At 42.3% G+C, this 57,671-nt stretch carries 51 protein-coding genes and 1 riboswitch (2 of these 52 cut by a window edge); of the genes, 27 read left to right on the top strand and 24 right to left on the bottom strand.

Annotated elements, in window-relative coordinates:
- From M23134_RS01730 to M23134_RS01750, 5 genes are all read left to right on the top strand, one after another.
- Positions 1–185: the end of a hypothetical protein gene (locus M23134_RS01730; RefSeq protein ID WP_002693286.1), read on the top strand. 307 nt of this gene lie to the left of the window's left edge; only the last 185 of its 492 coding nucleotides appear in the window; the start codon falls outside the window, past its left edge; the stop codon is at positions 183–185.
- Positions 186–416: 231 nt separating this feature from the next.
- Positions 417–974 (top strand): HD domain-containing protein, encoded by a 558-nt coding sequence (locus M23134_RS01735; RefSeq protein ID WP_002693287.1) that lies wholly within the window; start codon positions 417–419, stop codon positions 972–974.
- Positions 975–1,370: 396 nt separating this feature from the next.
- Positions 1,371–1,526, top strand: coding sequence for a hypothetical protein (locus tag M23134_RS41705; protein ID WP_198144962.1), 156 nt, complete (start codon positions 1,371–1,373; stop codon positions 1,524–1,526).
- 218 nt (positions 1,527–1,744) lie between these two features.
- Positions 1,745–2,152 (top strand): hypothetical protein, encoded by a 408-nt coding sequence (locus tag M23134_RS01745; protein WP_002693288.1) that lies wholly within the window; start codon positions 1,745–1,747, stop codon positions 2,150–2,152.
- Between the two features lie 166 nt (positions 2,153–2,318).
- Positions 2,319–2,591, top strand: a complete 273-nt coding sequence (locus M23134_RS01750; RefSeq protein ID WP_002693289.1) for a type B 50S ribosomal protein L31 — start codon at positions 2,319–2,321, stop codon at positions 2,589–2,591.
- A 190-nt stretch (positions 2,592–2,781) separates the two neighbouring features.
- On the opposite strand, the gene M23134_RS01755 is transcribed toward M23134_RS01750, so the two are convergent.
- From M23134_RS01755 to M23134_RS01770, 4 genes are all read right to left on the bottom strand, one after another.
- The gene (locus tag M23134_RS01755; RefSeq protein WP_157558292.1) at positions 2,782–4,218 is read right to left on the bottom strand and encodes a hypothetical protein; all 1,437 of its coding nucleotides are present in this window, start codon (positions 4,216–4,218) and stop codon (positions 2,782–2,784) included.
- Positions 4,219–4,480: 262 nt separating this feature from the next.
- Complete coding sequence (locus tag M23134_RS01760) at positions 4,481–5,809, bottom strand: amidohydrolase family protein (protein WP_232296760.1); 1,329 nt, start codon at positions 5,807–5,809, stop codon at positions 4,481–4,483.
- Positions 5,790–7,073: an amidohydrolase family protein gene (locus M23134_RS01765; RefSeq protein WP_002693294.1), complete on the bottom strand. Its 1,284-nt coding sequence runs from the start codon at positions 7,071–7,073 to the stop codon at positions 5,790–5,792. Before M23134_RS01765 ends, M23134_RS01760 begins: the two co-directional genes overlap by 20 nt.
- A 142-nt stretch (positions 7,074–7,215) precedes the next feature.
- Complete coding sequence (locus tag M23134_RS01770; RefSeq protein WP_045112820.1) at positions 7,216–10,308, bottom strand: amidohydrolase family protein; 3,093 nt, start codon at positions 10,306–10,308, stop codon at positions 7,216–7,218.
- A 679-nt stretch (positions 10,309–10,987) separates the two neighbouring features.
- Between M23134_RS01770 and M23134_RS01775 the strand changes: the two genes are divergently transcribed.
- Positions 10,988–11,914, top strand: coding sequence for a leucine-rich repeat domain-containing protein (locus tag M23134_RS01775; RefSeq protein WP_002693299.1), 927 nt, complete (start codon positions 10,988–10,990; stop codon positions 11,912–11,914).
- 42 nt (positions 11,915–11,956) lie between these two features.
- Here M23134_RS01775 and M23134_RS42435 read toward each other — a convergent pair whose 3' ends face one another.
- From M23134_RS42435 to M23134_RS01785, 3 genes are all read right to left on the bottom strand, one after another.
- Entirely contained in the window at positions 11,957–12,082 is a 126-nt protein-coding gene (locus M23134_RS42435) for a hypothetical protein (protein ID WP_262492887.1), read from the bottom strand.
- 113 nt (positions 12,083–12,195) lie between these two features.
- The gene (locus M23134_RS01780; RefSeq protein ID WP_002693301.1) at positions 12,196–12,465 is read right to left on the bottom strand and encodes a DUF1294 domain-containing protein; all 270 of its coding nucleotides are present in this window, start codon (positions 12,463–12,465) and stop codon (positions 12,196–12,198) included.
- A 6-nt stretch (positions 12,466–12,471) separates the two neighbouring features.
- Positions 12,472–13,671: a GlmU family protein gene (locus tag M23134_RS01785; RefSeq protein WP_002693303.1), complete on the bottom strand. Its 1,200-nt coding sequence runs from the start codon at positions 13,669–13,671 to the stop codon at positions 12,472–12,474.
- 1,292 nt (positions 13,672–14,963) lie between these two features.
- On the opposite strand from M23134_RS01785, the gene M23134_RS01790 reads away from it, so the two are divergent.
- Positions 14,964–17,075 carry an arginine--tRNA ligase gene (locus tag M23134_RS01790; protein ID WP_045112821.1) on the top strand — a complete coding sequence of 704 codons (2,112 nt, stop codon included), beginning with the start codon at positions 14,964–14,966 and terminating at the stop codon, positions 17,073–17,075.
- A gap of 65 nt (positions 17,076–17,140) precedes the next feature.
- On the opposite strand, the gene M23134_RS01795 is transcribed toward M23134_RS01790, so the two are convergent.
- The 4 genes from M23134_RS01795 to M23134_RS01810 all read right to left on the bottom strand — a co-directional run bounded on the left by M23134_RS01795 (position 17,141) and on the right by M23134_RS01810 (position 21,613).
- Positions 17,141–17,563, bottom strand: a complete 423-nt coding sequence (locus M23134_RS01795) for an energy transducer TonB (RefSeq protein ID WP_002693306.1) — start codon at positions 17,561–17,563, stop codon at positions 17,141–17,143.
- Between the two features lie 53 nt (positions 17,564–17,616).
- On the bottom strand, positions 17,617–18,045 hold the full coding sequence (locus M23134_RS01800; protein WP_002693308.1) for an energy transducer TonB: 429 nt from the start codon (positions 18,043–18,045) through the stop codon (positions 17,617–17,619).
- Between the two features lie 118 nt (positions 18,046–18,163).
- Positions 18,164–19,246: an iron ABC transporter permease gene (locus M23134_RS01805; protein ID WP_002693310.1), complete on the bottom strand. Its 1,083-nt coding sequence runs from the start codon at positions 19,244–19,246 to the stop codon at positions 18,164–18,166.
- 1,185 nt (positions 19,247–20,431) lie between these two features.
- Positions 20,432–21,613, bottom strand: a complete 1,182-nt coding sequence (locus tag M23134_RS01810; RefSeq protein ID WP_002693311.1) for an ABC transporter substrate-binding protein — start codon at positions 21,611–21,613, stop codon at positions 20,432–20,434.
- 37 nt (positions 21,614–21,650) lie between these two features.
- Positions 21,651–21,844: riboswitch (cobalamin riboswitch) on the bottom strand.
- Positions 21,845–22,321: 477 nt separating this feature from the next.
- Between M23134_RS01810 and M23134_RS01815 the strand changes: the two genes are divergently transcribed.
- Both M23134_RS01815 and M23134_RS01820 read left to right on the top strand, forming a co-directional pair.
- A complete protein-coding gene (locus M23134_RS01815) occupies positions 22,322–22,684 on the top strand; it encodes a T9SS type A sorting domain-containing protein (RefSeq protein WP_002693315.1) in 363 nt (120 codons plus the stop codon).
- A 347-nt stretch (positions 22,685–23,031) separates the two neighbouring features.
- Entirely contained in the window at positions 23,032–23,736 is a 705-nt protein-coding gene (locus M23134_RS01820; RefSeq protein ID WP_198144963.1) for a hypothetical protein, read from the top strand.
- Between the two features lies 1 nt (position 23,737).
- On the opposite strand, the gene M23134_RS01825 is transcribed toward M23134_RS01820, so the two are convergent.
- The 4 genes from M23134_RS01825 to M23134_RS01840 all read right to left on the bottom strand — a co-directional run bounded on the left by M23134_RS01825 (position 23,738) and on the right by M23134_RS01840 (position 27,140).
- Positions 23,738–24,355 (bottom strand): NADPH-dependent F420 reductase, encoded by a 618-nt coding sequence (locus M23134_RS01825; RefSeq protein ID WP_002693319.1) that lies wholly within the window; start codon positions 24,353–24,355, stop codon positions 23,738–23,740.
- A gap of 3 nt (positions 24,356–24,358) precedes the next feature.
- A complete protein-coding gene (locus M23134_RS01830) occupies positions 24,359–25,111 on the bottom strand; it encodes a DUF481 domain-containing protein (RefSeq protein ID WP_045112867.1) in 753 nt (250 codons plus the stop codon).
- Between the two features lie 17 nt (positions 25,112–25,128).
- On the bottom strand, positions 25,129–26,067 hold the full coding sequence (locus M23134_RS01835; protein WP_045112822.1) for a bestrophin family protein: 939 nt from the start codon (positions 26,065–26,067) through the stop codon (positions 25,129–25,131).
- A 299-nt stretch (positions 26,068–26,366) separates the two neighbouring features.
- Positions 26,367–27,140, bottom strand: coding sequence for a type 1 glutamine amidotransferase domain-containing protein (locus M23134_RS01840; protein ID WP_002693324.1), 774 nt, complete (start codon positions 27,138–27,140; stop codon positions 26,367–26,369).
- A 139-nt stretch (positions 27,141–27,279) separates the two neighbouring features.
- Between M23134_RS01840 and M23134_RS01845 the strand changes: the two genes are divergently transcribed.
- Positions 27,280–27,675, top strand: coding sequence for a winged helix-turn-helix transcriptional regulator (locus M23134_RS01845; RefSeq protein WP_002693325.1), 396 nt, complete (start codon positions 27,280–27,282; stop codon positions 27,673–27,675).
- Between the two features lie 57 nt (positions 27,676–27,732).
- On the opposite strand, the gene M23134_RS01850 is transcribed toward M23134_RS01845, so the two are convergent.
- From M23134_RS01850 to M23134_RS39610, 7 genes are all read right to left on the bottom strand, one after another.
- Positions 27,733–30,546: a TonB-dependent receptor domain-containing protein gene (locus M23134_RS01850; RefSeq protein ID WP_045112823.1), complete on the bottom strand. Its 2,814-nt coding sequence runs from the start codon at positions 30,544–30,546 to the stop codon at positions 27,733–27,735.
- Positions 30,543–32,609, bottom strand: a complete 2,067-nt coding sequence (locus tag M23134_RS37385; protein WP_002693328.1) for a FecR family protein — start codon at positions 32,607–32,609, stop codon at positions 30,543–30,545. The genes M23134_RS01850 and M23134_RS37385 overlap by 4 nt, the downstream gene beginning before the upstream one ends.
- Before the next feature lie 117 nt (positions 32,610–32,726).
- The gene (locus tag M23134_RS01860) at positions 32,727–33,299 is read right to left on the bottom strand and encodes an RNA polymerase sigma factor (protein WP_002693329.1); all 573 of its coding nucleotides are present in this window, start codon (positions 33,297–33,299) and stop codon (positions 32,727–32,729) included.
- Between the two features lie 748 nt (positions 33,300–34,047).
- A complete protein-coding gene (locus M23134_RS39595) occupies positions 34,048–34,212 on the bottom strand; it encodes a DUF1328 domain-containing protein (protein WP_002693331.1) in 165 nt (54 codons plus the stop codon).
- A 109-nt stretch (positions 34,213–34,321) separates the two neighbouring features.
- The gene (locus M23134_RS39600; RefSeq protein WP_045112824.1) at positions 34,322–34,486 is read right to left on the bottom strand and encodes a DUF1328 family protein; all 165 of its coding nucleotides are present in this window, start codon (positions 34,484–34,486) and stop codon (positions 34,322–34,324) included.
- Positions 34,487–34,598: 112 nt separating this feature from the next.
- Entirely contained in the window at positions 34,599–34,763 is a 165-nt protein-coding gene (locus M23134_RS39605) for a DUF1328 domain-containing protein (protein ID WP_002693331.1), read from the bottom strand.
- 109 nt (positions 34,764–34,872) lie between these two features.
- Positions 34,873–35,037 carry a DUF1328 domain-containing protein gene (locus tag M23134_RS39610; protein WP_045112825.1) on the bottom strand — a complete coding sequence of 55 codons (165 nt, stop codon included), beginning with the start codon at positions 35,035–35,037 and terminating at the stop codon, positions 34,873–34,875.
- Between the two features lie 742 nt (positions 35,038–35,779).
- Between M23134_RS39610 and M23134_RS37390 the strand changes: the two genes are divergently transcribed.
- The 13 genes from M23134_RS37390 to M23134_RS01960 all read left to right on the top strand — a co-directional run bounded on the left by M23134_RS37390 (position 35,780) and on the right by M23134_RS01960 (position 47,801).
- Entirely contained in the window at positions 35,780–36,892 is a 1,113-nt protein-coding gene (locus M23134_RS37390; protein ID WP_002693334.1) for a sensor histidine kinase, read from the top strand.
- Positions 36,889–37,653, top strand: coding sequence for a LytR/AlgR family response regulator transcription factor (locus tag M23134_RS01895; protein WP_002693336.1), 765 nt, complete (start codon positions 36,889–36,891; stop codon positions 37,651–37,653). Before M23134_RS37390 ends, M23134_RS01895 begins: the two co-directional genes overlap by 4 nt.
- 367 nt (positions 37,654–38,020) lie before the next feature.
- On the top strand, positions 38,021–38,902 hold the full coding sequence (locus tag M23134_RS01900; RefSeq protein ID WP_002693337.1) for a TolB-like translocation protein: 882 nt from the start codon (positions 38,021–38,023) through the stop codon (positions 38,900–38,902).
- Positions 38,903–39,064: 162 nt separating this feature from the next.
- Positions 39,065–39,997: a TolB family protein gene (locus M23134_RS01905; RefSeq protein ID WP_002693339.1), complete on the top strand. Its 933-nt coding sequence runs from the start codon at positions 39,065–39,067 to the stop codon at positions 39,995–39,997.
- A gap of 44 nt (positions 39,998–40,041) precedes the next feature.
- On the top strand, positions 40,042–40,902 hold the full coding sequence (locus M23134_RS01910) for an alpha/beta hydrolase (protein ID WP_002693341.1): 861 nt from the start codon (positions 40,042–40,044) through the stop codon (positions 40,900–40,902).
- Positions 40,903–40,930: 28 nt separating this feature from the next.
- Entirely contained in the window at positions 40,931–41,872 is a 942-nt protein-coding gene (locus tag M23134_RS01915; RefSeq protein WP_045112826.1) for a TolB-like translocation protein, read from the top strand.
- Positions 41,873–42,415: 543 nt separating this feature from the next.
- Positions 42,416–42,763 carry an IS110 family transposase gene (locus M23134_RS41990; protein ID WP_002693345.1) on the top strand — a complete coding sequence of 116 codons (348 nt, stop codon included), beginning with the start codon at positions 42,416–42,418 and terminating at the stop codon, positions 42,761–42,763.
- Positions 42,764–42,829: 66 nt separating this feature from the next.
- On the top strand, positions 42,830–43,048 hold the full coding sequence (locus M23134_RS41995) for a hypothetical protein (RefSeq protein WP_002693348.1): 219 nt from the start codon (positions 42,830–42,832) through the stop codon (positions 43,046–43,048).
- 21 nt (positions 43,049–43,069) lie between these two features.
- Entirely contained in the window at positions 43,070–43,456 is a 387-nt protein-coding gene (locus M23134_RS42000) for an IS110 family transposase (RefSeq protein WP_002693351.1), read from the top strand.
- 977 nt (positions 43,457–44,433) lie between these two features.
- Positions 44,434–44,886, top strand: a complete 453-nt coding sequence (gene bcp / locus M23134_RS01945) for a thioredoxin-dependent thiol peroxidase (RefSeq protein WP_002693355.1) — start codon at positions 44,434–44,436, stop codon at positions 44,884–44,886.
- 59 nt (positions 44,887–44,945) lie between these two features.
- On the top strand, positions 44,946–45,794 hold the full coding sequence (locus M23134_RS01950) for a transketolase (RefSeq protein WP_002693357.1): 849 nt from the start codon (positions 44,946–44,948) through the stop codon (positions 45,792–45,794).
- Between the two features lie 339 nt (positions 45,795–46,133).
- The gene (locus M23134_RS01955) at positions 46,134–47,042 is read left to right on the top strand and encodes a carbon-nitrogen hydrolase family protein (protein WP_002693358.1); all 909 of its coding nucleotides are present in this window, start codon (positions 46,134–46,136) and stop codon (positions 47,040–47,042) included.
- 474 nt (positions 47,043–47,516) lie between these two features.
- Entirely contained in the window at positions 47,517–47,801 is a 285-nt protein-coding gene (locus M23134_RS01960; protein ID WP_002693362.1) for an acylphosphatase, read from the top strand.
- A 1,045-nt stretch (positions 47,802–48,846) separates the two neighbouring features.
- Here M23134_RS01960 and M23134_RS01965 read toward each other — a convergent pair.
- The gene (locus tag M23134_RS01965; RefSeq protein ID WP_002693364.1) at positions 48,847–50,283 is read right to left on the bottom strand and encodes a pyridoxal phosphate-dependent decarboxylase family protein; all 1,437 of its coding nucleotides are present in this window, start codon (positions 50,281–50,283) and stop codon (positions 48,847–48,849) included.
- Between the two features lie 122 nt (positions 50,284–50,405).
- Between M23134_RS01965 and M23134_RS01970 the strand changes: the two genes are divergently transcribed.
- The 3 genes from M23134_RS01970 (at position 50,406) to M23134_RS01980 (ending at position 54,037) form a co-directional block, all read left to right on the top strand.
- Positions 50,406–51,851 (top strand): aminotransferase-like domain-containing protein, encoded by a 1,446-nt coding sequence (locus M23134_RS01970; protein WP_002693366.1) that lies wholly within the window; start codon positions 50,406–50,408, stop codon positions 51,849–51,851.
- A gap of 74 nt (positions 51,852–51,925) precedes the next feature.
- Positions 51,926–52,645 carry a ceramidase domain-containing protein gene (locus tag M23134_RS01975; protein WP_045112830.1) on the top strand — a complete coding sequence of 240 codons (720 nt, stop codon included), beginning with the start codon at positions 51,926–51,928 and terminating at the stop codon, positions 52,643–52,645.
- Positions 52,646–52,915: 270 nt separating this feature from the next.
- Positions 52,916–54,037 (top strand): YheC/YheD family protein, encoded by a 1,122-nt coding sequence (locus M23134_RS01980; RefSeq protein ID WP_002693370.1) that lies wholly within the window; start codon positions 52,916–52,918, stop codon positions 54,035–54,037.
- 206 nt (positions 54,038–54,243) lie between these two features.
- Here M23134_RS01980 and M23134_RS37395 read toward each other — a convergent pair whose 3' ends face one another.
- The gene (locus M23134_RS37395; protein WP_232296761.1) at positions 54,244–56,979 is read right to left on the bottom strand and encodes an ATP-binding protein; all 2,736 of its coding nucleotides are present in this window, start codon (positions 56,977–56,979) and stop codon (positions 54,244–54,246) included.
- Positions 56,980–57,157: 178 nt separating this feature from the next.
- On the opposite strand from M23134_RS37395, the gene M23134_RS01995 reads away from it, so the two are divergent.
- On the top strand, positions 57,158–57,671 hold the beginning of the coding sequence (locus M23134_RS01995) for a hypothetical protein (RefSeq protein WP_002693372.1). The gene runs 2,033 nt beyond the window's last position; only the first 514 of its 2,547 coding nucleotides appear in the window; its start codon is at positions 57,158–57,160; the stop codon falls past the right edge of the window.

A 57,671-nucleotide genomic window follows, 5' to 3' on the forward strand; every position in this document is an offset into this window, starting at 1 on the left:
AATTGTCATTTAAAGGAGTTTCAAAAAAGAAAATATATGAGATATTCAACGATTTTTTTGTGTTTGTGGAGTATCATCACCAATATTCTACCGAACAGGCAGACCTGATCGCCGACTGTGTGCTTGACAGATTGAGTGGCTGGAGGAAAGACAGGCTATTGCCACAAGAACCTGATGTAACATAAGAGCTTTTAGAGCTTGTTTAAATTTTCGCTTATAGGAGATTTTATGATGAATTTTGGGATTAGATGCGTCAAATTTTGAAGTAATAGCCTAGCTATTGCTGATAAATTTGACAAAATATAATCAAAAAAGACGCGTAAAAAACCTGATCAATGAACCGAGCCGAGGGCGAGCTCTGCCTTTTGGCTAATTTTAAACAAGCTCTTAAGCTCATATAACCAAAAAAATAATTTATGTCTGACAAAATGATTGACATGCCAGCGTTGTTTAAGGCACTGGAGTTTTCGGCTTTTAAACATAAAGATCAACGCAGAAAGGGACCCCAAAACATCCCCTATATCAACCATCCAATACAGGTAGCCCATGTGTTGATAGAAACCGGACAAGCATACAATACCAATTTGTTGATTGCGGCCATTTTGCACGATACTATAGAAGACACAGACACGACCGAAGAAGAAATAAAGCAAGTGTTTGGCGAGAACGTGGCAGCATTGGTCATGGAAGTAACCGACGATAAAAACTTGTTTTGGGAAGCCCGCAAACAACTACAGATAGAAAAGTCTCCCTTTGCTTCATACGACGCCAAGTTGTTAAAGCTGGCCGATAAAATATGCAATGTACGCGATCTGGTAATCAATCCACCTGATAAATGGTCGCTAGACCGAAAGCTGGAATATCTTCAGTGGGCAAGCGACGTAATAGCTGGCATCAGAGGGGTTAACCAACCTATGGAAGATCTGTTTGACGAATGGATTTACAAAGCCAAAGCTTATTACAAGATGAGTTAGGCGTTTTAGAGTGTGGTGCAGTCTGCGGGAACTAATAATGAAGATTTGGGTGGTTTACTGTCTAAAACTGATTGTTGCTGATGTTCATCTGGTGTGCTGGCTATCAAGCTACTACAGCTTTATCTGAGCGTAGAGATATACCTCAGTTATTTTTGACGAAAGCCTTCCTGTTATTTCCTTTATTATAAAAAAAATATTAGATTTCCTCTTTAATACTAGCGTATATTTAAGGAAAATTTAACTTTACACGAAAAAAGTTTCATTCAACTACTTTGCCAGTCTTTTTGGTCAAAAACTTCAAAATAAAACACCATAACCGTTTTAAAATTTTGAAAAAATAAGCGTACTTTGCTTGGCTAAACAGTGACTGATATCCAAATTAACATAAAGAATGATATGGAAGAGCAAGAGAAAGAATCAAAACCCAAAACGCCTCTTCGTTGTCGCATCTTAGGACATGAGTGGAAGGGTGATAGTTTGAGAAGAGTATGCCTTCGTTGCGGAAAAGTGCAAATCTCTAAGTTTTCTACTGATAACTGGGTAGATGCTTAGGCAAGATAAGAAGCCTTTATCAACAAACAGATAGGGGCTTTTTTGTGGCGCAGTCATCATTGTAAATAAACCATCGTAAATAGTTTGCCAGCATGCATCCTTTATAAACCCATACCTTACATTGGGTGTGCTAAAGTTGCCATTGGTGAACTATAACCCCTTGCATTACCACTTTTTATGTAACTTGCTTGCCTCAATACCCTTAAAACTTATAAAATATGAAGCAAATTAACTACCTGTGGTTGGTACTTGCCTTGTGCATGCTGGGGAGCTGCTCGACGGCAAAAAAAAACCAGGCAAAAAAAAACATGGTAAAACTTTCGGCGCTTCAAGGCGAAGTGAGCCTTAAAAAGGGGCAAAAAGCTTATTATGAAGCATCAGTGCATGGTTCGGTAGGCTATACAGTAAGTGTACTTGTACAAAACGATGCTGTGCTTAAGTTTGTCGAGTCAAACTATACCTACAAAAACCCAGAGAAAAGTCACATGAGCGGGGGAGATGAAGGGATCAAAACCTATGTTTTTGAGGCAGCTAAGCCGGGACAAGCAGTTTTAAAGATTATCGAAAAATTTAGAGGTGATGTGCGCAACACCCACCGTATAAAGATAGATGTAAAAGACAAATAGGGTTTGCTTGAATAAATGCAAACCAGCGACAAGGGTGAATAAAGCAGGTGAGCCGATAAAATATGAACTTTTATTGAAAGATGTTTTACTCTTTTGGTAAAAATACCTAAATTTGCAAGCCTTTTGAATGAGAAGTCATTATAATTATTTAAAATACTGAAAAGAAATGAAAAAAGATATTCATCCTGAATATAGAGACGTTGTTTTTAAAGATACCTCTTGTGGATTTCACTTCACCACTCGTTCTACTGTCGAAACAAAAGATACTATTACGATGGAAGATGGCAATACTTACCCATTGGTAAAGCTTGAAGTAACTTCTGAATCTCACCCTTTTTACACTGGTAAAAACGTGCTTTTGGATACCGCGGGACGTGTTGAGAAGTTCAACCGTAGATTTAAAAAGAAAAGTGATAACAAAACAGAAGAAGAAGCATAAGCTTCATACTTTGTTTACATCACCAAAAAGTCTCTCAAATACACACGCTATTCGAGAGACTTTTTACTTTTGTATTCATTCAAAAACAGCTTCTGCGCCAAAAAAAATTACGAAGCACCCAAGTACCTCGTAATTTGTCATTCCTTCTCGCATTTTTTGCAGCTTACTAAAGCTATGGCACCATTGTCCGCTATTTTTTTCTGCCCGGAAACTCAAACAATTGGTGGTTTACTGGAGCATTGAAGGTATATTTATCTACTTTGACAATCATATGCATGCCCTCTTCCTGAATCATATACACAAGTTTTGGCAACAACTGTCCATCTTTGCGTTCATACTCCAGGCAATAACCTTCTTCTTCACTGTCTTTATCTTTATTTTTTACCATCACATAGGTTTTGGCATCTAAATAAAAATAGGTTGTCTTGTTTTTGTTTTGCATCAAGGCTATTTTGTGACAAAGCTTCTTGCCAATATACACTCTAGAGATGTATTTGACTTCGTGTCCGTTCTTCTTGTAATGCACTAATTCCTTGTCAGAAAAATCAAAATCATTATTTTCCTCTTTTTTTATAATTTTTGGCTCTTTCGATTTAAATGGGTTTACCTCCCAGGAAACTTTTCCATTTTTAACCGATTTAAACACCTTGTCCTCCAGTTTCATTTCCATATAACTTTTGTTTTCCTTTAGTAGCAATATGGTGTGCATTGGAAATCCTTTTTTTGATCCATTAAAAAACACTGTACACTCCATTTTTACGTTTTCTATCCCTTTCTCACTCTTTGCGTGTAGTTTGATATATCGAGCTACAATCTGTTCTGCCGTAAATTGAAGATCCGGCTCTAGAGTTTTACCTTCATTGATCAAATGCGCAAATTGATTGCTAGAATAACTTGTTTCCCCATCGTAGGCAAATATATTATCTGCTACCTCAGGGTTAGCCCAAATACTATCAATTACCCATACGCCATTTGGAGTATCCGTTTTTACACCCGTGGGTAAATAAAGCCCTGAAGCATCTTCTTTGTGGGTGTATCCTTGTATATACACTATAGACTCAAAGCTTTGTCTGTAAAGCAATAGCCCCGTTTTTGAGTCAAAATAATATACCTTTTGTTTCACTCCTTTGCCATAATGCAATACCTGTACTTGTTTGCCCTGCCAGGTGCCCGTACTGTCGTATACCGCCAGGTTTCGGTCTCTACCAATCAAAAACATAGGGTAAAATTTATTGATGGTGGTTAAGGCACTGATCTTGGCGTTGAGCGCATAGCGAGGCTTGCCCCCGTTTTCCATTGGGTTCACCTCCCAGGTATCTACACCATCGTATGCCTGAACAAAGTGCTGACCCATAGCCTCCATGTCCATACGTACTTTATCATATTTGATTGTAGTCTTCATAGAGCCTTCTATCTTCTTATTTTTATATTTGCCAAAGATTTTCCAGCTCACTACTTTGGCCAAATTATCGCGCCCCCCTATAGCCTGTAGATAGCGGTCAATTATTTGTTGGGCTTTGGCGTCGGTATTGTTAACAGGTGAACTGAGGCTTTGCGCAAATAAAGAAGGAGCGAACATCAGCAAAGAAAATAGGCTGAATAATAAGAGGTGTTTTTTCGTTGTCATTGATCACGTATTTTTTGAATTACTAAAATAAGTTGTATGAGGCATTTCCTCACTATAGCAATATACTGCGATTATTCTATTCATGTTGCCCTTTATCCCCTCAAAACTTACCTGTATACTGTGATAGATAAAATTATATTGCAGGTATATTTGTCTCACAAAAAAAAAAAATTACGAAGCACCTAAGCACCTCGTAATTAGCTTTTCTTACGGTTGGTTGATTATTGAAAAAGTCGTAACCGCAGACCTTTTTAACTCATTTCTAATCATATTTTTTCTTAAAACGACGGTACAACTGCTGCTGTTTATCATCCAGAATAAGCTTTTTACCCCTGATAAAAGCGTGTTCTATGTCGTTGGTCAGCATGTCGAGCACATCGCCCTTGGAAATAAACAAAGTAGCCTGTTTGCCTTTTTCTATGCTCCCTACTTGCTTGTCAATCCCCAGTATTTTGGCATTGTTCAAAGTAATCATCTCTACCGCTTTTTCGGTGCCCAAGCCGTGGGCAGCTGCTGTACCTGCATGAAAAGGCAAAGTGCGCACTCTCCAGCCGTGGTCTGCCATACTAATGCCACGCTCATTGCCTACGGTAAGCCCCGTAAGTACCCCCGCTTTGGCAAGCATGCCAGGTAGTTTGTAAGCATAGGCTATATCGTGGTGATTGACCAAAGGCAAACGGTGAGTAGCGTTGATCACTACCGGAATCTGGTGTTCTTTGAGAAAATTTGCCACCCTTACTGCATCATAACCACCTACAATACCTACTTTTTGTACCCCATGGGTTTTGGCAAATTGTACACTTTCTACAATGTCTTTGCTATAACTTGCGTGAATAAACAAGGTTTTGCTACCATCAAACAAGCCTCGCATTGCCTCCAGCTTAAGATTTACTTTGGCTGGTTTGGCTACTGCAGCATAGGCTTTGGCTTCGCGCATAGCATTGGTCAACAAATGAATGATTCGTTGGCGGCGTTTGTTGGCCTTGCCCCCAAAAGGATTGCCTCTGCGACGACTGCGCGAAAAACGTGCAGGCCAGTTCAGGTGAATGGCATTATCTGCCTTGAGCACGGCATCTTCCCAGTTCCAACCGTCCAGTTCCATGATCGACGAAGTACCCGATACAATGCCTCTATCTGGAGTAGCCTCCACCAATAGTACCCCTGTGTAGCGCAATGTAGGCAACACATCAGAGTCGGTGTTAAAAGAGGTAAGGGCCCGCACATTGGGGTTAAAGTTTCCCTGTTCACTGCGGTCAACACTTGCCTTTACAGCGTTTACCTCTACCAAACCTACTGGAGTGTTCAGGGCAATAATGCCCGGATATACGTGTTTGCCCTTGCCATTGATTACCTGAGCCCCAGTGGTGTTGATGCTGGTGCCTACCTCGGTAATGATGCCTTGCTCAAAGCGCACACTCGCGTTGTTCATTACCTGCCCGTTGCCTACATGAATAGTGGCTCCTTGTATTACTATAGGCTTACTTTGTGGGTCGGCTGGTTTTATTCTTTGGGCTTGCGCCGAAAATACTACTCCACAAAGCAATGCTACAGTGCAAACGAATGTTTGAATACTATTTCTTCTTTGCATCATATTTACTTTTAAAGAGTTTGTACAAATATTTATGCTTGTCGAGCAAATCCAATTGCTTGCCCTGAATAAAAGCGTGCTCTACTTTGTTGCCCAACATATCGAGCAAATCGCCCTTAGACACCACAATGGTAGCCTGCTTGCCTTTCTCCAGGCTTCCCACCTTTTTGTCAATCCCCAATATTTTGGCGTTGTTCAAGGTAACCAGTTGCAACGCTTCTTCTTTGTTGAGCCCATAGGCTGCCGCTGTACCCGCCTGAAAAGGCAAGTTGCGGGCACCCATTGGTTCGCTGCTGTCGTAACTCAAGCCTACGGTAAGCCCGGCTTTTTTGAGCAAATAGGGCAAGCGGTAGGGATGATCTACCCCAGTGCCTGAGTGCATTGGTAGGCGGTGCAGGCGTTGCAAGATCACGGGAATATTATGTTTCTTGAGAAAATCCGCCACCTTAAGAGCTTCTTTGCCATCTGCCAACACAATCCGTTTTACTCCGTGCGCTTTCGCGAAAGTGATGCCCTCTACAATATCTTTGGAAAAATTGGTATATAAATACAGGGTTTTGCTGCCGTCAAACAAGCCCCGCATTGCCTCAAACTTGAGATTTATTTTGGCGGGCTTGTCTATTTTGGCGTAGGCACTCGCCTGCCTGAACATATCTTCTGCCTTGCGGCGTTGTTGTTTGAATTGACGGTTGGGAACAGTTCGCCCCCGTCCGCTGTACACACGAGGAATCCAGTGCATTTGAATGCCCTCATCCATCGTATGCACCGCGTCTTCCCAGTTCCAGCCGTCTAGCTCCATAATGCTCGAAGTACCTGCGATAAAGCGACCATTTGCCACTACTTGCACCAACATGATGCCGTTACTACGTAAAGTAGCAATTACCTCCGAATCGGTATTGTAAGCCACCAAAGAGCGTACTTCAGGGTTAAACAAACCCTGTTCACTCACATCTAAGGTAGACCTTACTGCCCCTATTTCGTGCAAACCCAAGTTGTTGTCGGGCAATATCAACCCTGGGTATACGTGCTTGCCTTGTACATTGATTAACCTGGCTCCAGAGGTGTTTACACTGGTACCCACTTCGGTAATCAAGCCCTTTTCAAAGCGAATGCTCGCGTTATTGATTATCTGTCCATTGCCCACATGAATAATGCCTCCTTGCAGCACTATAGGCGCACTTTGGGGCTTTGCCGGGGTAGGTATTTGGGCTTGCGCCTGCCACGCCAGCAACAAGAGCGCCCAAATGAATGTGATTCTTTTTATCATTTATTTCTTGGTTATGAGTCATTGGTGTTTGACGGTTGACGTACTTTGTCAAACACCAAATACTGTGATAACTTGCTCTTTTAAACCCAACAGGTTTGTTCAACATCGCCACAAAAATCTGTTAGGATTGATTCCTCAAAATCTATCTTCTATGGTTGTGCTCAGTTGCCTGTTCGGTGTTCACCTTGTCCTGCTCACCGCCTAAGTGCCACAAGATACGCTCGCCGCCCAAATCGTCGCAATGCAATAAACGCTGACGACGCATACGAGGACGTTTGCCACCGCCTTTGCCACCTTTGCTCATCATTTTCTTGATCAAACGAGTGCGTTCTTTTTTCACTTCAGCGCGTTTTTGCTCGTCTTGTTTGGCGTCATAGTATACTGTCCCTTCAATAATGGTTTTGTCAGCTTTGGCATAAATAGACAAAGGGTTGGCTGTCCACAATACCAAGTCAGCATCTTTGCCCGTTTTGATACTACCAATGCGCTTGTCGAGGTGCAGCAACTTGGCAGCGTTCAAGGTCACCATTTTCAGGGCTTCTTCCTGCGATACGCCCCCGTATTTTACTGCTTTGGCAGCTTCTTGGTTGAGGCGGCGTGCCATCTCCGCATCATCAGAGTTGATCGCCACTACTACTCCAGCCTGGTGCATCAATGCCGCATTGTAAGGAATGGCATCTTTTACTTCGTATTTGTATGCCCACCAGTCAGAAAAAGTAGAGCCACCTGCTCCGTGCTTCGCCATTTTGTCGGCCACTTTGTAGCCTTCCAAAATATGGGTAAAAGTATTGATTCTGAAGTTGAATCGTTCGGCTACCTTCATCAACATGTTGATCTCTGACTGTACATAAGAGTGACAGCTCACAAAGCGTTTTTTCTCCATTACCTCCAGCATAGCCTCTAGCTCAAGGTCTTTGCGGAAGTTAGCCCCACCCTTGGCTTTGGCTGCTTTGTATTCTTTGGCACGGGTAAAAGCGTCTACAAATACTTGTTCTACCCCCATACGGGTTTGAGGATAACGGCCTCTTGCCAGAAAACCATAACGAGAGCGTTTTACGTTTTCGCCCAAGGCAAATTTGATGTATCCATCGGTGCCAGGGATAAGCAATTTTTCGGGTGCTTCTCCCCATTTAAGTTTAATCAATGCCGATTGACCACCTACCGGGTTTGCTGACCCATGCAACAGTTGGGCAGCTGTAACTCCCCCCGATAGCTGACGGTAAATGTTGATGTCTTCAGAGTCTACTACGTCTTCCATTCTTACCTCGGCAGAGTTAGACTGAGAGCCTTCGTTTACACTGCGCAAGGCAATGTGTGAATGTTCGTCTACAATGCCTGGAGTTAAATGTTTGCCTTTGCCGTCTACTACTTTGGCACCACCTGCTGACAAGTTTTTACCTATTTTGGCAATCTTACCGTTTTTGATCAATACATCCGTATTTTCAAGTATGCCGTCTTTCTCGTTGGTCCATACGGTGGCATTTTTAATGAGCATGTCGGTTGCTTTAGGCTTTTCTTTGTTGCCAAAAGCCACAAAAGGATAAATTACTTCGCCCATGTCAGATTGAGTAGCGGGTGTTTTTTTCTTGCTATCTTTTCCTTTTTTGTCTTTCTTTTGGGGGGGAGGAGGCAACTTGCCTTTATAAGTGGCTGCCCAGGCAATGGTTTTACCCTCAGCATCTTCTCCGGTTCCGGCAAACTTCTTTTTGGCTGCCCAACCCGACAAACGCGTTTTTAAAGCACCTTTCTTTTTCTTGTCCAAGTTAAAACTCAAGGTTACCAGGCTTCCCGACATTTTTCCTTTTACCTTGGTATTGCTAGAGTCGCCAGGTTGTTTGATGGCAAACTTAGGGCTGCCCGGCTTGCCGCTTACGTGTAGTTCGTAGCCGCTTTTAGTGCCCAAAGTCATAGCGTATACTCCACGCAAATCAAGCGTAGGCATTGTTTTGAGCACATAACGTTTGCCTTGTACCCAGTTTTCGTAAATACTGTTTTTTCCCTTAAACAAGTTGCCCGAAGTAATGATAAAGTTGGCGTGCATTCCTTTTTTGAGGCTCCCCAATTGGTTGTCCATTTTCATTAACTGAGCAGGCGTGTATGTCAAAGCTTTGAGCGCTGTTTTTTCACTTAAGCCCATTTTTATGGCTTTTTTCAGGTTTTTCCAGAAAGCAGGGTTACCCGCTGCAGTAAGCGCAAAGTTAACTCCGGCTTTTTCTAAGCGTGCCAGGTTGGTAGCGGCAAGCTCCCAATGTTTCATTTGTGCCAGCGACACCATCTCGGCATCTAGAGGATCTTCTACTTTAAAGGCTTTTGGAAAACGTAAAGGCAATATGAACGAGGCTCCCGTCGCTTTTATTTCGTCCATACGGTGGTACTCATCGCCACTGCCACGAATGATAAATTCTTTGCCAAACTCTTTGGCCACCTTGTGTATAATCAGGGCATCTTGCCAGTTGCGGGCTTCAAAGATGGCAGGCAACTTTTTGGTAGCGTTGAATGCGTCTAACGAGAGGTTTTTTTCTTTTTTGCCGCCTCCTTTGGCATACCAGTCAGCATCGAGCATTGTTTGGCGAACCAAGGCTACCGTACCCATCATAGAGTTGGGGTAAGGTTGGGTAGAGCTTCCCTTGCTAAAAGAGTAATGGGTAGAAGCTTGCCCTTTCAGTATGACCTCGTTGTCACGTCCGTTTGCCAGGGTTACCAAGGCTCCGGTTCCACGCATTACTCCATCTTGTTTGTGGGTGAGTACTGCGCCAAAACCCATTTTTCTCCATTTTTTCGCCTGTTTTTGGTCAATGGTAAACAGTTGTTCAGCGTTTACTTCGGGCAACACGGTTTGGTTCCAGTTATAAGCCCCCTTTTTTTTAGAAATAAATTGGTCGATGCTTGCCGCAAAACTAGCAAAGCTAAATCCCCGGCTTCGTTTGGGTTTAGGCATCGCATAGCCAGTGTAGAGGTCAATCATCGAAGGATAAACATATTTTCCTTTCAGGTCTATTTCAGTGGCTCCTTTAGGCACTTTTAATCCTTTGCCTACTGCAGTTACCTTACCATTGCGTATAACAAGGGTAGCTCCTTCTACCTTGGTTTGGTAGTCGGTATAGACTGTGGCGTTGGTAAAAGCGTAATAACCTTCGCGGTTATCGGCTACTCCATTCACTGGGTAGGTTACTTGTGCTTGCGCTATAGTAGTACATAGCAACATCAGCATTAAAAACAGATACTTTTGTTTCATTCGTTATACAGATTGGATTAATAAAGTTTATTTTGGCGCCTCTGCTGCCCAATAGCAAGCGTAAGCACTCAGACAAAATCATGTACAATGAAGCAGTTGTGTGACAATATTGTTTTGGCAAGGTTGTGTAATTCAGTCCTATGATTGTAAAACCTCCATTGATATGTCTGAAGACCAATAATAATCCAAGCAAGTTAGCAAAGATTGTCTCATTATTACAAATAACCTTCGGCTCTTTACTACCTCAGGCAAGGCATCAAAAGTAATTTAACAGTCTATTAACAAAAAGATTTTTTGTTACCACTAGGGTATAAGAAGAGGAATTACGAATGGGCGCAAGGCTTATTAATTACGAATGGATCAATTACGAATTACGAATGAGCGCAAGCGACGCTAAAAAACTACAGTCTACAGACTACGGACTAAATTACGAATGGTTCAATGAATGGCTTTGCGTAATTCGTAATTCTCAAACTCGTAATTCTTAAACTGACTCCGGACTAAATTACGAATGGATCAATTACGAATGGCTTTGCCCAATTCGTAATTCTTAAACTAGCTCTCGGCTAATCTAATCACCAAAAACCTTGACTAGTGCAGCCAGATTGCATAAATTGCGCGGCTTTTATAAACCTTGTCAAGTGCTCACGATATTCTTACATATTTTAAAATAATATTAATGTCACAATACCTCACGCTCCCTTTCGGGAAATACAAAGGACTGACAGTAAGCCAGTTGAAAAATGATTTGCCTTACGTAAAATGGCTACTCAATCAACCTTGGTTGTCTGACAAGGTAGACCCCAAGCTACAAATTGCTTTGCAAGGTTTGTTGCCACAAGAAGATTTTACCGAGCAGTCGTTTCTGGAGGTATTCCGCAAAAATTATCCGCATACAGCCATTGAAGAGCTCCAGGAAATAGCCTTGGACAATCGCCGTATTTCACGGCTAAGTACCGATATAGTGTCTGAAAAAATAAAAATACTGAAGCTCGCCAAAAACCAAATTAGTAAAATAGAAGGGCTGGAGCGCCTTCGCAATCTACAGTTACTTGATTTGAGTAACAACAAGATTGCGGTCATAGAAAATCTACATTACCTGGGCAAGCTTAAACAGTTGTACCTGAATGGCAATTGTATCAACAAAATAGAAAACATGGAGTTTTTGCGGGGCATTGAGTTTTTGAGCCTGGGCAAAAACAAAATCAAAGTAATAGAAAACCTGGAGCAACTGCCTTATCTGCGAAGCATAGAACTGTATCCCAATCCTTTACAATTTATTACCATGAAAAGCTATCAGTTTTTGCAGGCAAACCGGATACGTATGTATTTGGGCAAAAGCTACAAAAAGAAACGGGGCGAAAATCTTCGGATTGATGAGCACGGCCAAGCTTACAAAGAGGTAGACGCTTTTATCCAAAAGTTTCAGATCAATATACTCAACGATGCCCGCACGCTCAACTTTGGTAAATATAAAAATCAGCCTTTTCAACTATTGCAAAACGACAAACCCTATGTTCGTTGGCTATTGGATCAAGACTGGATCGAGAACAAGCTTTCGCTGATGGAGATTGCCCAACTGAGGAAGTCGCTTTGCGCCCGTTAGGAATTACGTTAGGAATTACGTTAGGAATTACGAATTTGAGAATTACGAATTACGAATTGGGCAAAGCCATTCATTGAACCATTCGTAATTTAGTCCGTAGTCTGTAGACTGTAGTTTTTTAGCGTCGCTTGCGCTCATTCGTAATTGACCAATTCGTAATTCACTCATTCCTAATTAGCTTATGCAGAGCTGGTCGGTTCGTAATTGAACCATTCGTAATTCGTAATTAATAAGCCTTGCGCCCATTCGTAATTATTTAATTCTTAATTAATCCCCATTTTCTAACGCCCAAAGTAAAACAACACCAAGTAAAGTATGCCTACCCAAAGCGCCAAAATAAGGTAAGTCCAACCGTAATACGCAAACTTTTGATTTTTGTGGCGCAAAGTATACATGAGTACCAACATAGAAAATACCCCTCCGGCAAGCTCAAAAGTATGCAAGCGTTTTTCGCTTATCCGGCGTTGTTTGCGTTTAGCGAGCCCTTTATCTTGGCTAAAAATAAAAGCAGCCACTACATTGATAAATATAAGGTAATAAACAAGTAACATAATAAATCAAAGAGTTAGTCGGTGATTGAATACGTGGGTTAATATAGCTTGTTCGGCTTCGTCGCAGGCTTTGCCCCGGCGCTGCATCATTAAGTTGGCCGCTTCAAAAGCTTTTTGTAAGTTGTATGTGCCAAAGCCAGCATCGGCACCACCCCAGGCAAACGATGGAATAAATTTAGCCGGAAAACCCGCCCCATATACATTGGCGTTGATGCCTACCACTGTGCCTGTATTAAACATAGTGTTGATACCTGCTTTGGAGTGGTCACCCATCATTACTCCACAAAACTGCTGCCTGGAGTCTATATAATCATGTACACCATAGTTCCAAATCTTTATATTGCCATAGTTGTTTTTTAGGTTCGAGCAATTGGTGTCAGCCCCAAAATTGCACCATTCGCCTACTACCGAATTGCCCAAAAAGCCGTCGTGCCCTTTATTGCTATAGCCAAAAAACACCGAATTGCTAATTTCTCCTCCTACCTTGCAATAAGGACCTATAGTAGTATCACCCCGCATTTTGGCGCCTGGATTTACCACCGCGTGGTCGCCCAAGGCAAAGTTACTTTGAATAATGCTGCCTTCACTCACCTGAGCTCCTTTGCCTATATAAATCACCCCCTTTTCGGCGTTGAGTACACAAGCTTTCAATTGGGCACCTTCTTCTACAAATACGTTTTGTGGGTTGTATACTATAGTGTGTGGGTCGGCAATAGGGGCAGAGGTGCGCCCTTGGGTAATAAGCCTAAAGTCTGCCTGAATTTGGGCGGCGTTTTGCTGAAAAATATCCCAAAGGTTTTCTATACGAGTAAATTCGTTGGCGTAAGCCACCAGTTTTTTAGGCTGAAACGCCTCTCTTAGGTCTTTGGCAAACACTGCTTTGTCGTAATGCATCGCCAAAATTTCGCCCTTGCTGTTGCTCAAAGCTTCTCCAGGCTGTAGCTGTTGTATGGCAGCCGTTAACGAGAGGTCGGGGCATATACTACCGTCAATCAATATGTATTTGTCAAGGGCATCGAGGGGAGGTACGGCAAACTTGGTTTCGAGGTATGCTTCGGTCTGAAAGCTTACCTGGGTGCCTAAATATTTTTCCCATTTTTGGGCTATAGTAAGTATTCCTACCCTTATACAAGCCACCGGACGAACCAGGGTAAAAGGTTTGAGGTTGTTGCGAACGCCAAAATGGTCGAATAAAATGTATTGCATTGATGTATTTTTATTGGCTTACCTATTTACAATAGTCCATAGCATTTAGTCCATAGCACCGACAGGAGCAAGCTTTAAGCAACAAGCTTCAAGTTGCCTCCTGTTCCAGAGACAACTAACAAAATCATAGTATACTTATTTTCAGTGGTTTATGAATTTGTTAGTTAAAAGCCCCGACAGGGGGCAAGCTTTAAGCGACAAGTCGCAAGCTAGACCCTGTTCCACAGGTAACTACACTTTTGTATAACGTTGATTTTCAGTAGCTTACAAAAAGCGTAGTTAAAAGCCCCGACAGGGGGCAAGCTTCAAGCGACAAGTCGCAAGCTAGACCCTGTTCCACAGGTAACTACACTTTTGTATCACGTTGATTTTCAATAACTTACAAAAAGCGTAGTTAAAAGCCCCGACAGGGGGCAAGCTTTAAGCGACAAGTCGCAAGCTAGACCCTGTTCCACAAGTAACTACACTTTTATATCACGTTGATTTTCAGTGATTTATGAAAAGCGTAGTTAAAAGCCCCGACAGGGGGCAAGCTTCAAGCGACAAGTCGCAAGCTAGACCCTGTTCCACAGGTAACTACACTTTTGTATCACGTTGATTTTCAATAACTTACAAAAAGCGTAGTTAAAAGTCCATAGCGGATTCGAGTAAATGTTTACCCGCCTAATCTCTGTAAACCGAACTTGTGAGCTCAACGAAGTTAATCAGTGGCGTATGTAAAAAGTTGCGTACTCGCTTTATTTTTATTTAAAAGGGCGTTGGGGCGTATGCCTACGTACGCAATTAAATAATTTTTAAATTTCAACTTTGACTAAAATCACTGTGGAGTATTGTCTTTAAGTGATCTTTCATAAATAATTTGAGCCATTAAAGTGTATCTATTGCCCTCATTCTTCTCAAAAAAAAAGCCTCATAGCTTTGGCTATGCACCGTTTTTTTTGAATCGTCTGAGAACAATATATTTTCTTAAATTGGCACATCTTATTTTTTCCAGATCACTAATGGGTGCGAATATGGCTAATCCTGTCAAAATAACCTAATCTGTTGTCTTTAGCACTTGTTGGTTCAGCCACTACTTTTTTATTTCTCCCTTTTCAGGGAAAGCTTATACAAGTTCTTTGAAATAAATTGAGACTTAAATAATAATTCTATAAATTTGTTCGCAAAATTTTGAAGCCCCACCAATTCTGTGGATATTCATCAATGAGTTTTATAAAAGATTTATAATCAGAATTTTAAAACTAAAGCAATTGCCCTGTGCTTGAGCGCGCAGCGGACTAAAATTTAAGAAAATGAGCATGGAAACGACACTGCAAAATGCCATAAAGCAGGCATTCAAGGAATTGTTTGATTTAGAAGTTACCGAAGTAGAACTACAACCTACCCGCAAAGAGTTTGAAGGTTCTCATACTTTTGTAATGTTCAGCTTCCTGAAGGCAGTGCGCAAAAGACCTGACGAATTGGGGCAAATGTTGGGCGATTACCTGACTCAAAACACCCAGGTGGTGAGTGGCTATAATGTGGCAAACAAAGGCTTTTTAAATATTTCAATTGCCAATAAGGTCTGGATAGATACTTTTGGCAACATTGCCCAAAGTAGTGATTACGGCAAACTACCCCACAAAAACCAAAAGGTAATGGTGGAGTATTCGTCGCCCAATACCAATAAACCTTTGCACTTAGGGCACTTGCGAAACAATTTTTTGGGATACTCGGTGGCTCGAATACTAGAGGCGGCTGGCTACGATGTGGTCAAAGCCAATCTGGTAAACGACCGTGGGGTGCATATATGTAAGTCGATGTTGGCTTACCAAAAATTTGGCGAAGGCGAAACTCCTGAATCTTCGGGCATCAAAGGCGACCACTTGATTGGTAAATACTATGTGGAGTTTGACAAACAAATGAAAAAGCAAGTAACGCCCATCATTGCCAAAATTGCCAAGAATGAGTTCTCTTTGTTTACCGACGAAGAGGTGACTAATATTAGAAATTACCAAAACAAAATTGCTAAAATAAACGAAGAAATTCGCAACGAGCAAGCCAACCTTTCTGCCCTCAAAGGACAACTACTGGCAAGTTTTGATGCTGACTTCCAAGAGTTGTTTACCAACTGGGAGGCTTCGTTGACTTATAGCAGTCATTTTAAGAAATATATTGACAATCAGTCGTTTACCAAGAAACAACAACCGTTAATCAAGCTGATTCGTCGCATTATTAAATTATACAATAGCATAGCCAAAGAAGATGGCAACATTAAGCAGATTGCCAACAACAAAACACCGTTGATGAATGAGGTGACTGAGATGTTGCAAAAGTGGGAGGCTAAAGACCCTGAAACGGTTGCCTTGTGGCAAAAAATGAATGGTTGGGTATACGAGGGCTTCGATGCTACTTACAAGGCAATTGGGGTAGACTTTGACCAGATGTATTATGAGTCGGAAACCTATTTGTTGGGCAAAGACATCATTAAAGACGGGCTGGAGAAAGACTTGTTTTATACCAAGCCCGACGGTTCGGTATGGGCTAAACTACCCAAAGAAGTGTCGGACAATGACAAGATTTTGCTCCGAAGCAATGGTACCTCGGTATATATGACTCAAGACCTGGGCACTGCCGATAAGAAATACGAAGACCACACCATCAATAAATCAATTTATGTGATTGGCAACGAGCAAGATTACCATTGCAAGGTGTTGTTTCAGATATTGAAAGACTTGGATAGACCCTATGCCGATGGCTTGTACCACTTATCGTATGGAATGGTAGATTTGCCTACAGGCAAAATGAAATCGCGTGAAGGTACAGTAATAGACGCTGACGATTTGTTGGCAGAGGTAAAAGAAACCGCCCGAAAACGAACCGATGATTTAGGGAAGTTGGATGGGATGAGCGATGCCGAAAAGATAGAGATTTACCGAATCATTGCGTTGGGAGCGCTTAAGTATACTTTGCTGAGAGTAGACCCCAAGAAACGAATGTTGTTTGACAAGGAGTCTTCGGTAGACTTTCAGGGCGATGCCGGGCCGTTTGTGCAAATGAACTATGTAAGAACCCGCTCTATTTTGCGAAAAGCTGCCGAAATGGGCATTAGTACCAACGAACCCTGGACAGTGAGTGACCTGCACGCGATGGAAAAAGAGTTAATTAAACTTTTACTACAGTACGAAGCAGTGGTAGAAGAAGCAGGCAATGAGTATAACCCTTCGTTTGTTGCCCAATATGCTTATGACCTGGCGAGAACTTATAGCCAGTTTTTTGCCGAATGCCCTATTCTTAAAATGGACGATGGGTCTGCCGCAAGTATAGAGCGTCGCAAATTTAGAATTGCCCTCTCTACCAAAACCGGAGAGTTGATTAAAAAAGCATTGGGCTTGTTGGGCATTGAAGTGCCAGAAAGAATGTAAGCCTGCTTAAGTTATATTTAAAACCTTCTGTTTGTTTTTATCCAAACAGAAGGTTTTTTTTATGGCTATCGTCTGATGTCAAACCTTACCGGGATAACAAATTTACTCCTTATTTTTCTGCCTGCTTGTGTGCCTGGCGCCCATCGGGGGCTGGTGCGGAGTACCCGAACGGCTTCTTCGTCGCAACCTGAGCCCAATCTTTTTACTACCTCAAACTGGCTCAAACTACCATCTTTTTCTACCACAAACTCTACATATACTCTTCCTTCTACCCCCAGATTATAGGCTAGGTCAGGGTAGCGTAGGTTTTGGTGGATGAATCGATAAAAATTATTAAAACCACCTACAGGTTGTGCCTTGGTCTCTGTAAATGCCACCACGAGAGGTGGTGCTGGTTTAACAGGTGGTGGTGGGGGTACCTGTGCCAGGGCAAACTGGCTCAAGCCCAATAATAAAAAGGCAAGTAAAAAGTAGTATTGTTTTTTCATAGAATATTTGGGGGTAATGATTAGCCGCAAGCCTTTGTTGCTGGGCGATGCGTTTATAGTATCTGGAACCTGATAGGAATGCGACACTTGCTTTGGGTGGGTCTTCCTCTTTGTATGGCAGGTCTCCATTTTGGGGCACGTCTGAGCACCTGAAGGGCTACTTCGTCGCAACCCGATCCCACACTTTTGAGCACTTTCATATTGGACAACCTCCCGTTTTTGTGCACTACAAACTCTATCAATACTACCCCTTGCACCCGATTGCGATAAGCCAACGAAGGGTAACGATACCTTAGGCTGCGAGCTATATGACGATAAAATGCTTTGTAACCCCCAATGGGCTGGGCTTTTTCTTCTACTAATACAAAAATCTCAGGTTCGGGTTCAGGGGGTGGAGGAGGAGGAGGTACTTGTGCTTTGACCACTTGGCTCAAGCCTAGTAATAGTAATAAAAGGAATAAAATATAAATGTGTTTTTTCATTTTATTTTAAACGTAATAAATAGGCTTGTATTTTTAAGTTTGATAGCTAATTATTTTCTATGGGGTTTTAGGCTTGATCACTCAGGCAGGGTAAGCTTGAAAAGGTGATGACAATCAATTAGAAAGAGGCCCTTAAGTTTCTGCGTTTTACAATCACAAAAATAACGACTGGTGCACCTACCAATGCGGTGACTGCGTTGATGGGCAATGTCACGTGACTGCCAGGCACTTTGGCTATAATGTCGCAAATGAGCATAAGCACGGCTCCCAGCATGCAAACCGCAGGTACCAATAAACGATGGTCGGAGCTGTTGAGCAACGATCGGGTAAGGTGAGGCACTGCTATGCCCACAAACCCAATGGGTCCACAGAAGGCAGTAACACTGCCTGCTAACAAACTAGTGACAGCTATGACCAGTATACGAGACCTGCGTATGCTCAAGCCCAAGCTCTGGGCATAGTTTTCGCCCAGCAGCAAAGTATTCAAGGTTTTGGTGATGAGCAATGAAACTACTATGCCTGCTCCTACAGCCATAGACAGTACCATCAGGTGGTGGTGAGTAACTCCGCCCAGGCTGCCAAATGTCCACATGAGGTAATCTTGAATTTGCTCAGGTTCGCTAAAGTACTGCCAAACGCTTACTAAAGCTATAGTAATATTGCCCACCATCATGCCCACAATCAATACCACCACATTATCGCGGATGCGCAAAGAAACCAGTAGTACCAAAGCTAATACCATCGCCGAACCTGTAACTGCAGCCATAACAATAAGCCAACTGCTGAGCAGGCCTGTACTCACAATGCTGGTGACTCCAATGACCGACCCACTGGCAAGCATAATGACTGCTACCCCCAGGCTTGAGCCAGCTGTAATGCCCAGAATAGAAGGCCCCGCCAAGGGGTTACGAAACAAGGTTTGCATTTGTAGACCACCCAACGACAAAGCTGCTCCGGCAAGCATGGCGGTGATTGCCTGGGGCACTCTTATTTGATGAATGATGTTGTTCCAGGCAAAGTTACCACTGTCTTGTCCGGCAATAATTTGTATTATTTGCTTTAAAGGTATTGCTACCGAACCCAGCGTAAGGTCAATAACAAAAACCACTACCAGGGCGGTTGCCAGCCCCACTAACAAACCCGTATGCCGTAGGGTAGTTTTTTTTGCCCACAAGTGGTGTTCAGATGTTTTGGTACTCATTTTCTTCTTTTTTTAATGTCCGGCGATTGAATCAAAAACATTAATTCAAGCGAAAAATAGCAGCGTAGTTTTACAAGTGCCGATTTTTTAATAGTCAGGTAGCAACCAGTGTGTAAACCATTGAAAATGCACAGGATTTATGGATTAAGCTTGCAAGTGTAACTCATTGACACGGGGTATAACCTTGGTAATCAGTAGCCTGTGATTTGTTGCTTAAAGCACCATTCCTACCTGCCAGGTTTTTAAAACCTGGCAGGTAGGGTGTTCAAAATTAGGTAATCTCTTCCCCAAGAAAATATTCGAAATCTATAAAAACCACTACATTCGGCTTATTCCATGCCTGTTAGGTAGGCTGTTCAAAATTAAGGAATTTCTTCCCCACACTTTTATTCTAAAATACCAAAACTTCATACCACTTTGAACGAGTCAAATTCACTTAAATAATACCGTCACCGCCTCGGGCAGTGTCTCCACGCCCGATCGAAACCTTGAAAAACAGCGTTTAAATTGAGATTCGTGCCCTCGAAAAGGTGTGTAAAACGATAATTTTTAAGTGAGTCATCCTCCGAATAAAAATAACCTTATATTGAGTAAATAAAAATAAGACAATTACTCAAAAAGAGGTTAAAACCTTGGGAACTTTTTTAAAAATTTTGAACAGCCTACCTGGCAGGTATAAAGTAGGGTTTGCCCCTGTCGTTACTCCTAATTAACAAGATCATAATCTGCTGAAAATAAGCGTACTATGCATTGTTAACTACCTATGGAATAGAGTGCACCTAGCACCTAGTGCACTGGAAACTAAATTCCTACCACATTATTCGGAGTCTTTAGCTCGCTGACTTTACTTAAAAAAGTTTGCGTAGCTCCGGTTCCGATATACATCGGAATTGTAAACTAACTCTGCGCACTTTTTGAAGTGCGTCAGCAAACAAAATACCCTCGAATAAATAGCACATTTATTTAATCCCCAGTGCACTAGTCCCTAGAACTCTGTCGGAGCTTCTAACTATCAAATTTGTAAACAACTGAAAATAAACATTTTACAAACTTGATAGCTCCCTATGGAATAGGGAATAGCACCGATATTCATCGGTATCTAAGGACTTGCGACTTGTCGCTTAAAGCACCGATATTCATCGGCATCTAGGGACTTGCCCCCTGTTGGTGCTTCTAACCAAAAAACTACTTCAGTTGTTGGTAATATACCAACTCGTGCTCAGGCAATAGTTCAGGGTGAAATATTTTGACCAAATCGCTGAGCACCAGGTGTGGGTTGACAAACCCTGTGACCCAATAGTCGTTGCCCCCTCCGGCATTGATCCGTTTGTTGTTGTTGTAGATACGCTTTTGGTTAAATGCGGCAAACTTGGTAAACCTGGCGTCTTTATTTTGAATTTCTTTCAGGCTTTTGGCGGCGCTTACATTGAGCCAAAAGTCGCCATTGTGGGCTTTGGCAAATACAGTTTCAAAGTCGAAGGGGTGACTACCACTGCCTGGGGTATTGTTCCAAAAATAAGCAGCTTGAGCATCTCTGATAAACTGCGCCATGTAGCTGCCCCCTTTGGCAGTATACCAGGTACCTTTAAAAGGCAAGCCACAAAGTACGCTGGGTTTTTTTTGTGCCTGGGCAGCTAGTTTTTTTACCCGGAGGTATTGGGCTTCTATAGCATCAAACTTTTCTGTAGCCAGTTTTTCTTTGTTATAAAACACGGCCAAAAACTTAAGCCATTCGGCACGTGCCAAGGGGTGTTGTTCCATCCAGCCTGAGTTTACTATCAAGCAGGTACTTTTGCCCATCACGGCTTGTTTTTTTTGATAACCAGCGGTATGTGTGCTACTCATGAGCACTATGTCGGGTTGCAATGATACAAGCAATTCTTGATTAAAATTACGCGAGCTGCCCAACTCTACTACTTTACCTTCTTTGATTCTTTTTTGCATCGAGGGCAAGCTTATCCAGGCATTGTTGGCGTTGCCCGTGATAAACTCCGTAAGCCCCAATACATCGGCAAGCGCCACGTGGGTGGTTGACAAAGTAACCATAGAGCGTACCGGAACATGGACTATTTGATGGGGCTTAAAACCCTTAGGTATTGGTTGCTGGTGGGGTACCAATACATACTGTAGGCTGTCGGTTTGGTCGGTAAATGCCTTGGTCACTGTGACTACCTTGTAGTGATCGTAATAATCTACTTTAAAGTTCTGGGCGTATTTGAGCGTGGTTTTGTCAAATAGTGGCTGAGAGGCATTGGTTTTTGTCGAGTCGCTCCTTTGGTCTTGTGGTTGGCGGTTGTTTGACTGGCAACTACTTAAAAACCAGACCATACACAAGCCATACAAAGCTTGCTTGAATATATACTTCATAAATGAACATGTTTTACCTTTCACCCGAAAGCAAATGAATGAAACCATTATTTTGGCAGGTTTTCTGACTTCCCAAAAGCAAGCTGCCTTCCCACCTAAAATGGCAGTGGCACCGGGGCTTACTTATTTTGTGTTGGGTTACAGCAGCGGGGACTGCTCAGGACTTACACCTGATTCCCTGTTGAGTGTCTGGTAAACTTGGTTTTGTGTACCAGATACAAAGAGCATGTATGCTCACCAAAAATTTGGGCAAATGTAGGCAAAAGCAATAAGCTTCGGGCAATGAATGGATAGTTTTTTGGTGCTAAGTGAGTTAGCTTTCTAAACGTCCTCCCTTTAGTCTTCGTGATTGGTTTTTAGGACGACGCGATTGATCGAGTGCTTGGTTGTCAGCGAGTATAAAACTTGTTGTTACAAGAATTTAGGGCTTTCTTATAAAATTTAAGGCTAAAAATTATTTTCTGTTTAATCGCTTGGTTATCAGTAAATAACAACATCACATCCGGATCGAATCGTTGCATAAACGTATTTCGAGGTTTTGACTTTTTATTCGTTTGTGGGGACACAAACGAAGGCGTCAGGAGGGAAGATGTACTTTTTTCAAACAAGTAACCAAGTGTTTCTCATTTTTTATAAGAAAGCCCTATACAAGGATTAGGGGTAGCAAACGTTAGTAAGCGAACAACTCTCACTAAAAAATAAATGATCATGTATCAAGTCCTGTTCAAAATCAAAGTAATTGTATTCGCTACTTGTTTGGTTACAGCATTGGCGCAAGCCCAACAAGCCCAAACCAAGCCTGAGGAAGTTGCCCCCAATATACAGGTAGAGGTTTTTCCTAACCCAAGCCCTACCCGCGTTTTTTCGGTCATCATCAAAGCAACCCAAAGCCAACCGTTCATTGTACAAGTACAAGATGCTTTGCAAAGAACAGTATACCAAAAAGCAGTGAAATCGGTATACGGGTTTTCGTTGCATACCTTGCGCCTTGATACGCGCCCCAAAGGTTGGTATTACCTGGTAATTACCAGTGCTAAGGGTAAGGTAATAAAGCGACTTAAGAGCCTGTAGTGACAGTATCAATACATTGATTCCATCTTGGGTAAAATTTGCCCAATTAATTCAGCGATTTTTAACAAAGTATGGCAATAAGGTTTGTTGTCAAACACATCACTAAGGAACATGTTCAAAATAAGTGTCGAGATTGAGGGCGTATACTCGAGGCTGGCTGAGGCACTTTTTGCAGTCGTAGCCATAGCTACGGCGAAAACCGATGGCTGCAGCCCTGCTGCGCCGAGCTCTGCCAAAGGCTAAAAGTAACGAAAGTCAGTAAAGAGAACCGCAGAACGAAGTTCAAGCTCTGCGAAGCTAATATGTTCTAAACCGGACAGTTATTGCGATCACGTTCCTAAACATGTATGGGAGTAGAATGGGACATAGGCTGCCAAGTCTGCAAAAAATTTATCTGGATGGGTTCTATGAAACCCTTCAAGTGGCATGGGTTTCAGGTAAGCGATGCCACCATCAGGCGGTTTTTCAGTTTACACGCCATCGCCCAAAAAAAAGGTTGCCACCTGTATTTGATGACAGATAGCGGGGGAGATACTCCCTGGAGCAATGATGTAGATGCCTGGCAAGAAGACATTGTATCGAGAAGTTTTTGGGATTCAATAGCAACCAATGATCACGGCAGTTCATGTGCTTACTGTGGCAAGGCCTTGAAAGAAAAGCCCTTGTCATATCATTACCTGCAACGCAACCAGTGCTTGTGGCTGTGTAACCAAGACTGTGTAGAGGCTTATGTAGCACGGACAACCCAAGAGAGAAATCATTGGGGCGAAGGTTGTATTTATGACTCTACCCTTGACACGGTTTGGTTTGATCCCAATGCTGCCCTGGAGATAGGCTGTACCGAATGTCATAGTTACGTGGTGATTGATGGCAAAAGTGTTGATGCCCACCACCAAGTGTATGATTTTGAGTACCTCGCCTTATTTTTGGGCAAGCATATAGGGCACTGTCATTTGTTGGTTCATTTTGAGGGAGCTGGTCAGCCGATAACAGTACCCTGGCACAACGAAACTACAGCAAGCCAGTGGACAGTATACACCAGGTACTTGTAAGTTAGGTTTGTCGTCTTACCAGTTTAAACCCAATATCGCGCCCCATCCCTTGAAAAATAGCCAGGTTGATCCATGACAAAGCAAATTGCTCCAGCAACACGACTTTGTCTGCCTTGCCAAAGTCATAACAATGGGCAAAACCTGCCTCCTGAGCAAGCCTACCCGTAATGGCTTTGGCTTGTTCACTACTGCCTGCCATCATCATATCCAGTACTACATGGCCATAATCAGGCTGTTGCATATTCTCAAACCCGGTCGTATTAAAACATTTAATTACCTCCGCCTTGGTCAACGCGGCAAAAGCATGAAAAGCCGTGGGGTAACCTTCGGGAGATGCATTGATAGTATTGGTAGCATCGATGATTACCTTGCCTGCTACATTGCCCATTTGTGCCGCCAGTTGAGGTGCTATTTGTGGTGGAGTAGCTACCAGTATTACCTCCGCTTGTTGGGCAGCATCTGCTACCGTATGTACACTGGTGTGAGGGTTTTGCAGCAAGTGTTTACCCTTAAAATCAGTCACCTCTTTTACCCCTAAAAAAATAGTATGGGCTGCTTTAGACCATTGCGTAGCCAAAGCTCCGCCTACATTGCCTGTACCTATAATTGCTATATTCATTGTTCAAAAAAGTTGAATGTTTACACCAAAAGTTAAAAAGCTGTCTTGCGGGCGTTCGTTGACTACCACCAGCTTTTCGTACATATACAAATAATTTACCCGTAGGCTTACAAAACGCCATAGGGGTGTTTCCAGACCCGTTTCTATTTGCCAACGCATATTACCTGCGTGTACCAGAGAAGGTTGAACGTAACTCTCATAATGCCACGAAAGGTGTTTACTAAGCGAAAACTTGCCCAATAGCCAAACTGTAGCGCGCCAGGTAGTAATGGTTGACTTTCCGTTAAAAATGGGTTGGTTAAATTTATCCTGAGCAAAATAACTTTGCTCATATTCACCCGACAGTGCCAGTTTCAGCGTTTGTGCCTTTCGGCGAATGATTTGCCAGGTGAGCCCTGCACCCACAAAATAGCGCAAGTTGATCTGACGGCGAAAATTAGTGGCGACAAAGCCCAGCATAAAAGGGTAAATGCGGCGTTTGGGAGAAAAATAGACAAAGTTCCGACTAAAAATATCTTCGTCTGCTTTTTGTCTGAAAAACTCCTGGTAGAGATAAGCATTTTGAGTTTTGAACATCCATTGCCCGGTGCGTACGCTTACGTTGGCTTTGCCCCTAAACACCAACACTTCTGCATTGCCTTCTTGCCAAAAACCGGTAAGCGTCAGCCTGGTTTTTAAGCCCAAGCTATCGCTTTTGTTGAGCTGAGCCGCCGATATTTGGGGCAATAGTAACCATAAGAAAAAGAGATGCTTCATAAAATAAGTGCTTACGCTCAAAACAAAAAACCATCTACAGGTACCAGCTTTTGGGGCAATTGGGTTTCTTCCAGTGTTTCTCTCAAGTCGCGTTCTATGGTATTGCAAAGTGTGGTCAGTGGCACGTCTTGAATACGGTTCTCGAACGGATCTTCATTGACTGCCCCGGTGCGTTCTATAGCCGAAAATACAAAAGCTACCACGACCGTTACAGGAACCACCGCCCAGGCTATCCCCATTTTGGCAAGTGGACCAATCAGACCGAGAGGAAAAAATAAAATAAATACGTAAAGAAAAACCCTGGTAAAGTAGTGGTATTGCCGGGGCATAGGCGTATTTTTGATGCGTTCACAAGACCCTTGATAGTTGGCCAGGGCCGCCAGTTGTCCTTCCATCTGAAAGCTATCAAAACCACCCAGGGTGCCATCTGCCATGGCGGTGTAGATTTGTTGCCCCATCATTTTTTGCAAATAGTTGGGCTTGTTTTGAGCGCGTACTAACCTGGCAAACTCAGCTTCACTTACCAAAGGCTTTAGCTCCTCCCATAAGGGTTGCTCACGCAAATGAAAGCGCAATGCATGCACCCAGGCAATTTGCTTGTAAACCAACGATTTTTTAAAAGCCTCGCTACGTTTTTTCTGATAGTTAGCCTGATGTTGGTGGCTGTCGGCAAATGTGCAAACCAAACGCGAAAAAATTCGGCTAGAGTTGACAATGCCCCCCCAAAGCTGGCGAGCTTCCCACCAGCGTTGATAAGAAGAACTATTACGAAAGCCCAAAAAAATGGCAAGCGCCGTGCCCAGTACGCCTACTATCATAAAAGGCAATGCTATTTGGGTAAACCCTGCTCCTGTGTGCAGCCCAAAAACAAGCAAGGCAAGCCCGGTACTAAACAGCATAGGCGGCCAGGTATAAGTGAGGACTTTTAGGGGGTGAAAATTTTTTTTGACAATCATAAATCAAGTCATTGTAAATTATTAACAGTAAACAAAAGACGCACGAAAATTTTAAAGCATTGATATACAGAATGTAGGAGTACCATTGTAAATTCAGTATCAAGTACATTGTCAATTGAATCCTTGGCTAAAATGATATGTTGTGGTACTTATTCAATTGACAATGCTTCTAACTGTCAAGTTTGTAAACAATTGAAAATAAACACTTTACAAACTTGATGGCTCCCTATGGAATAGGGCATAGCACCGATATTCATCGGTATCTCAGGACTTGCGACTTGTCGCTTGAAGCTTGCCCCCTATTGGGTCAACTGCTCTACCACCAAGCGTGCCGCAGCAGCCCCTGAGTTTTGCTGTTGCCCTGTGATAAGGTTACCGTCTGCAATGGCATACGCCGAAAAGGGAGCGGCTACTTTAAAAGTAGTATCAGCCAGCTGACGGGCAGCGGTTTCTATGCGGTAAGGCTGAATCTTCATGCCTACCGCCTGATCTGCAAAATCCTCTTCGGCATCGGCAAAGCCAGTCCAGGTTTTATCCTTTACCAACAATTGCCCATCAGACTTTTTGGCGTCGAGCAACAACGTAGTTGCATGGCAAACTGCGGCACTGGGCTTGCCACTTTCGTAAAAAGTAGTGAATAATCGAGAAAGGGTGTCATTGTCTTTAAAAGTATACATAGGTGCTTGTCCGCCTACCAAAAACAGGGCGTCATATTCTTGGGCGTTTACATCGTTGAGCTTGAGCGTGTGGTCGAGTAAGTCGTTGAACCAGCCTTGTTGCATATAGCCCAGCGACACTACATCATGCGCCGAATAACCGCTTTCATCGGTAGGGTTAGAATAACCATCCATCACTATTTTTCCCCCTGCGGTAGAAGCAATGGTAACCTCATAGCCCGCTTCTTGAAACACTTGCAAAGGGTGGGTAAGTTCGGCAGCCCAAAAGCCAATTGGCCAACCCGTTTGTTGAGACACCGCCGGACTGCTGGCTACCATCAGTATTTTACCCTTGTGGGGAGCGCCATGGGGGTGTACATAGTTTTTTACTTCTTTGATTTCTTGTGTAGTATGCATTGTATCTAAATGTTTGTTTGGGTTTATCGTTTGTTTCTTTGCAATATTACCCGATATACCTAAGTTTGTTACGATACTGACTTTTTAGTGCGATACTAACCTTTTTGAAAGTATATTGATAATCAGATAGTTATAAATTATGCCAGATTTTGTTTATGATGGAAAGGTATACTACAATCCAGTGGAATTTGCCATGGATAGGGTAGGTGGTACTTGGAAAATGCCCATATTGTGGAGGCTCAAAGGCAAGTTGTACCGCTACAGCGAGCTCAAAAAATCTATTCCTCACATTTCAGACAAGATGCTCACCAGCCAACTAAGGGAGCTTGAAAAAGACGGGTTTATTCACCGAAAGGTGTATGCAGTGGTGCCACCCAAAACCGAGTACAGCATTACCGAGCTGGGGCGTACTGCTATTCCTATAGTAGAAACTTTGCGCAACTTTGGTATTGACCTGATGGAGAGTAATGGCATTGATATTAGTCATTATATACAAGAGAAAAATAAAAAACCTGATGCCTCATCCTCTAAGTGAACTGGTTTGGGGAATTAGGAGTATAAGTTGCTTATTTTTAGGCGTCCATAATTTTAGCTAAAAAATAATATTAAGAGCTAAATTAGGAGTAAAGCCTAATTGGGTGACATCAAAGCGAACCAATTCACTCACTTTTTTACCACCTTTGCCTTTAGGGTCAATTTCCAGCTCTTCAAAAGTGACACTTCTGATGTTTTTTTGTCCATAAAGGTTAAATACCGAAGCACTGATTTGCCCTTTACCTCTGCGGCCAAACCTAAAGTTAAACGTAGCTGCTATGTCTAAACGGCTATAGTCTGGCAGACGCAGTGTTTTGCCTCTGGCAAGTGCGTGTAAGTCAGTTTGTCTTACATTTTTATCTTCCAACAACAACTCGCCGTCTTGTATGCGACGGGCAAAGCCCTTAGGCAAGCGATACCCCCTGCCAGTGCCATACACAAAAGTAGCCGAAAAGTCGAACCTGCCCAGCGAGAGCATATTCACCGATTTGAACTCATGAGGCGTAGACGCTGAAGGAGTAAAAGGCTGGTTTTTATCAATGGCTCTGAATTGGTAAGTAAGGTCATTGAACGAATAGCTTAGCCATCCGGTATATTTACCTTTTTTCTTTTGCAATAGTATATCTACTCCCTGACTTACGCCATTGCCTGGGTTATACCTTTCATCATTGTCAATGATTTCTCCCCTGCGTACCTGCCGGGCATCAAAGTCATAAAACACCAGACCATTCAATGTTTTATAATATCCCTCTACATCAATGGTAAACAAATTGGTTTGCAGGGTAAAACCTGCAATCAAGTGATTAGACTCCAGAATGGGTATATTTTCGCCATCGGGCAACGTCCAAAAGTCAAAGCCACTTTCGCGTAAATCACTGGTAATAATTTGGCTGATAAATTGGTAGTATTTACCTGCGGCACCCTTGAATTTTAGTTTTTTTGTAGCATCATACTGAAACGATAGCCTTGGGGCAACATAAGGGGTTTGGTTCAGGTTGTAATAAGTAAAACGTAGTCCTGCATTGACTTGCAATCTTTTTGCCGGACGAAAAGCATCTTGCACATACAAGGTGTACTGGGTGCCTGTGGTGCTTCGGCTTTCAAACAGGTATTCATTGTCTACCAATTGCTTGTACTTAATGTTGTTGTAGGTAGACATAAGTCCAAACGACAAAGTATGGCTGTGGTCAATGGTCCAGTCGTTGTCCCAGCGAAAAGTAATGTCATCCAAGTCATTATTTTGTTTACTGCTATCTTCCTCCTTCAGTATCACTCCATCACCTTCGTCTTGCTTTTGTATCGACTCTCCCGCATAAATGCCATAATATCTGGAGTAACCCAGCTTAACATTGCTATAAAACTTTTGGCTCCATAATCTGCCCCATCGGAAGCCAACGCCTGTATTTCCCCATTCTAACTGATCATTTACCAGCATTTCTACGTCTACCTCTCGTTTTTTAGGAGCTTTATCTTCTCCTGATGGTGGGTTTCCTGGTCCACCACCACCACCAGGTTTGGGCTTTTTTTGTGGGGGAGGTAACTTTGCCCTGCCTTCAAACTCACTCGATATATACACATCGTCTTTGCCGTTGTAGACACTTAAGGCTAAAATATCTTTTTTAGTGGGACGAATGGTATACTTTACGTTCAAATCATAAAAGTTAACTTTGGTACTGGGTGCCTGCTCACGGTCTTCTTTGGGGTCAAATAAAAAACGGATGCGGGGCTGACTCGATGCATAGTTTGCCAGTGAGTCGGACACTGGACTGGCAAAAATATCGCGGTACGACCGCCGCCCGGCAATCAACAATGAAGCATTGTGTTTGAGCGGTACCTCTACAAACAGGTTAGAGCTGACCATGTTCATCCCTACACCTACTTTGGTTTTGTATTGATCTCCCGCTTTTCCGGTAATATCTATGACGCTCGAAACCCGTCCTCCAAACTTGGCTGGAAACCCCCCTTTATATACTTGAATATCTTTGATGGCATTGGCGTTAAATGCACTGAAGATGCCTAAGAAATGATCGGTGTGGTATACCGAAAAACCATCAAAATAAATCAGGTTTTGGTCAGGGGTGCTGCCCCGTACACTGAGTCCGGCGGTAGTTTCATTGGTGGCATTAATGCCTGGCAACCATTGTAAAGTTCTAAAAATATCGTTTTCGCCTAAATTAGGCAGCGAAGAGAACTTGGCAGGATTGATAGATATTTGCCCCACATCACCTGAGGGTTGAACCATTTTTGCCTGGTACTCTACCACTACCTCTTTGAGCTGACTTATAATGGGGGTAAGCTTGATTATATATTTGGTTTGTCCTGCTTTAAGTGCGTAATTCTTGGTTTCATAGCCTATATACGACACTTCGATAGTAGCAGGAGTTATGGGCATATTAGCCAAGGCAAAAATACCGTCTACGTTGGTTACTGTACCTCGTCGGGTATCCAACACCCTGATGTTGGCAAAGGGGAGAAGTTCGCCCGTAGTGGCATCTTTTATCTTTCCGGTAATGTTTATTGTTTCAGGAGGCTTCTTGGGGTGGTTATCAGGATCAGTGACTTTTTTAAAGAGTACTACTTTGTTACCTCTTACTATGCTAAAACGAATGGGATGCTGTTGTAAAAGTTGGGTGAGCGTTTCTTGCAGGTTTTTTTTGTTAATGCGTTGATTTACCTTGATGCCTTTCACCAGGCGCGAGTCATAGGCAATCTTTACATGGTACTTTTTACTAATGGTGGCAAGCGCTTGTTTCAACGTTACATTGTCGAAACGCTCGCTAATAATAACAACTTGGCTTTGAACCGGCAATAAACCGACCCAAAGCCAAGCTAGTAATGGTAATAAGTAGTACTTCCTCTGCATTTGTTTCATTGAATCACGACTGTTTTAGTACTGTCATTTTTGATCGTGTACTTTAAACTCATGGGGTCGCAAATAAATTTTAAAGCCGAAGCTAAATCCTTGTTAGAGAAAAAACCAGTATACAACCTGTTTTTAACATCTGTTTTGTATTCTATTTTTACGTTGAATTGGCGGGCTAGTTCGTCAAATACTTGCTTAAGAGGCGTTTCCTGGTATTGAAAGTCACCTGTACGCCAGTTAGAGGCATTGGTTTTGTCAAACTGATAAGGCTTTAGTTTTTCGCCCTCTAGTTTTGAGCCCATTCCTGGAGTCAATACCAAAGAAGCATTTCTGGTAGCAGTAGTAAGCTTTACTTTTCCAGTCATACATTCCACCTTGAAATCTTTTTGCCGGGTATACACATTAAAGCTAGTCCCTAGCACTTCTACCTTGCCTACTGCGGTGTTTACTTGAAATTCGCTCCCTTTTTTTACCTGAAAAAAAGCTTCTCCGTTTAGCTCCACATTTCTATTTTGATCCCAATTATCCGTTTGGTAGATAATACGTGAGTCGGCGTTGAGTGTGGCCATTGAACCATCGGGCAAAGCAATACTTTTTTGCTCTCCCAACTGAGTACTCGCCACTGTAAGTGGGGTACTACTTGTCATACTGCGAAAGATAAAAAATGTGCCCAGTAAAATAATTACACTGGCAGCGGCGGCATATACCTTGCGCATAGAAATGCTGCGAGTAGTAGCGCCCTGAGTCTGTTGAATATCCTGGTTGATCTTTTGCCAGAGGTGGTCTATGCGGGTTTGCGATACTTCTGTTTTTTCGGTACCCTTTATCAGCGCCTTGGCTTGGTCAATTACCTCTTCTTTTTCGGGGTTTTGTTCCAGCCAGGTGTTCCAGTGCTGGGTTGTCTCCTCGTCAGGTTCGGTTACCCACACAAAAAACGAGGGGTCGTTGGCGAAGTCTTCAGCCGTAAAGTTAGCATATTGGTCAATGGCCTCTATACCGCTTTCAATGTTGTTCCAAAGGTTGCCAATGCGACTGTCGATGCGGTTCCACAAATCATCGATTTTGTGCTGCGGAATCTCTTCTTCCTTTACCTGAATCAACCCAATGAGCTTTTTAGCCTCTTCAATCAATCCTTTTTTTTCGGGGTGTTGCTCTAGCCAAGTGTTCCAGTGTTGGTCTGTCTTTGCATCAGGTTCGTTTACCCAGGCAAAAAACGAGGGATCATTGGCAAAGTCTTCAGCCGTAAAATCAGCATATTGGTCAATGGCCTCCATGCCGCTTTCAATGTTGTTCCAAAGGCTGCCAATGCGACTGTCGATGCGGTTCCACAAATCATCGATTTTGTGCTGCGGAATCTCTTCTTCCTTTACCTGAATCAACCCAATGAGCTTTTTAGCCTCTTCTACCAACCCTGCTTTTTCGGGATGTTGTCGCATCCAGGTGTTCCAATATTGGTCTGCCTTTGCATCAGGTTCGTTTACCCAGGCAAAAAACGAGGGATCATTGGCAAAGTCTTCGGCCGTAAAATCAGCATATTGGTCAATGGCCTCCATACCGCTTTCAATGTTGTTCCAAAGGTTGTCAATGCGGCTGTCGATGCGGTTCCACAAATCATCGATTTTGCTTTGCGGAATCTCCTCTTCGGTGAGTTGCAACATACCAATCAACGATTTAGCTTTTTTCACTAAAGCGTGTTTTGTTGGGTTTTGCTCCAGCCATGCCTTCCAGTGTTGGTCTGCTTCTTTGTTGGGTTCAGTTACCCAGGCAAAAAATGAAGGGTCATCGGCAAAATCTTCGGCAGTAGTGTACTGCTTGTATTTGTCTAAAGCCTCTATTCCAGCGTCAATTTTGTTCCAGAGCGAATGTATTCTCTCTGTTGGCACGTCCTCTTCTACAATGTCGAGGGCGCCAAGTAAAGCTCTAGCCTCCGTAATAACGGCGTACTTGTCGGGGTGTTTTTCAATCCATTGGTTCCAAAAATCGTTGCTTTTGGGATCAGGATTTGTCACCCAGGCGTAGAACTGCGGATCTTCTGCAAAATCCTCTACGTTAAAGTCGTGATACTTATCCATTACTCCTCAATAATAAGTTAGATTATCCTTTTTTAAAATAATAGTTCATCAGTTCTACTCTTATAAGCAAGTGCAACTTAACTTGTACTCCTTACGTAAAGCTTTTTTTCGAGTACATTACAACAAACCACTACTTATGAGTAATGCCCATGCCAAAAAATTCTTCTTTAATGCTTTGAGTGCACTGTAAACAAGGTTTCGAGCCGATTGATAGTTAATATCCATGATGTTCGAAATTTCGTTGTACTCCAGTCCCTGATAGTATTTCAGGTAAATGGCCTCTTTTTGCCTTTTCGATAATTTTTGCAGCTGTCCTTGTAATTTTTTGTTGTTCAACTCATTAGTTTCGTCACTAATGATCATCTCTTCGGGGGTAAACTCCACCTCAAAATTATAATTTTCTATGTCTGTATTTTTATCATATTTTTTATTTTCAGAAGTAGATTTTCTGATAATTTTTCGGCGCAAAGAACTGAGCAAGTAAAGCTTGATAGAGTCGGTTTTACCCAAGTTTTGTCGGTTTTTCCAAATTTCAAGAAACAAGTCCTGGATACAGTCTTCAACCAATGCATCGTTTACGGTAAATTTCCTTCCGTACTTATACAAAAGTCTTACGTGTTGATTATAAATTTGTGAGAGGGCGGTTTTATCTCCCTGTTTGAACTTTTCCCACAACAATGCATCTTCCATAAAAAACTGAATAAGTTCTGTGTGTCAAATAGTTTTAAAGTAGAGTAAACGAATTGCAAGTTTTATGTTTCCAAACAATTAAAAATATTTATTGTTTACTCTTTTTCAATAGTGCAACGCTTTTCACGTCGATAAGATCAAACTAGCCAAGTGTGATAGGTTATTCGCTCAAAAAAAGTCACCTTTGGGGCTTTTGGGCAAACAATCAGAAAACTCAGTAGCATAGCAGTATAATTTTCAAAACCAATGTTTTTAGAATATTGGTAGAAACTTATGCTTACGCAACGGCTTTTGACCATCGACTGAACGTTGTGAACTATTGTCTTTTTGATAATCTCGCAAAATGCGCAAGATTCGAGCCATAGGTTGTGTAAACTTTAAGGTTCGAACCAATAACAAATATAGAGAGTTTTGGGGGGAGGGCAACATGGAAAGCCAAGTATTTGAAGGCAATGGCTCAATCCGAGCATTTGCGTATCTTCATCTGTAAATTTTCAAAAGTTAAGGTGAAAAACCTCTTTTTGTTACACAAAATTTTAATATCGCTGCTTAACATAGCTCTATCTTTAGCCATTCTATAAAACAAATGATTTACTTGCTAATTTTGTTCAATATCAAGTATTCACAAAAAAATATTTACTAATTCAACGCTGTGTTTTTTGTTTTTGATAGGTAAACATTTTTACTGCTAAAATATCTAATATGTTCAAAATGGCTAAAGTAGAGCTTACAATTAGGTATTAGTAGGCTATACCTTTCGGAGAAATTTCATTAGAATGGCTCCAACGAACACCACAATAAAAATGTAGAATAAAATTTTGGCGATTCCGGCAATACCAGCGGCCATTCCACCAAATCCAAGTACAGCAGAAACAAGGGCTAAAATAAGTAAAGTAACAATTAATCTGATCATAAAATTTAAGGTTAGTAGTTAGTGGTTAATAAATTGATTGCATAAGGTTGATATTCAACTCAAATGATTGAGAGATTTAAAAGAGCCAGAACAGGCGCTTATGACGAGGTTAAACTCTCCGGACGAATTTCATGAGCAGGGCTGCAACGAAAACACCAAGGAGAAGGTAGAATAAAGCTTTGGCAATTCCTGCAATACCAGCCGCGATTCCCCCAAATCCAAGTACGGCAGAAATAAGGGCTAGAATGAGTATAGTAATAATTATTCTGATCATAAAATTTAAGATTATAAGTAGTTAGTGGTTAATAAATTGATTGCATAAGGTTGATATTCAACTCAAATGATTGAGAGATTTATAAGAGCCAGAACAGGCGCTTATGACGAAGCTATACCTTTCGGAGAAATTTCATTAGAATGGCTCCAACGAACACCACGATAAAAATGTAGAATAAAATTTTGGCGATTCCGGCAATACCAGCGGCCATTCCCCCAAATCCAAGTACAGCAGAAACAAGGGCTAAAATAAGTAAAGTAACAATTAATCTGATCATAAAATTTAAGGTTAGTAGTTAGTGGTTAATAAATTGATTGCATAAGGTTGATATTCAACTCAAATGATTGAGAGATTTATAAGAGCCAGAACAGGCGCTTATAACGAAGCTATACCTTTCGGAGAAATTTCATTAGAATGGCTCCAACGAATACCACGATAAAGACATAGAATAAAACTTTGGCGATTCCAGCAATACCAGCGGCCATTCCCCCAAATCCAAGTACAGCAGAAACAAGGGCTAAAATAAGTAAAGTAACAATTAATCTGATCATAAAATGTGGTTTAATGTTTAAGTAAATTAATAGATTTAGTTATCAGAGGCCGCGACGCAAAACTCGATAGTCTTGTAATCTCAAAGAAATTAGGTTTTCTTTGATGTATAATGAACATTGGTAGGCTTTCCAATAACAAATGTTCATTAATAGAACATTAACCCTTACAAATTGTTTTCGAACTTTGTGATAATTTGATTTTATCGTAAATATAAGTCGCTTTTCAGGGCTTTCTTATAAAAACCCAATAGCCTTCAATCAAATTTAGGGTAACAATGTTAAAATCACCCTGAAAAAGCTCATTTTGAGTGACTTACCCTCCATTCCCTTGTTTTCTCTTTTTATAATAATGTAATGACTGACCTCGACACTCCAACGATTTCTTGCTGCATCAAATATTCCTTCTTTTCGTGTTTCGTTAGAAATGCAATAACTTATTTCTCTGCTTATTTTTGCTGTTTTTTGATTAATATGGGTTCGTTGAGCCTTTACTAGATAGAGTTTTAAAAAGCTTTTTTGGGGCAAAATGCCAAAGAATGCTGGGTTGATGGTTGCCCTGTATGATAAATATAGTTGCTGTGGCTGTGTTCAGACAGGAGCAGGACACTGAAAGCGATGGGAAAGAAAGTTTCATAGAAAATATCGCTATCAAAAGTTGCCTAAAGTTTTTACCTTTACCTAAATGTGCTCATCTCACAACATCGACAGACTGCACTAAATAGACTTTTTAGACAAGCCCAATATGAAAAAAGACTCCTTTTTAAAGCTTAAATTTATAGCTACACCGCTTAAATACTGGTGGCTGTTCATAGGCTTTTTTTTTGTGGTAGGCTTTTTTTTAGGCTTAAACAATAAAATCTACTTTTCTTATATTGACAAAAAAGCTTCTTTGTTTGAGTTGATGTGGCCAGAAGTATTAGAATGGGTGATATGGGGTGTTTTGTGCCCGTTTATTATCATCTTAGCTAAAAAACACGCTAAAAACTCATCCTCTGGTTGGCTTTCTAAAGTGAAGTTCCACGTTCCTGTGGCCATTCTTACTTCCTTTTTATATGCAGTCATATATGCCTATTTAAGGTGTGCCATTGGTTTCTTGTTAAACGAAGAGTTTCTTTGGTCTTTTTCAAGAAACTTCATGTATAGGTTGTTCTATTTACCCATACCTTTGATCTTATATTCAAGCATTGTAGGCATGACATATGCAGTGAGCTATTACCAGCAATTTAAAGATGAAGCACTAAAAGCCGCGGAGATTCAACAAAAATTAGCACAGGCAGAGCTGTTGGTATTGAAAAAACAGTTACAGCCGCATTTTCTTTTTAATACCCTACACGCTATTTCTACTTTAATGCATAAAGACATTGATGCCGCAGATAAAATGATTGTAAGACTCAGCCATCTTTTGAGGGCTACTTTAGAAAATACAGGCATTCAGGAAGTAACATTAAAGCAGGAAATGGAGATACTCAAAATTTATCTTGAAATAGAACAAATCAGGTTTCAGGATAGATTGGAAGTTTCTATTGAGGTTGATCCAGCAATTTATGACAAAAAGGTGCCTAACCTTATTTTACAACCTATTGTAGAAAACGCCATTCGCTATGGGGTAGCCCAGTTTGCCAAACAAGGTAAAATAGCCGTGGTTGCTCAGCAGGTAAATGGCCATGTCGAACTAAAAGTGGTGGATAATGGCAAAGGAATGCCAAGTACTCAAGTGGCTGATATTAAGGAAGGAGTAGGGTTGACAAACACCAGAATGAGGTTACAACAATTGTATGGTGACAAGGGACAGTTAATTTTGAATAATGTAGGGCAGAACGAAGGCCTGGAAGTGAAAGTTTTGATACCAGCATGAATAAAATTAAAACATTGATAGTGGATGATGAAGCCCTGGCAAGGGATAAGTTAGCCATTTTTTTACAAGAAGAAGAGGACTTTGAAATTGTAGGCCAATGCAGCAATGGAATAGAAGCGTTGCAGTTGCTTCGTGATTCCTACCCCGATTTGTTGTTTCTTGATGTCCAAATGCCTGAAATGGACGGCATGGAACTCTTAAGAAATATTGATGTGCAAAAAATCCCTTGTATTATTTTGGTGACTGCTTATGATAACTATGCTCTTCAAGCTTTTGAATACCATGCCCTTGACTACCTCTTAAAGCCCTTTGACAGAGAACGGTTTCTGATGACAATTAAAAGAGTGAAAGAACAAATGTTGTTGCATAGTCAAGGAAACCATCAGACCCAATTACTCACTTACTTAAAAGACTCACTTCCTAAGGAAAAATACCTCGAAAAAATAGTAGTGAAAGATGGAGGTAAAATATTTTTTGTGAAGACAAAAGACGTTGAATGGGTCGAGTCGGCAGGAAATTATCTGAAACTACATATTGGTAAAAGCATGCATCTGATCAGAGAAACGATGAATGCTTTTGAGCAAAAGTTAAACCCACAGGAGTTTGTAAGGGTTCATAGGTCTTCTTTAGTAAATATAGAAGCTATTCATCACCTCGAAAGCTGGGGGAACACAGAGTTTACCATCACCTTAAGCTCTGGCTATCAAGTACAATCTGGCAGAAGTTACTACTCTTCGATTCGCCAAAAATTACAACTCTAGCGTTTCAAAATAAGCACCTGGTTTTTTACCCCTCCAAGTACGATAATTTCGTCACTTTTTTCTTTCTATTAGCAACTGTAGTACTACAGTTGGTCACTTTTCTATTGCCCAAATTTGCTGCATGCAATATCATTGTATGCTACTTCGTGAGAGAAGGTAGCCCAAGAAATATTTAAAAGTTTTATTCTCTTTAGCCTTTCTACTTGGTCACCAGATGGTTCTAATCTCATTTTTACGTCTCAAGGACACATTTATATGGTGAACAAGGATGGCTCGTCGATAAAGAAAATGATACCTAATGCTGGACAAGCTGTTTGGTTGAAAATAAATAACAAATAGTAGAAGTACCACCAAATATTTATAAATCATGAAAAATAGCACAGTACTATTGTTTTTAATGTTTCTGATGCTCACAAGTGGGGGCTTTGCCCAAAAAAGTAATGGTCAGGCATTCGCAGCTAAAGGCAAAGATGTATTCCCCCCTTTTAAGGATCGTTACCTGGGTCAAAAGCCACCAGGCTTAGTCCCTCAATTGTTTGCCCCTGGTATGGTTTCGACAAAAAAGCATGTGGAAAGTTTATATACGTTTACACCAGACATGAAGGAGTTTTATTTCAATAGGGTTGGTGGGAAATATAAAAAAACTACCTTATTTGTAATGCAATACAAAAACAATCAATGGAGCAAGGCATCTAACCTGTCGACTGATATAAAGAAGTACAGGGGGCGATTTAAGCCAGGCTCTTCGAAGATAAAAAATCTTGCCCCTTTCAAAGACCTTCCCATCATAGGTTTCACGGTTTCGTCTAAAGGCACTTATTATGTATATTTTTTAAAGAGAGACGGCAGCGGTCATCTTAGCTGTTCGCGCCTTGTAAACGGCAAGTATGAAAAACCTGAAAAAATGGATAAGCACATCAACTCAGGAAAATGGATTGCCCACCCCTTTGTTGCGCCAGATGAATCTTATTTGATGTGGGATGCTGAGAAAAACGGGGCAAATACGCCTGACATCTATATTAGTTTTCGCCGGAAAGATGGCTCATGGGGACCAGCAATTAGCTTGGGAGATAAGGTAAACACCGCAGCTTATGAACAGCGCCCAAGGGTGACTCCTGATGGAAAGTATTTGTTTTTTTGGAGGGGAGATAAAAAGGCGAGAAAAGATGGGAGTACTTATTGGGTAGGGAATCCGTATTGGGTAGATTTTATTCAATTAAGGAAAGAGCTTCTAAAAAACAGCCATTAACCAACCATTTCCAAATAACAATAGTCCATAGTCTTTAGTCGATAGTCCATAGCTGATTTGAGTAAATGTTCACCTTGTTAAATGCTGTAAACCAGTATTTTATATTAACACCAGCAAACAACTTTGACTAAAATCACTGCGGAGTATTGAATAATAAAAACCATGAAAAATTACTGTTTGATATTTTTGCTGCTTGGATTTGTCCTGTCTTTGAATGCCTGCGACACCCCAAAAGACACCTCACAAGATCGTAACTTACCTACTGACAAACGACCCTCAAAAGCCCCTCCTGTTCCAGCCTTAAAGGACCGTTATTTTGGGCAAAAACCGGGTATAACTCCTCAACCTTTCGCGCCTGGTGCTGTTACAACAGCCAATTGGGAATGTTGTGGTGTGGCCTCCCCCGACCTGAAAGCATTTTATTTTGTCAGAGAAACGGGAGAAGGTGAGGCAAAGAAACAAATGGAATTTGTTGTGATGCAACATAAAAATAATCATTGGCAAGATTCAGTGATATCGCCCAGAATAGGTACTCCGTTTATGGCTCCTGATGGCAAAACCCTGCATTTGGGCAGTCGCTATAGGGACCGAACAAAAACTGGTGAATGGTCAGAGGTAAAAAAACTTGGCGCTCCCTTCAAAGATCTGCCGATTATGCGTCTTACTACCTCTTCTAAAGGAACTTATTTTTTTGATGAGTTCAAATCAGACTTTACAGGTGATATTCGGTATTCACGGTTAGTAAATGGAAAACATGAAAAACCGAAGCTACTCAGCAAAGAGATTAATGGCGGCAAAAGCTTTCACCCATTCATTGCACCCGATGAATCCTACCTCATATTTGATAGCAAAAGAGCAGGTGGGTATGGCGATTCTGACATTTATATCAGCTTTCGCCAGAAAAATGGTACCTGGGGTACCCCCATTAATTTGGGAGACAAGATAAACACACCAGCCTGGGAAGCAGTTGCAAGCGTAACATCAGATGGCAAATACCTTTTCTTCAGTAGAAATATGGGCTCAGACAAAAACGAAAATGTAGATATTTATTGGGTCGATGCTCAAATTATTGAAATGCTCAGACCCAAGAGATAAATAGTATTATTATCAATCAAATCATATCAACCAAAATAGATTATATGAAAACTATTCAATTATTTATACTAATCGTTGCTGTATCATTCAATGCCGCCTTTGCCCAGAAAAACACCAAAGAAAGCGTTAAGTTAGCCTTCGCACGCACAACGGTAGTTCCTGTGAAAGATACCAAAAACGGAGGGCAATATGAGCTCTATATCAGGTTGCCAGAGAAATATTCAGAAAAAAAAGATATAAAACACCCCGTGATTTATTATACAGATGCCAGGTGGCACATCGAAACCCTGTCTGGCTCTACCGAATACATCATGGAGAACGCTATTTTAGTGGGAATATCGTGGCAAAAAGACATCAATGAAAAGCTGAAAAAAGAGGCTGGGGCACACGTAAGTAGGTACAGAGACTACTCAATAGCAAAGTCAAAGAAAGCAGCACAGCAAGCGAAATATCAATTTGGGCAAGCCAATAAGCACCTGGCTTTTATTCGTGAAGATGTCATCACTTATGTTGAAAGTAATTACCGAACCGACCCTGCCAACCGCACCTATTTTGGTTATTCGCTGGGGGGTGGGTTTGGTGGCTACATACTATTGACCCAACCCGATACATTTAAAAACTATATTCTTGGCAGCCCCTCGAAGGGCAGCACTCCCCACCTATACAAGCTTGGAAACAGTGCCACCCTCAAAGCTAAACGCCTCAATGCCAATGTTTTTATTTCGTATGGTAGGCAAGAGAAAAAACTGGGCAGCAATGCCGATAAATTTATTGGCATGCTCAAAGCCAGGAATGATCAGAGCTTGTCTCTAAAGCATATTGTAGTGGAGGGTACCCATCAAACAGCGTTTCCTATGACGACAGTACGCGGTATTTATTGGTTATCAGCCTTGATAAAAAAATAACTTGTCAAACTTTATAAAAACTTACACCATGAAAAATTACCACCTCCTATTTTTAGTATCGGCATTTGCCCTGTTTTTAAATGCCTGCGGCGCTAAAAAGCAGCAAGCAAAAGAAAGTAATGAGCTTGCTACAAAACAACCCTCAAAAGACCAAGGTTTTCCAGCTTTGGCAGATCGTTATTTTGGAGAAAAACCACCAGGCTTAATTCCGGTAGAGTTTGCTCCTGTTATCATTGCCCCAGAAAGGCTTTTTGAAGGGGGGACGTTTTCACCAGATATGAAGAAATTCTATTTTTCCAGGAAAAATGGAAAATATAAAAAACGGACTTTTTTTGTGATTCGATATGAAAACAATCAATGGGGGAACGAATCTGAAACCCATATAAAGTACCCAAGCTACTCTAGGGATGGTAATACGATATACAAGGGAAATAAATATAGGGAACGAACCGATTCTGGCTGGACGGAGCTCAAAAGTATGGGACCGCCTTTTACAGACAAGCACATCATGGGGATATCTGTTTCAGACAATGGCACTTTTTTCTTTGATGAGTTTGAAAGACCCGATACAGTGGGAGCCATCAGTTATTCGCGTTTTGTTAATGGTAAATATGAACCTCGTCAGAAAATAGGGAAGGAAATTAACACTGGAACATGGATTGCTCACCCCCACATTGCTCCAGATGAATCTTATTTGATATGGGATGTAGTAAGAGAAGATGGCTATGGTGGTTCTGACATCTACATTAGTTTTAAAAACAAAGAAGGCTTCTGGCTACCAGCAATAAACATGGGAGGTCAAGTAAACACTGCACTCCAGGAAAGTGGTGTAAGTGTGACTCCCGATGGAAAATACCTGTTTTTTTCAAGGGGGGAGTGGAAGGTGAGAAAAGATGGAAGTACTTATTGGGTAGGAAAACCCTATTGGGTAGATGCTCAGATTATTGAAAATCTCAGACCTAAAAAATAGATGATGAGGTTGTTTTTTTAGATAACCCGCAGTTTGGGTTAAATAATAAAAACCATACAATTACTTTTAGGAACGTGATCGCCCCGTAAACGGGATTTCGGGCATAGCCCTCAACAATAATCCCGATAAGAAATCGGGACTTTGAAGCTGTCCGGTTTAGAACATATTAGCTTCGCAGAGCTTGAACTTCGTTCTGCGGTTCTCTTTACTGACTTTCGTTACCCCGGCAGTTCCGCCGGGACTTATACCTTTGTATTAAATAAAAAAAGTACAATATAACGTTAACAATAAAAGCCTAAATAACAGGTAGTCAACAGATCAATAAACTCTTTTTCTATAAAGGGGACTAAGTACTATCATACGATAGATACAGACTCGTAGATATATGCTACCTGTTTTTCTACTCCGAAATAGAATTAAGTATCTAAGGCATAAATGCGTTTTATAGCCCGCGTTCTAATAAGTAACATTGAGTAAGATAGGCTTCAATAAATGGTATGGTTCCCCCGATAAATCGGGAATTTCAACTTAAATGGTGGATAAATGAAAAAACACTCATACATTCAAATGGGTCTGGGCATGGACATAGCAAAATCGGATTTTAGTGCTTGTATCATGGGTTTTGAGGGTAAAAAGAAATACAAGGTTTTAGCCAGTTCCAAGTTCTCTAATACCCCCTCTGGCTTTGAGAAATATTGGAGCTGGAGTCAAAAACACTTGGGCAAGCATGACTGTGAAGATATAGAATACTTAATGGAGGCTACTGGGGTTTATCATGAAAATTTGGCGTGGTTTCTCTATGACAAATCTGTAAAGGTTGTTGTCGCCTTGCCTAGCCAGGCAAAGGACTTTATGAAGGGCGAAGGATTCGGAGTAAAACTGATAAAATAGATGCTCAAGGTTAGCTAAAATGGTTCTAGTCAAAGACTTAAGGCCTGGCAACCAATATCTTCCTCTATGCAGCATTACGTTCTCTTACCCGTCACACGAAACTATACAAAAGACCTTACTCAAAGTCGGAATCGCTTACATGCGCTTGATTATAGTCATAACCCTGATAAGTTTGTTGCCAAACAACTCAAAGCTCAGATTAAGTTCCTCGAGAAACAACGAGATCAAACACATGATCAAATAGAAGCTACAGTCAAAGAAGATGAAAGCTGCATGAAAAAATAAAACATTTACCAGTATCATGGGGTGGCTGCTTACCGCAGCAGTAGTGTCGCCGAAACTAATGGTTTTGAGCTATTTACAAGTGAAAAGCAGCTTACCAGTTATGCCGGGTACGATATTGTGGAAAACGAATCGGGCACCCGCAAAGGAAAAACAAAGATTTCAAAACAGGGAAATGCTCACATAAGGCGTATTTTATGTATGCCAGCATTTAACGCTATAAATGTTGAGGGTGTTTTTCTGAATTTGTACAACCGGGTTTTTGAGAGAACTAAAGAGAAAATGAAAGGCTACACTGCAGTACAACGGAAGCTCTTGTGTATGATGTACACATTATGGAAAAAAGATGAGGACTTTGATTACAGCATTAATAACAAAACTGTAGAAGAGCAAAATGCCCTCCTACACTAGGTAACTGCTAAAGCAGCTCCTTTTGGGTTAATGCAAATATAACCAGTTGTTGGTATATATTCAAAATCTTAAAATATTTATATTAAATTATTTGTTTTTTAAGATAGTATCTATGAGCTTTTATTGTCCGTAGCACCGTCCCACGGTCTGGCTCAACATCCCACGGATGTTGCCTTGCCCGCAAACCGATAGCTGCAGCTTTGCTGCGCTGAGCTCTGCCAAAGGCTAAAAGTGCCTCAGTCAGCCTTGAGTTTATGCCCTCAATCTCGACACTTATTTTGAACATGTTCCTTAGTACTTCTTGTACTAGCCAATGGTAGCTTTGCCTAACAAAACGACAGCCAGGCACCAGAGGCTACGGCTGCCGAAGCCAAGCGCTCATTTTGGGATATTCCCCGTTTCAAAAGAGCCTTTATCGATGCATCACCCACTGACAAAAAAGACGGCACCTTTGTGGGTAAGTTGGGTGTCAATGGTGGCAATAAAGCCCATTGAAGCCCTGTGGCAATAACTTTCCTGCCAAAACATTTGATCGTAATCATCAGTCAGAGTCAAAGATATTTTAAGGCATCGCCTCGGCGATCAACTCCCCGATTAATTACCCAACCCCAATACAATTCTCACAGCTTTTTTCAAAACATTACCATTTTCAAAAAATACCTGTATTTTTGCCGAATCATAGAAGAGTTAGCGAGCTAATGGGAGTATGATTTATACTCATTCGTTATTCGTAATTAAGACTACATAAAGCCCCCACAATAGACAAGGCTTTATGCATTCGTCATTTAATCATTCGTAAGTGATCTGGAAAAACTAAGATGTGCCAATTCAAGAAAATATATTGTTCTCAGACGATTCAAAAAAAACGGTGCATAGCCAAAGCTATGAGGCTTTTTTTTTGAGAAGAATGAGGGCAATAGATACACTTTAATGGCTCAAATTATTTATGAAAGATCACTAATTACTTAAAGTACACCATGGAACTAAAAGTAGGAGATAAGGCTCCATTGTTTGAGAGCAAAGACCAACAAGGAAATACGGTAAAACTAGAAGATTATAAAGGCAAGAAAGTTATTTTATATTTTTATCCCAAAGACAACACCAAGGGTTGCACCGCCCAGGCTTGCGACTTGCGCGACAACTATGAGCTGATCCAGAAAGAAGGCTACGAAGTGTTGGGGGTAAGCAAAGACGATGAAAAGTCACACCAAAAATTTATTGATAAGTTTGAACTGCCTTTTACCCTCATTGCCGATACCGATACCTCAGTAAACCAGTTATATGGGGTGTGGAAAGAGAAAAAAATGTATGGTAAAACTTATATGGGTACGGTGCGCACTACTTTTGTGATAGACGAAGAGGGCATCATTACCGATATTATCACGAAAGTGAAAACTGCGGAACATACCAACCAAATTATAACAAAATAGACTATCAAGTAGCAAGTTGTCTGTCAACTTCCTGAGAGCTTGCGCTTAAATGCAAAATTATGGAGAATACAGAAATTAAAGAGCTGGAAAAAGTAGCTTCACAAGTACGCCGCGATATTGTAAGAATGGTGCATGCGGTTAACTCTGGTCATCCGGGAGGCTCATTGGGTTGTACCGACCTGTTTGTGGCGTTGTATTTCAAAGTATTGCGTTACGAAACCCCCTTTAAAATGTCTGGAGAAAACGAAGACCTGTTCTTTTTATCTAACGGACACATTTCTCCGGTTTGGTATAGTACATTGGCTAGAGCCGGATTTTTTGAAACAAGCGAGCTTGCCACTTTTCGTAAGATCAACTCAAGGGTACAAGGGCACCCGGCTACCGAAGAGGGCCTGCCTGGTATCAGAGTAGCTTCGGGCTCGTTAGGGCAGGGGTTATCGGTAGCAACCGGGGCAGCTCAGGCTAAAAAACTCAATGGTGACGACCACTTGGTGTATGTGCTCATGGGAGACGGCGAACAGCAAGAAGGACAAGTATGGGAAGCGGCCATGTATGCTGCCCACCATAAGGTAGACAATTTGATTGGAGTCATTGATGTAAATGGGCAACAAATAGATGGTCCTGTAGAAGATGTAATGTCGTTGATCAGCCTCGAAAACAAGTGGAAAGCTTTTGGCTGGCAGGTATTGCACATGAAAGGCAACCAAATGGACGAGGTAATCAAAACGTTGGTACACGCCCGTGGTTTAACCAAGCGCGACAAGCCTTTGATGATTTTGATGCAGACCGAAATGGGGGCAGGGGTTGATTTTATGATGGGTACCCACAAGTGGCACGGAGTAGCGCCCAACGACGATGAACTTGCCAATGCTTTGGGGCAGTTAGAAGAAACTTTAGGAGACTACTAATTAGGCGATAGCACTCACAGGGGCAAGTCCCTAGATGCCGATGAATATCGGTGCTTTAAGCGACAAGTCCTTAGATACCGATACATATCGGTGCTTCAAGTTGCGCCCTGTTCCATAGGTAACTAACAAATTCATAGTATGCTTATTTGGTTTATGAACCCCACGCTGTTTTAAGTGTTCCTTTAAGGCACTTGAAACTTATAGATAAAAAGAAGCCTCTGATCTTTACAAGACAGGCTTTCTAGCCGAATAGCTTTTTATTATATCAACGACAAGTCATAGAACAAAGGCTTGTCGTTTTTTTTCTTTAGCTAACCCCAGCAATAAAACCATTTACTTATGTCTACCCTTGATATAGCAGTGATACAAGCTGCCCCTGTTTTGTTTGACCTGGAGCAAAGCCTTGACAAAACCTATGATTTATTAAAAAAGGCCACCGCACAAGGAGCAAAAATGGTGGTGTTTCCAGAGTCGTTTTTACCTGCCTATCCGCGTGGACTCAGCTTTGGCACTGTAGTGGGCAGTCGTACCGATGCGGGCAGAGAGGTATGGCAGCTTTATTGGAAAAACTCGGTAAAAGTACCCGGCAAAGCCACCAACTTATTGGCAAAATGGGCCAAAGAATACGCTGTTTACCTGGTAATGGGTATTACTGAGCAAGACACCGTTAACGGTTCGTTGTATTGTTCGTTGCTTTACTTTTCGCCAGAAGGCCACCTACTGGGCAAACATCGCAAACTGAAGCCTACAGCTGCCGAGCGTATTATTTGGGGCGAAGGCGATGCTACCACCTTGCAAACTTACCCCACACCTTATGGCAATATAGGAGGCTTGATTTGCTGGGAAAACTACATGCCGTTGGCGCGAATGGCTCTTTATCAGCAAGGCATTCATCTGTACCTGGCACCTACCGCTGACGCCCGCGAATCGTGGCAGGCTACCATGCAGCACATTGCCCTTGAGGGGCGCTGTTTTGTGGTGGGGTGCAACCAGTTTGTGACCAAAAGTATGTACCCTCCACACCTCAGAGAACTTCCCGAAATGACCTCCCAACCCGAAGTAATGAGCAGAGGAGGCAGTGTGGTGTTGTCGCCGTTGGGCAAGGTGTTGGCAGGACCTGTTTTTGACCGTGAGGAGGTACTATTGGCTACGCTTGACTTAGACGATATTATCAAAAGTAAGCTCGATTTTGACCCGGTGGGGCATTATAGCCGCCCAGACATGTTAAATTTTAACATTTCAAACTGATTTTTAAGATAAATGTATTAAATTTGAAAACAATAGTTGCAAAAATGGGAGCATTGAATTAATATGCCGTGTTTTTGTTTTTTTGTAAAATATTTTAGCAATTATTTAATATATTCGAAGGTTAATAAATGAAGTTATCTTGAGTTTTTATAAAAAACAGTACTCTACCCAGCTTTTAACTTCGTTGAGCTCAGCACAGTAAAACTGTAGCTTCAGTTTTTTAAAAGTGCCGTCCTCGCCTCGGTTGTGTGTCTTCACCAATTGATAAATCCCGCCATTCGGGGGCGATCGGAACCCTAAAATAAGTCGTTCTTAGGCTTATGGGTGGGGTGATTTAGCTTTGCTGAGCACCGACATTCATCGGTATCTAAGGACTCGTAAACTCGGTTGTGAAGACACAAATCAGGGCGAAAAATAGTAGGGTAGAGTAAAAAAACAGGATAAACTCAGTAAAAACAATATTTTTTATTTAAAATGCACACCAATAAAAAACATTACAAAATATCTGTAATTGGGAAGGTGCAAGGAGTAGGATACCGAGCCTTTGCCAAAAACATTGCTGACAAGCTGGGAGTAAAAGGGTTTGTGAAAAACGAACACGATGGCACAGTATATATGGAGGCCGAAGCACCTCAGGTAACTGTAGAAAAATTTTTGTTGGAATGTCATAAAGGTCCGCAATTGTCAAAAGTAGACCATATGGACATTATACAAGTACCAGTGACTGATTTTACCGACTTTAATATTCAAACACACTAATACCTTAAACATTAAGTAAATGCGCTATTAGCTGAAGCAGAGCCCCGAATCAAGTTCAGTTTACAACTCCGATGCTTGTTCTCGGAGGATTTAGAAACTCGGCACAGTAGAACTGTAGCCTCGGTTATTTGGGATAAATTTTGGCGGTTAATGTATTGAGGTACTAAATTTTACAGTATTTAATAAGGTGAACATTTACTCGAATCAGCTTTTAACTACGCTTTTTGTAAGTTACTGAAAATCAACGTGATATAAAAGTGTAGTTGCTTAGAGGGTGTACCTTGCACCTAGTCCCTAGAGCCTTGTTAGGGCTATGGACTATCGAAATAAAAGACATATAAGATTATTTCAGAATCAGGCTGCTATACTAAATAGTTACTGTTTTTAGCCAACCTGTGGGATTGCTACCCCACAGGTTTTTTTATGCCTTATTTCAAAACCGTACACTAATTTTTCACTACTAATCCTTGTGTAGAGTTTAATTTTATCAGTCTCAAAAGTGCTTGAAAAACAGCGTCTTTACTTTCCGCCTTAGTTTGTGGGCGTTAAGAAATTACCTTCGGTGAGCTCAGCACAGCGAAGCTGTAGCTATCGGTTTGAGCAATGAAGCCGTAAAACCGAGGCTGCAGCTTTGCTGCGCCGAGCTCTGCGTAAGCTAAACAGATCACTGACCGAGGAACGAGGGAATGTTTGAGCTGTTTAGCCGAAAAGGCAGAGCCCCGAATCAAGTTCGGGATTTTAAAACTTGGGCTTCGCCCTGCGGTTCGGCGTAATGAAACAAATTTTAGCCAGGCAAAAGCGGTGGCTTTTTAGCCTTTGGCAGAGCTCGGCACAGCAAGCTGTAGCCATCGGTTTTGGTTCGTTTTTTTAGCTAAAGAAAATCCATGATCCCGAACTTGATTCGGGGAAATGAACGGATGCCTGAGGGAAACGAAACCAGGTTTTATTCTACAACTCAGCAGATTAGCAGCTATTTTTATGCGGTAAAACTATCAAAAAAATCAAGACTTATCTGCTATAAAAAAGTGTACGGTTTCAAAATGTCTTATATATTTGTTGGCTGCTCTAGGGAAGCCTTAAGAAGGTCTTCATATGTTTTTTGTAATAGTTGCCAGGTACGTTCCAGGTCTTTTTGTTGGGTACGCCAGTTGGCAAATGCTGCCCGAATAGCAAATGAGCCTTTATAAAAAGTAGGTGACATAAATACCTCCTGACTGGTGGCAAGCTTGTGTAAAAATAATTGGATAAGCTCTTTGTTAACAACTTGATGGTTGGGTAGGCGCAGTGTAAAACAAACAATGTTTAACCTTGTGACTGCCAATAGTTCAAAGCGATTGTCCTGGGTTATGTACTGCCCTAGTTGTTGGGCCAGTTGACAGTTTCTCTCCATAATTTCTCTATAGCCTTCCTTGCCGTATGCTTTGAGGGTAAACCATACTGGTAACCCTCGCCAACGACGGCTGTTTTCAGGAGTAAGATTTATAAACTCATAGTGATCTTCCTGAGGGGCGAGGTAGGCAGCTTTATTTAAAAAAACTTCGTGTTGTAGTGCCTGGTGTTGGGTAAAAATTACGGCAGCGTCATAAGGTACATTGAGCCATTTATGAGCATCTATGGTAATAGAGTCAGCGTGGGCAATGCCCTGCCAATAGTGGGCGTATTGGGGCGAACAAGCCACAAATCCCCCAAAGGCCGCATCTATGTGCAACCAAAATGAATATTTATTCTTGAGCGCACCTATAGCCACCAGGTCGTCAAAATCGCCAGTGTTTACAGTGCCAGCACTTGCCACTACTATAAAAGCTTCACCAGGGTATTGTTGGCTAAGTTTTGCCAGGGTAGTTTCCAGCAAAGCTACATCAATGGCTTCGCGTTGGGGCAAAGTGGGTACTTTAATTACGTTTTGCTTGCCTATTCCCAGCATAGAGAGTGACTTGAATATGCTAGAGTGAGGAACTGCCCCCAGTATTTTTATATTGCCCAGCTCACCCAGCCCGGTTTGGTCAACGGCTTTACCCTTTTGTTTGCCCACCCATTGTCGAGCAGTGGCAAGCCCCGAAAAATTTGCCATGGTAGCGCCTGTTACAAAGTTGCCTTCAAAAGTTGTCGGAATCATAAACAATTCGCGTAGGTTATTTATCGCCTCTTGCTCTACCAAATCCTGAATGTTAGAATTGCTCTGGTCAAAAGTACTGGTGAGCAGATCGCCCATGAGTGCTGCCGGAGTGCTGCCTCCAAGCACAAAGCCAAAAAAACGCCCATTGCCCGATGCTTGTACATAGTGTCCAAAACGTTGTGTAAACTCGGTAAGCGTATGCTGAGCACCCACTCCCTGAGTTTCTAAAGGTTGGTAAGGAAGGTTTTCTACTGGAATAAAAGGAGCAATTTGATCTATATGGGCAATAAAATCCTGGTTGTGTGTATGGGCTTGATCTAGCAATTGCCTAAAGTTTGCTTGATCTTGTGCAAGTAATGTATACATATATTGATTTGTAAAAATGATTGAAAAAAATAATTACACAAAATTAAGGGGAGGATTACAGACAAAACAGAGGTAGTTTTTTGTAATTTTGACCATATCAGTTTTTATACGAAATAAAGACAATGAAATCAACTCAGGAATTTCTGTATTTGCAGATTGCCCAAAGCATTGAGCAACAAATAGTGAGTGGTACCTTGCCCGTTGGGCACAAACTCCCTTCTGTGCGTGTATTGTGCCAACAACAACAGGTAAGCCCCTCTACAGTGTTTAATGCCTACTATAGGCTCGAAACTATGGGCTTAATAGAAGCACGCCCCAAGTCTGGTTACTATGTGCGCCAATCACGTGCTGTGCAACGAATGCAGCGTTACCAGGAAATATTGCCCTCGCCCCAAAAACTGCCGCCACTCAACCCCTCAGTATCCGATATTATAGATGACATAGAGCAGTTCAATCAGTTGTCAGGAGTTACCTCATTTGCCCCTGCTACTCCTGCGCTGCAAATGTTGCCAGGGCAAAAATTACAAAAGTCGGTGAGAGAAGTAATGCGAAAATATTCGGATGAATGCCTTAACTATGCGCCGGTGCATGGGTTAGCCTGCCTCAGAGAGCAAATTTTGTTGCATGGGGCACATTGGGGATTTCGGGGTAGTCCTCACGAGGTATTAGTAACAGCGGGTTGTTTGGAAGCCATAAGCTTGTGCCTTCAGGCGCTGACCCGCCCTGGTGACTTGATCATTACTGAAACCTTGACTTACTTTGGTATCCAACAATTGATTCAAAACCTGGGACTGAAGGTAGCACCAGTGGCAATACACCCTGAAACAGGGCTCGACATGAAGCATATAACAACACTGTTGAAAGCACATAAGGTAAAGGCATGTTTGTTTACTTCTAACTTTCATAACCCTACAGCTTATAGCTTGCCCAACGAACAAAAGCAGTGGTTGGCTCAATTGGCGGCAAGCCACCAAATACCCGTAATAGAGGACGATGTATATGGGGAAGTATACTTTGGCAAGCAACGCCCCACTACCATCAAGCGCTATGACACTGAAGGTTGGGTAATTTATTGCTCTTCTTTCTCTAAAATGCTATCGCCAGGGTATAGACTAGGGTATTGTCTGCCAGGACGTTTTATGCAACAGGTTGCCCGACAAAAACGCATTCATTCTATTGCCACCAGTTCGTTGGTTCAGTATACATTGAGTCATTTTTTGCAAAAAGGACGTTTCAGTTATCACCTCAAAAAACTGAGGCAAACACTCTACCTTAATATGTTAAAGTATGAGCAGTGTATAGACGCTTATTTTCCTGCGGAAACCTATTTTGCACCTCCACAGGGAGGTTATGTTTTTTGGATAGGCTTTGCCCCCAATACAAACACTTATAAACTTTATCTAAGTGCCAAAGCGCATCATATAGGAATAGTTCCGGGGCAATTATTTTCGCTAGGCAAACAATATAAGAACTTTATTCGTCTGAGTTTTGCTACTCCTTTTGATCAAAAGATAGAGGAGTCGTTAAAAAAACTAGGTAAGCTCGCTAATAATTTGAACATATCTTAGGGATAGGATGTTATTTTTTCAGAAAAAATAGGCAATTTTGCCGGATTATTCAAAAAAAGCAATTTTAATAGCCAATGAACTTGAGTGTTATACTTCTGCAAGTGATAAAACCGCCTTACCACGAGTATCATGCAGAGTACATTATTACCCAACCCTGGAACGCCGTGTCTTCGCTGGTGTTTTTTGTTCCGGTCATTTATTGGACCTGGAAACTCAAACCTCACTACAGGCAATACCCTGTAATGACTGCCATTTTGCCTTTGCTATTTCTCAATGGGCTGGGTTCTACCTTGTTTCATGCGTTTGAGCCCAACCTTGCCTTGGCCTTGCTCGATGGCATTCCTCCATTATTGATGATTATTTTACTCAGTAGTTATTTTTGGACCAAAACCACCAATTCCTGGTTTTCGGGGGTGTTGATCGTGCTGGGTTGTTATGGCATCAATGCATTGATGGCGTACATATTTTATATCAATGGCAAGCCCGAAGCCGCTACCAATATTACCTATTTCATTACGGGGATGATTGTACTTACCCCGGTGGTATTTATTCTTGCCCGAAGCCGTTGGCGAAAATGGAAAATGGTGGCATTGGCCATTGTATTGCTCAATCTGGCGCTGTTGTTTCGGGTATTGGATAGCTACGAATACCCCACCAACCCGTTTGCCCATGTCTTGCCGCAAGGCACTCATTTTTTGTGGCACATTTTAAGCGCAGCGGCAGTATTTCCATTGGGGCGTTTTTTAATCCACTTGCGTTATGTAGACACCCGCCCTATGGAAGCGTATGCTTAGTTTAGAAGCTAGAGTACTAGGGACTAGGTGCAAGGTTCTAGGTGCACCTTGTTTTATAAGTAGGTGAAAAATTATAATATTCTTATTTTCAGTTAGTTATGAGATTTCTTAGCTAGAAGGGGCAAGTCCTTAGATACCGATGCATATCGGTACACTGCAAGCGGGATGTTGGCATAACCTCTACTAGGTGCACCCTGTTCCTTGATACCTTTACTTGAAAATTTAAGTTGATGCTCAATACAGCGTACCGATCAATGTAACCACTACTGAATGGAAACTATAGGAGTAATTGCCAGAAGGCTGGAAGATAAACCACCTTTTGGCAAACAAACATATTTTTTTGAAGACATGCCGCTCGGCGACCGGAGCTTACCTCCGGTTTTTTTCTTTAGCCCTCTAGACTGGAGCCCACACCAGGCAACCATACCGGGGTATACCTATGCTCCCGCCCAGGGCAAGTGGCAACCCTGCGTACACCCTTTGCCACGTTATATCTACGATCGGTTTTGGGCAAGAACCCCGCAAGACTTAGCCCGGGTAAGGGCGCTCAAGGCACAGGTAATGGCGGCTGGAGGCAACATTCAAAACCCCCAGGCATTGTCTGATTTTGCCCGTGACAAATACCAGGTATTTGAGTTTTTGAAACAACAGCAATTGCCTACCATTGATACCTTGCAGCTTGCGCCTAACCAAGAAGAAGCGTTGGCCGCTTTTTTGGACAAATACCCCATGAAGAAGGTGTTTTATATAAAGGCAAATACAGGGGGGCAAGGCAGAGACATTTACATTTTGCACCGGGCGGCGCCAGGTTTTTCTATAGAGTGGGGCAACAAGGGACACGTTTTTACCCAAGTGTCTGAGTTGCACGCCTTTTTGGTGCAACACCTTGCCCACCAAACGTTTATAGTGCAGCCCCGCGCGCATACGGCACGGGTCAACGGGGGAAGCTTTGATGTACGGGTGCTGATTCAAAATTATGGCAATGCCCAGTATCACCTGGGTGGCATGGGCGTAAGGGTAGGGGCCAGGGGAGGGTTTATGTCTAACCTGAGCCTGGGCGCCACTGCCATGTCTTTTGATGACCTGGTGCGCTACTTCCAGCGTGTGTATGCGCAGGATTTGGCGCACTTGCGTGAAAAAATGACCGAATTGTGTTTGCACGCCGCCCACTTGTTGCACCAGCAATACGGCGATTTTGTCGAGTTGGGTTTTGACCTTTTGCTTACCCAAGACCAGCAAATACAACTATTGGAAATCAATGCCCGCCCTGCCCGCTGGCTATTTACCATGATCGCCAATGCCTCTGACCACCACCCCGCCCAACAAGCCGAGTTTAGACGCATCAGGCGGGCGTCTACGGGTAAGTTCATGCATTTTTTCAAACAACAATAAGCGGGTTGGTGGAGAGAATTGCCACTGGCTAATTTGCAAATATGCGAAAGTGTTGCCTGGAAAATGCGCACCACCGCAAGAACCAAAAGCAGGCAGTAGAACAGAGGGTGGGTGTGTTTTTTGTCCAAAAAAGCTTTGCTTACCCCCCCAAAAAAATGTGCGTCCGCCACCGCAAGAGCCAAAAGCTAATAGCTAACGGCTAAAACCTACTGCAGCCCATACTTTTCAATCGCCTTCAGAATATGTTCAGAGTAGGCAATGAGCGGGGGTTGGTCTTTGCCAATAAACTCAGTGGCTTGCTTGAGAATATCTTCCATTGATCCTACCGAAACATTGGGGTAGAACTTGGCAAGATTGCTCGACAAGTCGCGGCGGGAGTAAGCGTACCCCTCCGGAACCGCATTTGCCCAATAACGCGGGGCAGTCTTCCAGCCGGGCACCACATCGCGGCGTTTAGCCTCTTTTGCTTTCTCTTTTTGGCGTTGTTCTTTCAAGTCCTGGCGCAGAAAATGATCCCGGTCCAGCTTTTCGCCCTTTGCCTTGCCTAGCTCAGCCGCCACCACATCCATGGCCCCCTGTAGGTGGCTTGCCCTGATCTCTATATCGCCGTTTGCCTTGGTTTCATGCGACTCATCCGCTTTCGCTAATTCGGCCGCCTTTTCTACAATTTGTATAATGTACCACTTGCTCAAGGTATAAATCTGCGCCATGTTTTTCACCATATCTTTGCGGGCAAAGGCAAAACCCTGGGGCAAAGGCGTTGCCCAAAATTTTTCGGCCTCGGAGGGCGATAATATTTTTTTGAGCTTTCTCTCTTCCTCTTCTTTTGCTGCAGCTTTTTTTGCCTTTTCTTCGGCAGCTTTGCGCAATTTTTCCTGGGCTGCCTGCTCTTCTTTAGTTAACTTCTTCTTGGGTAACTTCTTTTGGGGTGCCTCTTCTTTCTCGGCGGCTTCCTTCTCCTCCTTCTTTTTGCCCATGTCCTTGAGCTTGCTCAGGTCTACCAACTGCACCGTGCGGCTGCTTTTTTGCTCCTCTTCCTTGTTGCTTTTTGCTTTCTCTTCTTCCAGCAATTGATAAATCTTTGCCTGAATCTCGTTCCAGTTCAGGTTTTTTACCGCGCATAAATCGCGCAACACTACCTCTATGCCTTCCTTAAAGGGAATGTCGTGGTAAGGACCTCCTTCCCAGCGGCGCTTGACCTTCTTTACCAACGCCTTGATGTCTTCTTCGGTGAGCACCACCGCCTGGCTCAAAATACGGGGCATATACAGCGGGTTATACTGCCACTTGGGAGGCAGGGCGCGTTCCCAGAGCAACTGCTGCAAGTACTCCTCTTCGTCTACCTGTGCCTCGTTCATCAGGTCGCGGGGGCGCACATACACCTCATCAAACTTGATCAACTCGCTCTTGATGGCGGGCTCCATGTGCAAGTCGTAATCGAGCACCTTTACCTTGGTGCCATACACCGCCAGCGCCACCTGTTTCATTATATTGTTGATTTGCGCCCCGGTCAGCCTAAACTTTTCGCCCAGAATGCGGGCAAAATTATCGGTGGGGTACTCCAGGTTGGCGGGGCGGTAGTTTTTCCACAGTTGGGTACGCTCGTCGGCTTCGGGGGGCGGCACCAATATGGTAGCCCCAATCCGGCGTTGAATCGCCGAGTCGAGGTTTTGCTGAAAGTTAGACGCCAGGATAATGAGCCCCGGAAAACTCTCAATTTTTTGCAACAAGTTGCTCACGTCAAAGTTGGCGTAACGGTCTTTGCTGTCGTTTACCTCAGAGCGTTTGCCAATGAGGGCATCGGCTTCATCGATAAACAAAATACTGGGCTCGCCCTTGAGGTGGTCAATGGCGCGGGTGAGCTCTTCAAACACCTTGTTGATGTTTTTAGAAGTTTCGCCAATGTATTTAGACACCACCTGCGCCAGCTCCAGCTGATAGGTAACCAAGCCCACCTCTTTGCCAATCACGGTGGCAATGAGGGTTTTACCCGTGCCCGGAGGGCCTTGCAACAAGCTAATGTAGCCGCTCTTGAAATGACCGCTCGCTTCGGCATCGTTGAAAAAGTCTTTGCCATTGCGGGCGTAATTGAGCAAAGGAGTCAAGGCGTTTTTGGTTTCGTCGTTGAGCACCAAATCGTCAAAAGTAAGCGGGGTGTCGAGCTTGGTAATGGGCAAGTCTTTGTTTTCTTCGGGCAAGGGCATATTGCCGCCCAAAAAGTATTGCCAGATGTTGGGGTTGAGCGAGATGAGGAGGTTTTTCCATTCGTCGTTACTGTCCGATTGAGAATAACGACTGTTGGGAGAAGTAAGCTCTATTCCCAGTTTGTGCAACAGGTCGGCCCTGGAACGAAAATATAATTGGTATTTGGCTTGGTTGCTTAAGTCGGCACCCGCCAACAAGTACAATACGGTTTGGATAGAGGGTAAAAAACGCCTGCCTTTTTCTTCTACTTTTCCGCCTACCATGGACGAGATCACCCTGGGCTTGGTGAGTTCCTGGAGGGCAAAAAATAAGGAGTCGTTGAGGCTCAGTGCCATCGTGGTGGCAAGCAATAAACGAATGTTGTACGCTTCGCTTGCTTGGTGTTTATGTAACCATTGCCCATATTGGCTGTCAGTTTCTATAGGTGGAAAATCAATAGGAACGTCATTAAAGTCGGGTAAGCCTAGAAAATCTTCAAAGTCGAGCTCTCCGGCAGGGTCTTGATAACGGTACCAAATAATTTTTAGCCACCAGTTGAGCTCGCTGTGCACACCGTCCAGGTCTTTGTTTTTGGGCACCGATCGGCGCAAAGCCACTACTCGGTTGAGTTCTTTTACTCGGTCGAGTGGTAGCATGTCCTTAGACGCGTCTAAAGAAGCCTGGCTTTTTTGTAACTTAAACTCAGTGTCGTGGCTCTTTTCGGGCTTATTATCTTCTGGAATGTGTTCTAACTCCATGGTGGTTTTATTGTGGTGATAACGTTTTCCAATGAGCTGTAAAACTACTAAAAAAGTTTGTAGGTGTTGGTTTTTATGGTAGATGTTTTGCTGCTTTTGGCTTTCTTTGTATTTTGCAATGCCTGCAGTCAATATAACATAAAATAAGGAATCAACGCATTTACAACAAGCAAAGTTTATGATGGACAAGCATCAGCAAAAGTTAGACCCACCTGGTTTTTGGGAGGAGGAGTTTTTTGGAGAGCAGGGAGATTTGTATGACCAAGACGAGGTGCTGGAAAAGCACGACTGGGTGAAGGAAAGTATAGAAAAAACAGCGGCTATCAAGAAACAAATACTCACCAAAGAGTATGAAACCCATAGCTACAAAGGGTACGCCGTAGATGGGTCGTTCTATAACTTTTGGCGCAGGCACCACGAGGCAGAGCAAATAAAAATGAGTTATCTGGAGTTTAAAAAGTTTAACGATCATTTAGACTGGAACAAGGGAGCTCAAGAAGGAGACGAAATTCATTTGCCGCTGGGAGCGCAATACATAAGCATGGACGACCTCATGAAGCTCGACGCCACCAAAAACGACTATGCGGTGTACCTCGACAAGGCAAAAAACCTGATTTTGAGCAACCCCCATATAGGCTATATCTCGCCACAACGCCTTGATAGTATAGATATGCGCCCCGATGAAAAGATTT

The organism is Microscilla marina ATCC 23134, from assembly GCF_000169175.1.
GTDB classification, from domain to species: Bacteria; Bacteroidota; Bacteroidia; order Cytophagales; family Microscillaceae; genus Microscilla; species Microscilla marina.

Coding starts and splice junctions, on each gene's coding strand:
- M23134_RS01800 (WP_002693308.1), bottom strand. CDS start 18,045: ATGAAAAAACACATTTATATTTTATTCCTTTTATTACTATTACTAGGC.
- M23134_RS37390 (WP_002693334.1), top strand. CDS start 35,780: ATGAAAAAAGACTCCTTTTTAAAGCTTAAATTTATAGCTACACCGCTT.
- M23134_RS01810 (WP_002693311.1), bottom strand. CDS start 21,613: ATGAAGTATATATTCAAGCAAGCTTTGTATGGCTTGTGTATGGTCTGG.
- M23134_RS01960 (WP_002693362.1), top strand. CDS start 47,517: ATGCACACCAATAAAAAACATTACAAAATATCTGTAATTGGGAAGGTG.
- M23134_RS01790 (WP_045112821.1), top strand. CDS start 14,964: ATGAGCATGGAAACGACACTGCAAAATGCCATAAAGCAGGCATTCAAG.
- M23134_RS01795 (WP_002693306.1), bottom strand. CDS start 17,563: ATGAAAAAACAATACTACTTTTTACTTGCCTTTTTATTATTGGGCTTG.
- M23134_RS41995 (WP_002693348.1), top strand. CDS start 42,830: ATGCAGCATTACGTTCTCTTACCCGTCACACGAAACTATACAAAAGAC.
- M23134_RS01835 (WP_045112822.1), bottom strand. CDS start 26,067: ATGATTGTCAAAAAAAATTTTCACCCCCTAAAAGTCCTCACTTATACC.
- M23134_RS39610 (WP_045112825.1), bottom strand. CDS start 35,037: ATGATCAGATTAATTGTTACTTTACTTATTTTAGCCCTTGTTTCTGCT.
- M23134_RS01820 (WP_198144963.1), top strand. CDS start 23,032: ATGGGAGTAGAATGGGACATAGGCTGCCAAGTCTGCAAAAAATTTATC.
- M23134_RS37395 (WP_232296761.1), bottom strand. CDS start 56,979: ATGGAGTTAGAACACATTCCAGAAGATAATAAGCCCGAAAAGAGCCAC.
- M23134_RS01965 (WP_002693364.1), bottom strand. CDS start 50,283: ATGTATACATTACTTGCACAAGATCAAGCAAACTTTAGGCAATTGCTA.
- bcp (WP_002693355.1), top strand. CDS start 44,434: ATGGAACTAAAAGTAGGAGATAAGGCTCCATTGTTTGAGAGCAAAGAC.
- M23134_RS41705 (WP_198144962.1), top strand. CDS start 1,371: ATGGAAGAGCAAGAGAAAGAATCAAAACCCAAAACGCCTCTTCGTTGT.
- M23134_RS41990 (WP_002693345.1), top strand. CDS start 42,416: ATGAAAAAACACTCATACATTCAAATGGGTCTGGGCATGGACATAGCA.
- M23134_RS01760 (WP_232296760.1), bottom strand. CDS start 5,809: ATGATGCAAAGAAGAAATAGTATTCAAACATTCGTTTGCACTGTAGCA.
- M23134_RS01780 (WP_002693301.1), bottom strand. CDS start 12,465: ATGTTACTTGTTTATTACCTTATATTTATCAATGTAGTGGCTGCTTTT.
- M23134_RS01845 (WP_002693325.1), top strand. CDS start 27,280: ATGCCAGATTTTGTTTATGATGGAAAGGTATACTACAATCCAGTGGAA.
- M23134_RS01750 (WP_002693289.1), top strand. CDS start 2,319: ATGAAAAAAGATATTCATCCTGAATATAGAGACGTTGTTTTTAAAGAT.
- M23134_RS01910 (WP_002693341.1), top strand. CDS start 40,042: ATGAAAACTATTCAATTATTTATACTAATCGTTGCTGTATCATTCAAT.
- M23134_RS01955 (WP_002693358.1), top strand. CDS start 46,134: ATGTCTACCCTTGATATAGCAGTGATACAAGCTGCCCCTGTTTTGTTT.
- M23134_RS01950 (WP_002693357.1), top strand. CDS start 44,946: ATGGAGAATACAGAAATTAAAGAGCTGGAAAAAGTAGCTTCACAAGTA.
- M23134_RS01770 (WP_045112820.1), bottom strand. CDS start 10,308: ATGAAACAAAAGTATCTGTTTTTAATGCTGATGTTGCTATGTACTACT.
- M23134_RS01775 (WP_002693299.1), top strand. CDS start 10,988: ATGTCACAATACCTCACGCTCCCTTTCGGGAAATACAAAGGACTGACA.
- M23134_RS01805 (WP_002693310.1), bottom strand. CDS start 19,246: ATGAGTACCAAAACATCTGAACACCACTTGTGGGCAAAAAAAACTACC.
- M23134_RS01745 (WP_002693288.1), top strand. CDS start 1,745: ATGAAGCAAATTAACTACCTGTGGTTGGTACTTGCCTTGTGCATGCTG.
- M23134_RS01975 (WP_045112830.1), top strand. CDS start 51,926: ATGAACTTGAGTGTTATACTTCTGCAAGTGATAAAACCGCCTTACCAC.
- M23134_RS39605 (WP_002693331.1), bottom strand. CDS start 34,763: ATGATCAGATTAATTGTTACTTTACTTATTTTAGCCCTTGTTTCTGCT.
- M23134_RS37385 (WP_002693328.1), bottom strand. CDS start 32,609: ATGGATAAGTATCACGACTTTAACGTAGAGGATTTTGCAGAAGATCCG.
- M23134_RS01895 (WP_002693336.1), top strand. CDS start 36,889: ATGAATAAAATTAAAACATTGATAGTGGATGATGAAGCCCTGGCAAGG.
- M23134_RS42435 (WP_262492887.1), bottom strand. CDS start 12,082: ATGAGTGAATTACGAATTGGTCAATTACGAATGAGCGCAAGCGACGCT.
- M23134_RS01850 (WP_045112823.1), bottom strand. CDS start 30,546: ATGAAACAAATGCAGAGGAAGTACTACTTATTACCATTACTAGCTTGG.
- M23134_RS01825 (WP_002693319.1), bottom strand. CDS start 24,355: ATGAATATAGCAATTATAGGTACAGGCAATGTAGGCGGAGCTTTGGCT.
- M23134_RS01970 (WP_002693366.1), top strand. CDS start 50,406: ATGAAATCAACTCAGGAATTTCTGTATTTGCAGATTGCCCAAAGCATT.
- M23134_RS39600 (WP_045112824.1), bottom strand. CDS start 34,486: ATGATCAGAATAATTATTACTATACTCATTCTAGCCCTTATTTCTGCC.
- M23134_RS01765 (WP_002693294.1), bottom strand. CDS start 7,073: ATGATAAAAAGAATCACATTCATTTGGGCGCTCTTGTTGCTGGCGTGG.
- M23134_RS01980 (WP_002693370.1), top strand. CDS start 52,916: ATGGAAACTATAGGAGTAATTGCCAGAAGGCTGGAAGATAAACCACCT.
- M23134_RS01785 (WP_002693303.1), bottom strand. CDS start 13,671: ATGCAATACATTTTATTCGACCATTTTGGCGTTCGCAACAACCTCAAA.
- M23134_RS01815 (WP_002693315.1), top strand. CDS start 22,322: ATGTATCAAGTCCTGTTCAAAATCAAAGTAATTGTATTCGCTACTTGT.
- M23134_RS01755 (WP_157558292.1), bottom strand. CDS start 4,218: ATGACAACGAAAAAACACCTCTTATTATTCAGCCTATTTTCTTTGCTG.
- M23134_RS01840 (WP_002693324.1), bottom strand. CDS start 27,140: ATGCATACTACACAAGAAATCAAAGAAGTAAAAAACTATGTACACCCC.
- M23134_RS01905 (WP_002693339.1), top strand. CDS start 39,065: ATGAAAAATTACTGTTTGATATTTTTGCTGCTTGGATTTGTCCTGTCT.
- M23134_RS01860 (WP_002693329.1), bottom strand. CDS start 33,299: ATGGAAGATGCATTGTTGTGGGAAAAGTTCAAACAGGGAGATAAAACC.
- M23134_RS01830 (WP_045112867.1), bottom strand. CDS start 25,111: ATGAAGCATCTCTTTTTCTTATGGTTACTATTGCCCCAAATATCGGCG.
- M23134_RS39595 (WP_002693331.1), bottom strand. CDS start 34,212: ATGATCAGATTAATTGTTACTTTACTTATTTTAGCCCTTGTTTCTGCT.
- M23134_RS01735 (WP_002693287.1), top strand. CDS start 417: ATGTCTGACAAAATGATTGACATGCCAGCGTTGTTTAAGGCACTGGAG.
- M23134_RS01915 (WP_045112826.1), top strand. CDS start 40,931: ATGAAAAATTACCACCTCCTATTTTTAGTATCGGCATTTGCCCTGTTT.
- M23134_RS01900 (WP_002693337.1), top strand. CDS start 38,021: ATGAAAAATAGCACAGTACTATTGTTTTTAATGTTTCTGATGCTCACA.